Below are 50,191 nucleotides of genomic sequence, written 5' to 3' on the forward strand. Positions count from 1 at the left end.
TTTCTTTAAAGATATCTCTTAAAAATTCAGGCATTAAATAATCAATCGATGTTCCTTTTAATAATGGGAAATATCTTCCAAATGTATACATATCTACAGTTCCTAATATATAGGTACGGTTATCTTCTATTTCTTGTCCATCTACAAAGAAGCGATGTTCTGATTGAATAAATCCACATTTATATAATATATAACCACCAAAAATATCACCTCTAAATCCTAATCCTTGGACATGTTCATACATATATTCTTGCTTTTGACTTTTTAAGATTACCTTTTTCAATTCAGAACCTTTCAAACGTACACGAACTAAGTTGATTGGATGAGGTAACATAGTATGGATATCGTATTCAGTAAGTTGATCGCTCTCAACACTATTAACAATTAATCCAGCGTTAATAATTGTACAATCTGCATTTGTAAACTCATACACACTTTCTGCAAGTAAATAAGTCGTTTTTGTAATCACATTTGTTTTACTAGATAAAGAAACTGGCTTATTAATAATCGCCTTCTTCATCAAATCTTTTCCTTCTTCATCAAAATGTGTTTTAACCACTGGTAATGTGTCTACTGGATGTAATGTAGCCTCTTTAGTAACTACTTTTTTATTTTCAATCGTTAAATTCACTTCTCCAAGATAATATCCATATTTCCCTGCTGCTGCCATAAGTACACCATTATTGACTTCACCATGATTAAAATGATGATGTGTGTGGCTTCCTAGTATCACATCTATCTCTGGGATTTCTTGACATAATTTTTCATCAAAAAAGACACCTACATGACTCATAACTATTAATACATCGTATTGTCCTTTGCGTTGTTCAATTTCGTCTTTGATGGCTTCTAATGGGTCTGTCACAATCCAATCAAGTGCTCGATAGAATGGCGTGAAAGGTGCCGTCGCTGCTACAAATAAAAAGCGTACATCTTCTATTTCTTTTATATAAGATGTGGCAATATGACGAGGTAAGTGGCCATCTTCGTCTAAAACATTAGCACATATGACTTTAAATTGTGCATCATTGTAAAGATTATTTAATGCTTCATGAGAAATAGTCATTCCTTCATTATTCCCAATTGTAGCAATATCACAATGAGCCTCATTTAAAAGTTCAATATTTTTTTTGCCCATAGTTGCTTCTGTTACTGGTGTAGATAAATCAACATGATCACCAATATCTAAATAAAGTGAAGGGTGTTGAAGTTCAGGTCGGTGTTCAGCCATGTACGTCATAATACGTGCATATTCATTAAGGTGACTATGAATGTCATTTGTATGAAAAATTGTAAGCTTCACTTAAATTCCTCCTGTTTTATTATAGAAACGATTTAATAATTAGATATACACCCATAATTAACATTACTGTGCGTAATAATAATACTACTGTTTCTGATTTAATCGAGTGATTTATTTTTACTCCAATTTGAGCGCCAATATAACTAGAAATGATTAGAATAATTGAATATGACCAAGCAACATGACCTTGAATAATATGACCAATTGAACTCATTACACTTGAAAAGAAAATCATCATCATACTTGTCCCTACTGCTACATGAGGTGGAAATCTAAATACTATAAGCATTAAAGGAGTCATCAACGCTCCACCACCAATCCCAAATAAACCTGTAAGTACACCTATAAATAATGTAGCAAAGAAGGCAAACATAGGTGGAACGCTATAATGATAAGTCATCCCTTTAGCATCGATGTATGTTTTACGATACTTTTCCTTATCGAATATTTTAAATGGTTTAATTTTATATCTAATCATCAATAAAATAGATACACAGATCATAAAAATACCAAAGTATAAATTAAACGAATTTAATGTTAAATATCTACTTAAAAATGAACCAATAAGTGAACCAGGTAATAATCCAAATAAAAATATGGACCCATTTTTAATATCTACTTGCTTTGTTTTCAAATAACCAATAGATGAAGAAAGTCCAGTTACAATAAGAATAACCGATGACGTACCAATTGCAATCTGAGTAGTGATGCCGTGTAATAGATGATGGTTCACTCCTAAATACACTAAAGTAGGTACGATAATTATACCACCACCAATACCTACTAAAGAACCTAATACTGCAGATAATAATCCAATTAAAACTAATAAAATCATTGTTAAAAACATTATAATTCGCCTCTTAGAAAAATTTTAATTGCTGAGGTGCTAAGCCTGTATACTCTATATCTAAAATATTTTGATAGGTTTTAGCATTTTGAGCTGCATGACCACCAGAATTATTATTAAAAACAACATAGACCTTTTCAGCTTTTTGTTCTAATATTTGAACTTTATTTGCTAAATCTTTTAATTCATTTTCATTATAATTATATAAATATCTAACATCTCGCCACTCTTGATCAGTCATATCTTTTTTAGTCCAACCATGCTGATTTCTACCATGATAACGCACAAAAGCGGTACTAGAAGTTATACGATTGACTAAAGGTATAGACCCATCTTTAATTTGTGGTTCATCTACGACCGCATGAATAATTTGATGTTCGGTTAAAAACATTAAAGTTTGTTCTTTAAATTGGGAATTAAACCAAGATTGATGTCTAAATTCTACACACATGGGGATATCTTCTAGCTGTTGTCGAACATACAAAATATAATTTATATTTTGAGCTGTACAATCAAACCAAGGTGGAAATTGCACAAGTACCATTGCTAATTTATGATGTGCAATCAGTGGTTCAAGCATGTGTCTAAATTGTTTAAATAGTTCAGATCGTGAATCAGCATAAGTTTTATAATCTGAGTGAAGCGTCAATGCTTGATGAATCTTAACGATAAACTGAAACTTATCTGGTGTTTCATTGATCCATTTCAATATATTACGTTCAGGTTGGATAGCATAATATGAGGCATCAAGTTCAACAACAGGAAAATGACTCGCATACGTACGTAATTTATCTGTTTGTCTTTCAAGATCTTCATATAAAGAATAATGATCTCCCCATCCAGTTAAACCGATATTAATCATTTTTATCACCAGATATATGATACCACATTCAAAATTAATATATCACTTGTTGTATACTAACTTTACATTTTCTTATTATTTTAAAATCGCTACTATAACACCCTAAGTTTGCGTTAATAACTGATTCATTTGTAAAAATAATTAATCTATTAAATCGTTCACTTTTGATTAGTAGCTAATTTGTAACTACTTGTCTTCTAATATATTGTGTTAACTGGTTTTAAACTAGATAAGGTAGAATATCGCCATCATAATTAATCATAGCTTTAAAAACAAAAGAACTAGAATGTTAAACATTCTAGTTCTTTTAACTATTAGCTTAAGCTATATCTTAAATTATCCGATTGAACCTTCCATTTCAAATTTAATAAGACGGTTCATTTCTACAGCATACTCCATTGGTAATTCTTTAGTAAATGGTTCGATGAATCCCATAACAATCATCTCTGTTGCTTCTTCTTCAGAAATCCCTCTACTCATTAGATAGAATAATTGTTCTTCAGATACTTTAGAAACTTTCGCTTCATGTTCTAATGAAATATTATCATTAAATACTTCATTATATGGAATTGTGTCTGAAGTTGATTCGTTATCTAGAATTAATGTATCGCATTCGATATTTGAACGCGCACCTTTAGCTTTGCGTCCAAAGTGAACGATACCGCGATAGATTACTTTACCACCGTTTTTAGAAATTGATTTAGATACGATAGTTGAAGATGTATTTGGGGCTTTATGAATCATTTTAGCACCTGCATCTTGAACTTGACCTTTACCCGCAAATGCGATGGATAATGTACTACCTTTCGCACCTTCACCTAATAATACACAGTTAGGGTATTTCATTGTTAACTTAGAACCTAAGTTACCGTCAACCCATTCCATATTACCATTTTCATGAACAAACGTACGTTTAGTAACTAAGTTATACACATTGTTAGCCCAGTTTTGGATAGTAGTATAACGAACATGTGCATCTTTATGAACAATAATTTCAACTACTGCTGAGTGTAATGAACTTGTAGTATATACTGGTGCAGTACAACCCTCAACATAGTTTACTGAAGCCCCTTCATCAGCAATAATTAATGTACGTTCGAATTGACCCATATTTTCTGAGTTAATTCGGAAGTACGCTTGTAATGGTGTATCTAATTTAACGTTTTTAGGTACATAGATGAATGAACCACCTGACCATACTGCTGAATTTAATGCTGCGAATTTATTATCAGCTGCTGGAACAACAGAAGCAAAGTATTCTTTAAATAAGTCTTCATTTTCACGTAAAGCACTGTCTGTATCTTTAAAGATTATCCCTTTTTCTTCTAATTCTTTTTCCATATTATGATATACAACTTCTGATTCATATTGTGCAGAAACACCAGCTAAATATTTTTGTTCTGCTTCTGGTATACCTAATTTATCAAATGTACGTTTAATTTCTTCAGGTACTTCATCCCAAGAACGTTCAGTATGCTCTGAAGGCTTAACATAATAAGTAATGTCATCAAAATTCAATTCTGATAAATCGCCACCCCATTGAGGCATTGGGATTTTATAGAATAGTTTTAAAGCTTTTAATCGGAAATTAAGCATCCATTCTGGTTCTTCTTTCATCTTAGAAATTTCTCTAACAATATTTTCTGTTAGACCACGTTCTGATCTGAAAATGGAAACATCCTCATCATGGAAACCATATTTATAATCTCCAACATCAGGTGCTTTTTTAGCCATTTCAATCACTCCTTAAATATATTTAAAACGATATACGCATCATTTATCTTTCACTACTATCTATAGTCATTGTAACAACATGAAAACTATATAAAAAGAAATATGTGTAAAATGTCACAGCACCATAGTGCTTAGAATAACATTTATTACCTATTCGTATTTTATTCTTCAGTTGTACCTTCTGCTTTACCTTCTTTTTGCACTGTACCTTTTTCTAAAGCTTTCCATGCTAAGGTTGCACATTTAATACGCGCTGGGAATTGAGAAACCCCTTGTAATGCTTCTACATCTCCCATATCTTCAGTGATGTTATAATCTTCACCTAACATCATTTTAGTAAATTCTTGACTCATTTGCATTGCTTCACCTAATGAATGACCTTTAACTGCTTCAGTCATCATCGATGCACTTGACATTGAAATTGAGCAACCTTCACCTTCGAATTTCGCCTCTTGAATGATACCATCTTCGATATCAAATGTTAGTCTAATGCGATCACCACAAGTAGGATTATTCATATCTACTGTCATTGATCCATTATCTAAAACGCCTTTATTACGAGGATTCTTATAATGATCCATAATTACAGATCTATAAAGTTGATCTAAATTATTAAAACTCATATGAGAAAAACTCCTTCGTTTGTTTCAATGCTTCTACTAATTGGTCAACATCTTCTTTAGTATTATAAATATAAAAACTTGCTCTTGCAGTAGATGATACATTTAACCATTTCATTAATGGTTGCGCACAGTGATGTCCAGCTCTAACAGCGACACCTTCAGTATCTACTGCTGTAGCAACATCATGTGGATGAATATCAGCTAAATTAAAAGTGATCACACCTGCACGTCTTTCTTTAGGGGGACCATATATTTCTAATCCTTCAATTGAAGATAATTGCTCATATGCATATTCTGTTAATTCTTTTTCATGCTGATGAATGGCATCAAAGCCTATATTTTCGATATAACGAATAGCTTCAGCCAATCCAATAGCTTGAGCAATAATCGGTGTACCAGCTTCAAATTTAGTAGGTAAGTCAGCCCATGTTGCATCGTACTTACTTACAAAATCAATCATGTCCCCACCATACTCAACAGGTTCCATGTTTTGAAGTAGTTCACGTTTTCCATATAATACACCAATACCAGTCGGTCCTAGCATTTTGTGACCGCTAAAGCTAAAGAAATCAACATCTAAATCTTGAACATCGATATCCATATGAGGTGCAGATTGTGCTCCATCAACACTAATAATAGCACCGTGTTCATGCGCAATCTTAGCAATTGCTTTTATATCATTAATGGTACCTAAGACATTAGACACATGAGTAATAGCTACAATCTTAGTATTGTCATTAATTGTCGATTTGACATCTTCAATTCTTAGTTCACCATCATCAGTCATAGGAATAAATTTTAAAGTAGCTTTTTTTCGTTTAGCTAGCTGTTGCCAAGGCACAATATTAGCATGATGTTCCATCTCTGTCACAACGATTTCGTCGCCTTCGTTAATATTAGCGTCTCCATAACTATGTGCAACAATATTAATTGAAGCAGTCGTACCTCTAGTAAAAATAATTTCTTCAAAATATTTAGCATTAATGAAACGTCGTACTGTCTCACGAGCACTTTCATATCCATCTGTTGCTAAAGAACCTAGAGTATGCACACCACGATGCACATTAGAATTGTAACGTTTATAATAATCATCTAATACATTTAATACTTGCACTGGTGTTTGACTTGTTGCTGTTGAATCAAGATAAGCTAATCGTTTTCCATTAACTTTTTGATTTAGTATAGGAAAGTCTTCAATAATTTCTTGTATGTTTAATGAAGTTTCGGCCACTACCTTCACGACCTTTCTTTTATTGAAAATCTCAATGATCTATTTATTTACTTTAAGTTCGATGACTTCTCGTAATTGACGTTTCACATCTTCAATTGGTAATTCACGGACAACTGGATCTAAGAAACCATGAATAACAAGACGTTCTGCTTCTTTTTGAGAAATACCACGGCTCATTAAGTAGTAAAGTTGTTCTGGGTCAACACGACCAACCGAAGCTGCATGACCTGCTTCAACATCATCTTCATCGATAAGTAGAATAGGGTTCGCATCTCCGCGAGCATGCTCTGAAAGCATTAACACACGAGATTCTTGATTTGCGATAGATTTTGTACCGCCATGCTTAATATATCCAATACCGTTAAATACAGATGAAGCATTTTCACGCATTACACCATGTTTTAAGATATAACCATTTGTTTCCTTACCATATTGAACGATTTTAGATGTTAAGTTAATTTTTTGATCACCAGTACCAACAATGACTGATTTTAGTTCACTTGTTGAACGATCACCAATTAAGTTAGTAGTATTATCAATAATTTGGTTTCCCTCATTCATTAAACCTAAAGCCCAATTAATTGATGCATCTGCTGCCGTCACACCACGACGGATAATGTGACCTGTAAATCCTTTATCTAGATAGTCAACTGAACCATAAGTAATGTTTGAATTTGCTCCTGCAATCACTTCAGAAATAATATTGACTTGATTACCTTCACCACTTGCAGTTGAAAGGTAATTCTCAACATATGTTACTTCAGCACTTTCTTCCGTTACAATAATGGCATGATTAAATAAACTTGCATTCTCATTGTCATGTAATACTACATATTGAATAGGGTCTTCAACTACTACATTTTTAGGGACATATACAAATACGCCACCATTCAATAATGCTGTATGCAAAGCAGTTAATCGATGTTCATCTACTGTAACTGCATCTTTCATTAAATATTTTTCTACTAATTCACTATGATCTTGTAGCGCTTTTGATAAACCTTCAATAATAACATTATTATGATTTGCTTGTTCTGATACTTGTGTGAAAGCTAAATCATTATTATGTTGAATAATTAAATTTTTAGAATTTTCTATATCAATAATATTTTTAACTGATTCAGGAAGTTCTGATACATCATTATATGATTCACTTTCAACATGATGTTGTTTAAATGCATCGAAATCCCATTTTCTTAGTTTTGTTTTATCTGGTTTAGGCATTTCTAAAGTTTCTGTTAATTTCAAAGCTTTTTGACGTAGTTCAGTCATCCAAGAAGGTTCATTTTGTGCTTTAGAATAATCAACAAGTTGTGCTTCAGAAATATTTAAAGTTTCTGTTGTCATAATGCTTTTTCCTCCTACTTGATGAAAAATTTTAGTAACTGAATCGATATATAAACTGTTTATTTCCACATTTTAAAATCAATCAGTTCTTTTAATGAATAGTGTTTATTTTGTTTAATGACCTATTCAGTTGCACCAAATTCTTCTTTAACCCATTCATAACCTTCTTCTTCAAGACGTTTAGCTAATTCTGGACCGCCTGATTTTACAACTTTACCGCCATACATAACATGTACTTTATCAGGAGTAATATAGTTTAATAAACGTTGATAGTGTGTAATCATTAATGCACCGAAATCTTCGCCACGCATTTCATTGATTCCTTTAGAAACGACTTTTAATGCATCAATATCTAAACCTGAGTCAATTTCATCTAAAATCGCAAATTTGGGTTCTAACATCATTAATTGTAAGATTTCATTACGTTTTTTCTCCCCACCTGAGAAACCTTCATTTAAATAACGTTGCGCCATATCTTTATCAATATCTAAGAAATCCATTTGTTTATCTAATTTTTTAATAAATTGCATTAAGTTAATTTCTTGACCTTCTTCACGTTTTGCATTAATCGCTGAACGCATAAAGTCTGCATTTGTTACACCAGTAATTTCTGATGGATATTGCATTGCTAAGAAAAGACCTGCTTTTGCTCTTTCGTCAACCTCTAATTCTAAAATATTTACACCATCAAGTAATACTTCACCTTGAGTGACTTCATAACTTGGGTGACCCATAATTGCAGAAGATAATGTTGATTTACCTGTACCATTAGGTCCCATGATTGCGTGAACTTCACCAGTATTAACTGTTAAATTAACACCTTTTAAAATTTCTTTATCTTCAATAGACACATGTAAGTCTTTAATTTCTAATGTTGATGACATTTATATTCCCTCCATAAAATATAAAGTTTTCTTAACTAGTTTATAGTAATTTTAATTTATAGTCAAAAAGACTTCTAACACTTTAATACACTTAATTATAACGTAAATAGTCCTTAATATAAACTTATTAAAATAACAAAAAAGACTATATTTTCGCCAAAACTGTTTCGAAATCACTTCAATTTTCAAGTGCGACTGATAATCAAAAGGCATCTGTTCTCAATAGGTAACTAGATACTAACGATGATTAACTATTTAATATTTCAATGTAAGGTGAAAATTTGGTAATATTCGTATTAACTTAATAAAGAAAGAAAGGAGACCTTTATGACATTCAAATGGAAAAATATTTTAAAAGGATTTGCGATGGGGACTTCAGATTTAGTTCCAGGAATCAGTGGAGGTACCATTGCTTTACTTTTAGGGATTTATGATGATTTTATTTCATCCATTAGTGGATTGTTTTCTAAACGGTTTTGGCCAAGTCTAAAATTTTTACTTCCTATATTAATAGGAATGATTTTAGCGATTGGTGTACTTAGTAATTTAATTCATTACCTACTCGATCATCATCATGTAATAACGATGTTCTTTTTTACTGGTTTAATTATAGGCATTGTCCCTTACCTATTAAAAACTTCAGATTTTAAAAAAACATTTACAACTAAACACTATGGATTATTAATTTTAGGAATCATAGTTATAGTAGCATTAACAATATTAAATCCTAGCACACAGCAATCAAGTTTAACACTTCAATTATCTTTTAGTCTTATTATTAAATATTTTATAGCAGGTGTTTGTGCTTCTAGTGCAATGCTACTTCCAGGTATCTCTGGCTCATTTATGCTACTTGTATTCGGTGCATATGGAACAATAATGTTAGCTATTGCTAATTTAGCTAAATTTAACTTTACCGGTCTGCCTATATTAATAGTAGTTGGTTTAGGTATTTTATGTGGATTTCTATTTTCAAGCCGTATTATAAAATACTTTTTAACCCACCACTTTATTGGAACATTTGCCTTAATTACTGGTTTTGTTATTGGTTCAATTTATGCTGTATTCCCAGGAATTCCTAAATCACCAGTAGAATGGATTGTTTCGATTATTTCTTTAGTAATAGGATATATAGTAAGTTATTCATTAGGACTGATTACGTCTAACAATGATACTCAGACATAATATTCTAAAATAAACAAAAAACGCATGTGTTTAACACATGCGTTCTCTTCTAGTTAAAACGACTTATTTATCGCCTTTTAATTTATCAATAACATCATTTGCTTTATCTTTAACGTTATCAACCACTTCTTTAGCTTTACCTGAAGCTTTGTCGCCTTGACCTTCTTTTTCTAAATCTTTATTATCAGTTGCATTACCAACTGTTTCCTTAATATTACCTTTAGCTTGTTCAAATTTATCTTCTGCCATTTTAAATTCCTCCTTGTTAAACATTTCATTCTTAAATGATTTTTGTAATATTAACATACCCAATACATATCATGTATAAACATAAATTCTGTTATTTTTTTATATTTTCTGTCTAATTAAAATAATTGTTATAATAACATTGTTCAATTTACTTATCCAATTGGAGATGATAACTATGACATTTGTTAATTTTACTGCTATGACAGAAAAAGGTTTAAATAAAAAAGTCAATGCATTCTTAGAAGAACATCCATATATAGAAATTGTTAAATTTGAATATGCGATGGGTCAAGGTGGTATCGGCGTTGGAATACTATATCAAGACGATTCAAGTTTATAATATAAATGACTGCAATAAATGTATTGATATAAAATAAAAAAACGGTTCACATATTTGTTTGTGAACCGTTTTTTACTGCATTATTATTCATTATTTTGCAGGTACAACTGCACCTTTGTATTTTTCATTGATGAAATCACGAATGTCTTTAGATTGTAATACTTCAACTAAAGCTTTAATTTTTTCATCATCTTTATGATCTTTCCGAACTGCAATTAGGTTTGCATAAGGGTTATTATTAGGTTTTTCAACTACAATTGAATCTTTTTGTGGACTTAAGCCTTGATCAATAGCATAGTTTGAATTAATAATAGCTGCATCTACATCTTGATTTTGATAGATTTTTGGAAGATATTCAGCTGATTGTTTGTTATTGAATTTAATATCTTTTTTGTTTTCAGTAATATCTTCAAATTTAGCGTCTTCAATTTTTACGCCTTTTTTAATTTTAATTAAGCCTTCATCAACGAAGAATTTTAAGAAACGACCTTGTTCAGATGGGTTATTTGAAACATAAACTGTCGCACCTTTAGGAAGGTCTTTTAAACTTTTGTATTTTTTAGAATAAACAGCCATTGGTTCTAAATGAACTTTACCTGCATCTTCAATTTTGTATCCTTTTTCTTTACTTTCAGTTTTTAAATAAGGAACGTGTTGGAAGTAGTTAGCATCAAGCTCACCTTTATCTAACAACTTATTAGGTGTAGTGTAATCATTGATTGTTTTAATTTCTAAATTATAACCTTTTTTCTCAAGAAGTGGTTTTGCTTTTTCTAAGATTTCAGCATGTGGTGCTGGTGAGGCACCTACAACGATTTTTTTATCTTTTTCGTCTCCGCCTTTACCACAAGCAGCTAATACAACTGTCAGTGTAAGTACTAATACTAAACTTAAAAGTTTTTTCATTTAATCTGTCCTCTTTTCTATTATCGTTTATCAATTTTATTTGTAAGCCAATCCCCGATGAATTGGATTATAAATACAATAATTAAAATAAATACGGTTGACACTAGAATGACGTCGTTTTGGTTACGTGTAAAACCAGTTAAGTAAGCTAAGTTACCTAAACCACCTGCACCAATAACGCCTGCAATAGCAGTTGAACCAACTAAAGCGATAGCAGTTACTGTAATACCTGAAACAAGTGCTGGCATTGCTTCTGGAAGCAATACTTTTCGAACGACTGTCCAAGTATTCGCACCCATAGACCATGCTGCTTCAATAACGCCTTTATCGATTTCTTTAAATGCGATTTCAACTAATCTTGCGTAGAACGGTGCAGCGCCAATGATTAATGCTGGAAGTGCTCCCGTCGGTCCACTAATTGTACCTAATAATACACTTGTGAACGGAATTAATAACAAAATTAAAATAATAAATGGAATCGCACGGAACAAGTTAACTATAAATGAAACTACCGTATAGAAAATTTTAGCTCCAGGTGCATCACTTTTAGCTGATAAGAAAAGCAGCACACCTAAGATTAAGCCAAAGATAAAAGCAAAAATGGTTGACACTACAGTCATATAAAGTGTTTCATATATTGCTTGCCAAACTTCAGGCCATTGCACGTTAGGCATAGTAATCATTTCATGGAAGATATCACCATATGATTTATCCATGTTTAATCACCTCCACATTTACGTGTTGTTTATGTAACTCAGTTACAAATGTATTAAATCCATCTTCACTAATATGTGGAATATGTACAATTAAAAATCCAATTGAACCTGTACGTGTATTTTTAATATTTGCTTCCAAAATATTTAATTCAATATTCTGCATTCGCGTAATATCAGATACAACAGGTTGTGTGGTATTATTACCGTTGAAATTCAATCTTACAATATAAGCGTCTTTGTTCAATGGTTCTAGATGTTTAATTGAATCTTCAAAATCGTCGTCTAAATCGTCTTTCACGAATCGTTTTGTCACCTCATGTTGAGGATTTTCAAATACTTCATCAACATTACCTTGCTCAATAACACGCCCATTTTCCATCACTGCAACTTCATCACATATGCGTCTAATCACTTGCATTTCATGTGTAATAATCACAATCGTTAGATTTCTTTCTTCTTTTATTTTTAATAGTAAATCTAAAATTTCATCCGTTGTTTGTGGATCTAGCGCACTTGTAGCCTCGTCACATAATAAGACATTCGGATCATTCGCTAATGCACGAGCAATCCCAACTCTTTGTTTTTGACCACCTGATAATTCTGAAGGATAAGCTTTTTCACGACCTTTTAAACCGACCAACTCTACAAGTTCTAAAGCTCTTTGTTTTGCTTCTGCACGAGATACTCCAGCTATTTCTAGTGGGAACATAATATTACTAATGACAGTACGTGACCATAACAAATTAAAATGTTGGAAAATCATACTTACTTTTTGTCGTTTTTTTCTCAAATCTGACTTAGAAAGTTTGTTAATATTGTCTCCATCTATAATGATATCCCCTGAAGTCGGTTCTTCTAGATTATTAAACATTCGAATTAACGTACTTTTACCAGCACCAGAAAACCCAATCACTCCAAAAATTGAGCCTGATTCTATATTCAAGTCAACGTGATCTACTGCTAGTACATCTTTGTTCTTTGTGTGATAGCGTTTAACAACTTGATTTAACTCAATCACGTTAAATGCCTCCCTTAAATTCCTTATGTAATTAAAAAATGCTTTCCCATCTAGAGAGATGAGAAAGCATTTAAAATTATCTTTCTCTCATCTTCTAAAGTCTTAAACTTTATGTGAATTGGCACCATTTCCATTATAGACGGTTGCCGGGCTTCGTAGGGCACATCCCTCCACCTCTCTCGATAAGAGTTTTCGCACTATTTAATTAATTTATATCCTATCACTGTACTAATAATTCGTCAATCATTTTTTTAACTTTTCTAACAAATATGGCACGGATTGAAATGCATAGATTCTATCTACCTCTTTATCCTTATCCATAATTAACAGTACAGGTACAGACATAATTTTATATTCTTCACTAAAATACTTATGGAAATTTAAATCAATTTTTTTAAGTGGTAATTGTTCGATATCATTTGCAATATCTAGCATGCGCTCTGAAATCTTACATGTTCCACACATAGGAGTATATCCAAATATTAAATGTTTATCTTTATCAAAGTGTTCTTTGATGTCTTCGATTTTAATAGAATTATTCATTCACAAGTACTAACCTTTCAGAACTTAAATTAGGTATAAGTTTTTTCTCTTTTTTTACGTTAAATCCGTATTTACTCAATACATGAGCAAGATAATTTTTGGGACAACGTGCGACTTCACAATATGTTTTATCTACATAGATATGTTCACTTTCACTTAAATAACGTTTAAACCACTTTCTAATTTTTTCGCCCTCATCATCTGAATCGGCAAGAATATAGACCTGTTTTCCATATAACGTTTCTATCATATCGTCTAGTTTGTCGATACTCATTGTACCATGTGTACAAATAATATTTACAGGTTCAGCAATGACTTGTTGCACTTTCTTCTTATCAGATTTACCTTCAACAATGATAACTTTATTTAAAATTGCCATGTTCATCCACCTTCTAAGTCGATATTAAACAATCATTTACTTTTTCACGTTATTGATGAATATAAACACAATTTACAGATAATTAATATAATTATATAAAAAACTCCTAGATTTAATATCAAGGAGTTTTAAAAAATTATTCGCCAATCATTTCAGAGTATTGTTCAGCTGATAGTAATTCATCTAATTGACTTTCGTCACTTAATTCAACTTTTACCATCCATGCTTTTTCATAAGGTGATTCATTAACAAATTCTGGACTATCTTCTAATTCGTCATTTGTTTCAACAATTTTACCAGAGACAGGTGCATACAATTCAGATACTGTCTTTACTGATTCAACACTACCAAATGTATCCCCTTCATTAATTTCATCATCGACATCTGGTAATTCGACAAATACGATGTCTCCTAATTCACCTTGCGCGTATTCAGTAATACCAATTGTTGCCGTATTTCCTTCAACTTTAACCCATTCATGTTCCTTAGAATATTTGAATTCGCTCGGTACTGCCACGAAAATCCCCTCCTAAAAATAATTACAATTTAATGATGCCATACCGTAAGTTTTCATTCAACTATTAATATTAAAAGTTGTGATTATACTTTCTATAACCATACATCTTTGTATTGTTCTTCATTAAAACCTAATGTAACTTTTTCACCCGAAACCGCTAGCGGACGTTTTACCAACATTCCATCTGAGGCTAAGAGTTCTAATTTTTCATCATTAGATAATTCATTTAATTTATCTTTCAAACCAAGTTCTCTATATTTCACACCATGTGTATTAAAGAATTTATTGATTTCCACTTCTGATTTAACTACTAACTCTTTGAATTCTTGCTTTGTAGGTGTGTGTTGCACAATATCTATAGACTCATAACTCACTCCATGCTCATCTAAAAATCGAGCAGCTTTTTTACAAGTTGTACATTTTGGATATTGATAAAATTTAATCATTCAGTATTATCCTCCTATTTAAACTTATTCTAAATATATCAGATTATTTAAATAAACGCTCTACTTTTTAAGCTTTATTTTTTTCTAAACATTAGTAATTAGTTATAATATATAAAACAAGCTAAAAGGAGTGTAAAGTATGAAAAATATTACTACTACTGAAGAATTTAATTCAGTTATTCAAAGTGAACAACCTGTTATTGTAAAATTTGAAGCTGGTTGGTGTCCTGATTGTAAAGCAATGGATATGTGGATTGATCCAATCGTTGACAAGTATAACGACTATAAATGGTATTCAGTAAATCGTGATGAATTAGAAGATGTAGCATCAGACAATGAAGTCATGGGTATCCCAAGTTTACTTATATTTGAAAATGGTCAAAAACATGCCCATTTACATTCTGCTAATGCAAAATCACCTGAACAAGTTGAATCATTCTTAAAAGAAACATTTAATAAATAATTAAAAAACCACACTCGTTATTTTGAGTGTGGTTTCTTTAATATTCTGAGATTAAATGTTTATTTTTACGTTTTGCTTTAGGTGGAACCTCTTCTAAATCAGTAAGATACAATAAACCTGCAATAGCTTCATCTTTAGCAATACCAAATGCTTTTCTTACTTTTGGTTCAAAGATGTACAATGGCGTTTTCCAACATGTACCAATACCTTTTTCATAGAGTAATAACATTAGATTCTGAGTGTATGCACCCATCGCAAAAAAGTTTTCGCGATTTTGTCGTTGTCGTGGGTCAGTTTTAAGTACTAAAACTAACATACCTCCTAAATTTGTCACCGCGTTATAATGATCTTCTTGTTTTTCCGGACTATTTGGAAAGGCAAAACGTGTAATATCTCTACTCATATCTCCTAATCTATCTTTAGAAACATGAATAACTCTCCACGGTTCTCTCATACCATGATTAGGAGCGTCAGTAGCTTGTTCTATGGCTTTAAATACATCTTCATCATTAATAACCATATCATGTTTAAATTTCTTTATACTTCTTCTTAAAGAAATTACTTCTTGTAATTCCACAATTATCGCTCCTCTATATTGATAACTATTATCAATTATACGCGGATATCGATGACATTTCAATGTATACTACATGTTTTCGTAAAATAATAATTGTTTTTTTAGTTCTTTAACATGAATCTGTCCTGGCGCTTGAGGTTCACCTAAACAACCATATGACACTGTCCCCCCAAAAACACCTTGAGCAGTTCGGCTCACTAATCCTAAACGAGACATAGATATCCCAATAACTTGTTGAGAAATCGCTTCAGATGTGTAAGCTACTGCTTCTAATAGCGTTGCTACGTCCCTTTTTTCCTTAGGCATTACTGCAATTTTTACATACTCAGGATTTAATTTTAGCATTTTATAATATGTGAATTTTAATTCTTCTAACGGTGGCGTTTCTAAAAAATTATGATATGAGACAATTATTTGCTTCTGATGACGATGTGCATTTTCTATAATACGTTTATGCGTCTCAACATCTATATTTGACTCCCATTCTATATCTATCATTTGAAATGCATCTATTGAGGAAATTGTTTCAATTAACTGTAAATATTCTTTATTAGTTAACTGACCTTTTCCACCTTGAGAAAGTGTGCGATATGTCACCAATATTTTGAAATGACCCTTTATTTCATTTAGAAGTGAAAGGTTTTTCATTAAATGTTCGTGATGATGACTCTCCCATTGATCTATACGCAACTCAATGATATCTATATATGCATGATTATCATTTATACTATTTAACGTTTCATTATCTATTATATCTTGAGGTGCTATGGTTGCAGCTACCTTTACTTCTGCCATATAATCCCTTCTTTTCTTACCATTTACAATTTTATATTATTTTAAACTATTTATGTCACACTCGCCAATGTTTAAAATTCATGTTAATTTTTACAAATCATGATTTAAAACGTTTTAGTTGGGTATACAATAATTATATTCGAATTTAGGAGGTAATAATAATGGCAGTTCAATATGAAACTAAAGCAACAAACGTTGGTGGACGTAAAGGACACGTACACACAGACGATAATGCAATAAATGTAGATGTATTACCACCACAACAAGCAGACGGAAAAGCAACTAACCCTGAACAATTATTCGCAGCTGGCTATGCTTCATGTTTCAATGGTGCATATGACCTTATTTTAAAACAAAACAAAGTTCGTGGGGCAGAACCTGAGGTAACTTTAACTGTACGCTTAGAAGATGATCCAAATGCTGAAAGTCCAAAATTAAGCGTATCTATTGATGCAAAAGTTAAAAATGTATTATCTCAAGAAGATGCTGAAAAATATCTACAAGACGCTCACGAATTCTGTCCATATTCAAAAGCAACTCGTGGCAACATCGATGTAGATTTAAATGTTCAAGTTGTTGACTAATTAGTATTACGCTTTAAAATCTAAATTTTATAATTTTAAAAAATTCTGAGACGTCTCATTATGTCTCAGGATTTTTTTATGTTGATAGATAAAGATTGAATTGAAAAGAGCTGATATCAAGTTATTTCAATAGTAGTACAGAAGTTAACATAAAGACTTTCAATAAAAACATCTACGTTCTTTGGGCTGTATTGCTAGAGTTGAACGACGAGTTCAAATTGAATCCTATCCTGCCCATTTCCTATCTAAAAAATTAAGTTTAAAAATATCGATGTATGATAGATATTATTTTAATGTCTATATATTCTCACACTTTTTGTATAATTTTTTAAAATAAGCTATTCTATGTATATAGTTATTAATTAAAGTTTATAAAATATTTATAATTCAATTAATTTGTATAAATAGATTATTAAATGCTAATGATAATTTGAGGTGAGTATAATGTCAGAAGTTAGAATTCTTACTAACAATGATTTAAATCAATATATTACTTTAATATCAAATGATTCACATACTTATTCATGGGATAAACTTTATTTTCAACATGTGTCTCCAAATTATTTAAAACACATTCTATCTAAAGAAGAAGAGTATTGTAATATTTTTGGCAATTTTAAAAATGAAAAACTTGTGGCTGGTGTTACATTGCGACAACTCAAACAAGTAGGCACACAACATAAAGCAATGTTAGAAAATCTCTTTTTAAAAGACAAAAAAGACGAGATTACTTTGCAAAATTTAATCTGTGAAGTGATTAATTATGCAAAGGCTCGTCATATTGAAAAACTAATGACTTGTATTACGTCCAATCATATTAGTGCAAAGATTTTTTTCACTGCACTTGGTTTTGAAACTTTAGGGATTGAAAAAAACTCATTTAAAGTAGATGATACTTATTTCGATGTTCATTGGCTACTCTATGATATTAAATAGCCAGGATAATAATTTTATTTATTGACATCATCGATTGTAGGATCAACCATATCGAGAAATTCAAATTTTCCATGTGTATAAATGAATTTTAAAATACAACAATTTCCAATGATATATTGATTTGCCATATCATCACCTATCCATTTTCTTAAAAAAACCTGAATGGCTGTACCATGGCTTACCGCTAAGAATGTTTTTCCATTAGAGGACTCTAATAAATTACTTAATGTTGTGACGATACGATGTTCAACTTCACTTTTCGTTTCTCCTCCGAAAGCACGTAGTCTAGTTCCAAAAATATCGTGTTTATCCCAAACTGCATCCAATAATTGAACACTATCTCCTTCAAATAGCCCAAAACTCCATTCTTTTAATCCTTTATTACGTTGATATGCTTGATCAGGTAAAACATTTTCTAACGTATCACATGCTCGTTCCGAACTAGATGAATATGCTTCGTCAAAAGTAATATGATTATGTTTAAAGTAATGACCTGCTTGCTTCGCTTGAGATATTCCTAATTTAGTAAGTGGAGAATCACTTGCACCTTGTACTTTCCCTCTTAAATTAAACATAGTTTGTCCATGTCTCATTAAATAGAGTATTTTACTCATTACATTCACCTCAATATATTTTTTAAATAATATAGGCAACTTTCTTTTACACCACTTTATAATCCATACATAGTATACCTTAATTTTTTTATACTTAAAAATAACTAAAGGTAAAAAATTAATTACTACTCGTTTGATTCTCATTATAAGGGGTATAATGAATTATAAGTTTTATAAATAAAGGAGCGTTCATTATGAATGATCATAATCAATACAATTATGTCAATCCTAATAACCTCTCATTAGATTGGGAATGTTTTGTAATAAGTAAATCAGAAATGTTACTTGATGGAGTTCCTAGTGAACTTATTCATTCGTGGTTAGATAGAGAAATTATAGAACCTTTTTCAATTAGAGATAATGAATTAAACTTTAAAACTAAAGATATATGGAATGCGCTAAAGCAACAAAATTGGTACTATCCTAATTCAAATTAATTTATAGAGGCTAATTGCTCGATTAGCGCTTTCGATAAGTTGGTGATCAACGTAATTTGACATAACATATGCTCTAATTTCTTTATTATTGCGTTCGTTTTTGGGAAATTTATGATCATTTACAATGTAGTTTGCTAAACTTCCTAGTGGTGTATCATCATTAATAAATCCAATAACAAAATCATAAAATGTCATTTTTTCCTCCTCACATTACAACATTTCAGTATCTCCTATCATCTTATTATTTCTAAATGAGTGATGTTTATTTATATAAGCAAATCAGTAAGTTAGATTTTTATAAAAGTTGTAATGTTTTAATTGATTTTATTAAAATAATTAAAACACTTTATTTTTAATTATTCACTAAAAACATTCTATGCGGATATTAACTTTCTGTAAATGTGACGATTTTTTGAACTTTTATACTCTTCTATTTACTTTTCTGATTTCCCCTTTTAATTGATATGTTTATTAGTGTAATCATACATATTTATGACTGCCGATGAGTATATTTTAGTTTAATCGCCAGCTTTTTTTCTGTGTATTTACGAAGTAATTCTTTTAATAAGAATTAAAGTTTTACCTTTCTTTTAAAGAAGTGATATGATGATAAAAAAGACATCATTGTTATAGAGGTGACACTACCTATGAATATTAATAAATTATTTTGGATTAATATTATGATTACCCTTTTATTTCTAGGTTTTAATATTACTGTCACCTATTTTCCTAAGTTAGATGATTATTTTTGGCTCATACCTGGTTTAATCATATGTGGCCTTACTATTTCATTCAGTTTAATTGCCGCTATTTTGGATAAAAACCTTATAAGCGAAATAATTTTTTTAACTAATCTAATCATTTTTTTATATTATATATATCCACTGATATATAACTTTTTTAAATTAAAATGTGGGAGGTTTACAAATGAGTACACATTTAACAATTTTACTTTGGCTGGGTATTATATTTGTTGTTGCTGCTTCAATTATATTAGGGTTATTGTTAAAATCTAAAAAAGAAGAACGTAAAGAATCATATTTAGGCTTTACAGTCATCTTTTATATTTTTGGTTTTGCTTTACTGATATATGTACTAATATTTGGTATTTTATAAATAGAGTTTAAAAGAACAAAATACAATCTTATTTTGTTCTTTTTTATATATTCCTCTATAAAACAATTAAGGAGATATAAATTGAAGACTATTCAATTGAAGCGTATTATATTTGTTATTTTCATTTCATTACTATTTTTCGCGTTCCCTTCTCATACTTATGCATCTATAAGTTCCACTTCTTCATCTTCAGGAAAAGGAAATGATTTCAAATTACAACCTGGTGACATTATTCTTACAAAAGGTCCGGTATTATTTGGTTTCTTTGGACATTCAAGTATTGCTTTAGATCATGATACTGTTTTACAAATTGAAGGACCCGGCGATAAGCCTATTACTGAATCTTTCGAATCATTTAAACAGCGATTTGGCGTTAAAAAAAATGATTGGATTAAAGTATATCGTTGTGAATATCCTAATGCAGGTCAAAAAGCAGCTGATTGGGCAAAAGCTCATTATAAAAATAGTGATAAAACTTATTTAGTTACACTTAATTTAAAAAGTGAACGTTTTACATATTGTACTAAAATTATTTATCAAGCATATAAATACGGTGTAAGTAAAGATACGATAAATGATCATGGTTTACTGATTATCTCTCCATATGCTTTAGTTGATAATTTTAATAATGACTATCGCCTTAAGCTCGTAAAAAAATACTAATAGTTAAAGACTATGGCGTTACGCTATACTTTTCTATACTAAGAAATGATATTTAAAGGAACAACTTATTTTTATGAAAAACAAAAAATTAAATTATCGATTTTTTTATTACATCTTTTTAACTCTTATTATTATATTATTTATTCTTTTCTTTCTTTACTTTTATAAACATTTTGATTTAAAACAAAATCAATCCTTAGATTACTATGCTAACTTTAATGATTTAAAACAACATACAACAAAAAATAAAGATTGGAAAATAATCACAAAACACCGTAAGCACAGCGATACCTTAATTACAGCGATTCATGGTGGAAGTATTGAACCTGGAACCACTGAACTCGCTCGTCGTATTTCAAATATTGGTCAATATAATTTTTATTCATTTGAAGGTCTACGTTCAGATAATAATGCTCAACTACATATTACTTCTACTGTTTTTGATGAACCTCAATTATTAGATATGCTCAACCATTCGTCAAAAACAGTATCTATTCACGGATATGCAGGCGATGAACCCATTGTTTACGTAGGTGGTCAAGATAAAAAATTGGTTCAAACATTACGTCATTCATTAACTGATCATGGATTTACAGTACAAAAAACGCCTAAAGGAATTGAGGCCCTTTCCAATAATAATATTATTAATAGAGATAAAAAAGATACAGGAGTGCAACTAGAATTGACGACTCGCCAACGAGCTTTGTTTTTTAAACATAACAACTTGGATAAAAATAATAGACGATCCCCCAAAAATTATACGAGAACATTTTATAGATTTGCCGAAGCAGTAGATCAAGGTATTAAAAAAGCTCAATAAATGTAATATCGTTTTTTTAGTTTTTTAATTAAATTAAATTGGGTATATATAAGTAATGAGTTTAGGAGGCGTTTCTATGGACGAATTAACTAACGAACAAAAATATACAGTAGCAAAATTTTATAAGCTATATATGGAACGTTCAAATAGTGGTCAAACAGAGGAAGAAGCAAATAATTTTAAAGATAGTATTACAGCTCAAGATGATTATTTTTGCGATAGAAAATATAGCGATTTCTTAGAAAATTGTAAAGTTCTTATTGATCATGGCTATCTAGATGGTAATATTATGTCTGATAGAATTGATAATATTAAAGTTACAAATAAAGCTTTTACTGAAATTGAACAAAGCTTTAATTAAAAATATCCAATTTTTTCAAGTTATTCCTATTCAAGGATCTTTGCTTAAAAGTCTTAAATAAATATATTTATTTAACTATGAATATAACTTTTAAAGCCTGCACATATGTATTGAGTATGTTTCAGGCTTTTTATTTTTAATAGAGGTGAGTTTACATGAATCATTGGAAAATTAATAATATGACGAATAGAAATCTACTTATACAACAAAACGAAAATGATGTATCTATAGTTGAACCTTTAAATAATGGTTCATTTAAAATTCTATCAGAGTTTAAACTGAATACACCGTCTCTTCCTATTAATACATATGATGACCAGTTATATGTTTCAATCAATTTTAAAAATGAAGAAATTAACATTTACAATAAATCGAATGAATAACACTATTATATTAATAATTTTATTAACTAAATTGTTTTAAAAAAATAATAAAATGTTAAATAAATATTAATATTTATTATGTAATAATTATAGTAATATTTGATTGATATGTTGTAATTATGGAGGTCAGTTATGGATAACATTATATTCTATCTAGGCATTACTTTATTTTTAATCGCATGTATAGTCATTATTTTTGGTATTATTGCTATTTTTAAGAATAAAAATTACTTAAAAATGCTTGCTATGGCTATTATTATTATCTTATTAAGTATGCTTGCACTGGGTATTCATAAAGTCATTGAGAGTAATAATCCCTCTAAAAGTGACATCACTCCTGTAAAAAAAGAAAAGCCTAAAGATAATAAAACAAATAAAGAAAATAATAATAAAAAAGATAATAATTCTAAGAAAGATCATAAGGATACATCAAATGAGTCTATTCAGGACACTCCTGCCACTCAAGAAAACACACCCGCCACAGAAGAACATTCAATTCAGTCATCAGAATCACCAACTACACAACAAGAAAACCCAACTACTGAACAAAATAATGCGACTACAAATAACCAAAATTCTACACAACGACACCAAGAACCTTCAACACACCAACAAGACACATCTCAATATCAGACGAATTCAGCAAATAATGATTTAAAACAAACAAATTCTACTCAAACCCAGAATAGTCAAAATAGTACTCAATATAATCATACAAATGAATCTAATACAACAAAAAACAACACTAATAATGTAAATCAAAATAGCACATCAAATACAACTCAAAATACACAAAGCGGTAATACGAATAATAATATAAACCAAATAAACAATTAATAATAAAAAAGGTAGAGTTTTGAGGCTCTACCTTTTATTTTCGACTTCTTTTTAAAACTTATAAATATTTATTGAATATTACATTTAATATGCCATACTAAAATATGATACGACTTAAAACAAAGGGATGAGACAATGAAAAAATTAGCCTTACTAACACTTTCAAGCTTTCTAGTATTAGGTGCATGTAGTCATAGTAATGATACAGTCAAAGATGTAAACGAAAGTGCACATAAAAAAAATAATCCAAAAGCACACAAATCTAAAGGCAATTCTGAACGCGTAGATAGTAAAAAAATAAATAAAAACTAAAAATAAGGAGTAGAAGCGCTCTTACTATCCATCGCTTCTACTCTTATTTAATTATCATTCTTCGTATTGTTTAAAGTAATCTTCATCTAAATGGTTAAGATGAATATTTTCAATTTGTAGTGTAACATGTTCTAAATTATATTTTTCTTTCAACAATTCAGAAACTTTATTAACCGTTGAATATGGCCATTTAGTATATTCATCACTTAAAACAACATGAGCACTCAATGAACTATGGTTTGTAGTGATACTCCATAAATGAAATTCATGCACATCTATAACGCCTTCAACGCTTTTCATTGCATTAATAATTTCATCTGAATCATATCCATCTGGAATACTCTCCATCAACACTTTCCAAGCATTTTTAATTATTTTATATCCACCATTTAAAATGATAAGAGAAATGATGATACTAATGATTGGGTCAATAATTTCCCATCCAGTAAAATGAATAAGTACTACTGCTACGATAACGCCAATTGAATTTAATAAATCTCCGAAAAAATGCCATAATGCGCTTTGAATATTAACATTATCTTCTTTTCTTAAAGATCTATATAAAATAAGTGTTAAAATGATATTTATAATAAGACCTAATACAGCTACAAATATCATGATACCACTTGCTACCGATTCAGGATGTATGATTCTCAAAATGCCTTCATACATAATACCTAACGAAATAACAATTAATGCTAAGCCATTTAAGAAAGCTACAATAATTTCTAATCTTAAAAATCCATACGTATAATGTTTCGTTGGAGGCTTACTTGCAAAATAAATAGCAAGCATAGACAACCCTAGTGCCAAAACATCACTTAACATATGGAATGAATCTGATAATAAAGCAAGTGAATTAGCATATAATCCCCCTACAAACTCTACAATTGTAAAAATCAACGTAATAATTAAAGAAGACCAAAGCGTTGCTTTTGAACTACTTTGAAATTTTCTATGTTCTACATGATGAAAATATTTTGATTGATTGTTCATTACTTCTCTCCAAACAATTAAATTATAAACTATTTTCTTTAAAACTACCCTAATATATATTAAAAAAACCTTACAAACATTAATATATCAACGTTTTAATGTTATTACAATAAACAATTGAAATTTAGAAATTTAAAAACATTGTATATTTGAGATGAAATGATTTATCACATAAATGTAAATATAAATTGCATTACATTTAATCACCACAGTTGATTTACTAACCATAAAAGTTCGTTATTTCTATTTTGTCCTAGACTAACTGACTTATATCTGGTGTTAGTCAAAAGTATTCATCATTCTTTAATTTATTAACATCATACTTACATTATTTTTTTCTTTGCATTATTTCTATATAATATTAAGAAAGAAGCTCTTCAAAAACATGAAAAAGGAAGTTATCAAATGCTTTTATTTCCTTCAAGTATTTTTATGATTTTACTAGGAAATTTAATTATTAAAAACCCACCTAAAAAGATAAACCGCTTCTACGGATTTAGAACAAAAAAATCAATAAAAACGCAACATAACTGGGACAAAGGACAAATAGACAGTTAGCATATTTTAAATATAATGAAATGAAAGATACTTATAGTGAAGATGAGAAAATTCATGATATTATCCTTGAAATTCACAATGATAAAAATGAAATAGTTTTATACAAAAATATTGCATCTTAATTATAGGGTGCATTTTTATTGGGTATATTTGGGGGCTATATTGGGGCAATAAAAATAAAAAGCTTGCAACCAATAGGGTTACAAGCTATAAGATGGAGGCGGCGGGATTCGAACCCGCGTCCAGAGGTCCTGATACAAATCTTTCTACGTGTGTAGTCTATTGATTCATTTCGCATATTGGTAAGCAATAGACAACCAACAATATGCTAGTTTGATTAAATTTCATCTAAACAGACTTCAAACGGCAGTGTTTAGCATATCCTATTAGGGTTGAATCGCGTTAACAGCACATAGGAAATGCTGTTAGGCGATGCAGAGCGCTATTACGCAGCTACTGCTAAATTATTGTTTGATTTGTCAGTTATATTTAACCGAATGTGTTGATGACGGAGACAACCCTCCGACACGCTTAATAAGCTCGGGGGACCCCTGTCGAATCCAAAAACGCCCCCACAATATAATAAAATACAAGATACAGTTTAATTTAAACAACTTTACTTATCATAACAAATAGAGCCCGATTAAGCAACAATTATGCTTAATAACGGGCTTTCATTGCACGATCAACATCTCGTTTCATTGCTTTATCTTTCAATGCTTGACGTTTATCATGCAGTTTTTTACCACGAGCTATGCCTAATAAAACTTTACATTGTCCATGTTTTAAATACAATTTTAAAGGAATAATCGAATATCCAATTTCTCTTGTACGTTCGCCGAGTTTGATAATCTCTTTTTTATGCAATAACAGCTTTCTTGATCGTAATGGATCATGATTAAAACGATTTCCTTCTTCGTATGGAGCAATATGCATATTATTAATGTACATTTCTCCACGCTTCACTTGTGCATAACTATCTTTTAAGTTCGCACTACCACGTCGAATCGATTTAATTTCTGTACCTTGAAGCGCAATACCTGCTTCAATGGTATCTTCAATATTATAATCATGTCTTGCTTTACGGTTTTCAGCCAACGTACCTGGTGATTTTGTTTTTTTCTTGGCCATTACTGTATGTCACCTCTTTGCTGATTATTTTTTCTTACGACGCGCTTTTTTCTTAATATTTTTATCTTTATAAAAAGGTTTATGCTTAGTTGAGCTTTGTTTATCACGTTGACGTTGATTTTTACCCTTACGTTGTTTACGTTTTTTCTTTTTGTTTTTATGATGATTATCTTTGGATTTATCTAAAGATTTACCACGCGTTTTAGCTTGAATCGTTTTTCCACGAGCAGGACGCTGTGATTTATCATTTTTAGGTAATGGCATGCCAACAATTTGGAAATCTATCATGCGTTCATCTACGTCTACATGAGTAACTTTAACTTTTACCTCATCACCAATTCTAAACACTTTAGCATGTCGTTCACCTATCAACGCCATTTGTCTTTCATCAAATTGATAATAATCATCTGTCATATTAGAAATATGAACCATACCTTCTATCGTATTTGGTAATTCAACGAACATACCAAAATTGGCAACAGAGCTTACAATACCTTCAAATTCATCACCAATATGTTGAATCATATACTCTGCTTTCTTCAACTCATCTGTATCTCTCTCTGCTTCAATTGCGCGACGTTCACGTTGAGATGTATGTTCTGCTAATTCTGGTAATGTTTCTTCCCATTTATGCATCTCTTTATGATTCATAGAGTGATCGACAAGATACTTACGAATTAAGCGATGAACAGTTAAATCTGGATAACGACGAATCGGGGAAGTAAAATGTGTATAATATTCTGCTGACAAGCCGAAATGACCTAAATTCGTATCATCATAATGTGCTTGTTGCATCGAACGTAACATCATTGTTGAAATAACCATTTGCTCAGAACGACCTTCAACTTCTTCTTGGATAGATTGTAATGTTGAAGGATGAATATCTTCACCTGTGCCTTTAACCATAATACCAAAATTAGTAATAAAGTCGAAGAACTGGCGTAATCGATCTGATTTTGGTTGTTCATGAACACGATAAATAAATGGCACTTCTAATTTGTTAAAATGTTCAGCAACTGTTTCATTGGCTGCTAACATAAATGATTCAATTAAACGCTCTCCTTCACCACGTTCTCGCAATATTACATCTGTAGGTAGTCCTTCTTGATTGACCAACACTTTAGCTTCATTAATATCAAAATCAATTTCACCACGACGTTTACGCATACGGATAAGTCGATTAGATAAATCTTGTGCTAAATCTAACATTGGGACAATTTCACTGTATTGTTGACGCACTTCTGTGTTTTTTTCGGTAATAATTTGATTCACTACATCATATGTCATACGATAGTTTGAATGAATAACACTATCAAATATGTCATGATCCACCACTTCGCCACGCTCATTTATTTCCATACGACAACTTAACGTTAAACGATCTACTTCAGGATTTAATGAACAGATACCATTACTTAAACGGTGTGGAATCATTGGAATAACACGGTCTACTAAATATACACTCGTTGCTCTGTCATAAGCTTCTTTATCTAGCGCAGAGCCTTCTTTTACGTAATAACTTACGTCTGCAATACTTACTGTCAATTCCGTATGGCCATTATCTAGACGTTTAACGCTAATTGCATCGTCTAAATCTTTAGCATCTGCACCATCTATTGTAATTGTAAGATCGTTTCTTAAATCTCTTCGTCCCTTAATTTCTTCAGGTTTTATTTCTTCAGGGACTGATTCCGCTTCTTTTAATACCTCATCAGGAAATTCAATCTCAATTCCATGCTGATAAATAATTGAAAGAATATCTACTCCTGGGTCATTTTTATGACCTAGAATAGCAGACACATGTCCTTCTGGATTATCTGTGCCATCAGCATATTTTGTGATTTGGACAAGTACTTTATGACCATCTACGGCTCCAAGACTCTGTCCTTTAGGTATAAATATATCTTGCATAATACGTTTATCGTCAGGAATGACAAAACCAAAATGTTTTGCTTCACTATACGTACCTACCACTTGTGTGACAGAGTGTTTTTCTATAGATTTTACTTCACCTTCAACTTTTCCACGATGCTCTCCTCTGGATTTTTGTAATTCAACTATTACTGTATCTCCATCTAAAGCACGATTAATCTTTGTTGGTGGAATAAAAATATCTTCAAGTTCTTCGTTTTCTGGGCGTAAAAAAGCAAAGCCTTTTTTATTTTGACTTAAAGTACCTCTTATTAATTTTGAACTTAAATTCTTATTTGATACTTTACGTTGATAGCGATCTGTCTTTGTTCGCTCTACCAATCCTGCTTGTTCAAGTTCAACGAGCACCTTTATTAATTCTCTAAATGAGTCGGCACTACTAAGACCTAAAGCATCTTGAAAGTCTGATACAGACATCGGTTCATAATCAGGTTGTTTTACAATATCTTCAATGGATTGCTTTAAATTCATCATGCCCCTCCTTTCTTTAATCAATTATTTTTATGATTTATTCAGACCAGTCTAATCCTTCTAAAAACGCATATACATCTTCAAACACTTGCTCTTTTTCTTTATCAATTGTAATGACATGTCCTGAATTTGCATACCATTTAATTTGTTTTTCATCTGAATCTACATTTTCGTATATATAATTTGCTGACTGAGGATCAATCATTTCATCTTTTTCAGCTTGAACTACTAAAATGGGATCTAAGACTTCATCTACATCATTACGCACACGACTTAACGTATCACTAAGTTCTTTGAGTGTTTCAGTAGGATGAAAATCTTCCATTTCTTTATCAATCGTTGCTTGATCTTTACCTTCGTATTTTTTAAAATTACGTGCATATTCTAAAAAACCTTCATAGATTGTACCTTCTGTTTTTACTTCGGCAGGTGCACACATTGTTATGATACCTTTTACAGGACGGTTTAAACTTAACTTCAATGCAAATACGCCGCCTAATGACAATCCAGCTACCGCTATGTCTTCATAACCTTGTTCTACAAGATAATCATAGCCATCAAGTACATCTTTAAACCATACATATGGACTAGACTTTAATATTTCTTCTGGCGGTGCAGCATGACCTTCATACTGTGGCGCATAGGAAGTATAACCTTTTTTTTGTAAAAATCTACCAAGTTGTCTTACATCTGAGGAATTACCTGTGAATCCATGTAAAAGTAAGACTGCTCTTTTACCTTCTTGGAAAAAGAAAGGTTGAGGTAACTTAATTTGCATTTTTTATCCCTCTCTAACAAAAATTATAATATGATTATTTTTTTAATTTGTACTAATAGGTTGTATTCATTATATAATCAATCTATTTTATTCCCTGAATAGCTTAAAAATATGCATTGATGATTATATTAAAATAATGACTTCTTTATAAAATGTGTTAATTCTATTATAAATAAAAAAGCCCGACATTGATATCGTCGGACCTTATAAACCAAAATAACTTATTCCAATCATTATTAAAAAGAAAATGATGGCTAACACAATTGTTAATCTATGCAAGAATAAATCGACGCCACGTTGTTTTTGCTTACCAAATAACTGTTCAGCGCCCCCGCTAATCGCACCCGAAAGTCCATTACTTTTACTTTCTTGGAGTAATACAACAGTAATTAATGCAATACAATCAATAATTAATAAGACCATAAATAATGTATGCATGAAAAATGTCCTCCGTTCATTATATACGTTCCGAATTATAACATATTCTTAATATAGTTATCAAATACTATCGATTAAATGTACTTTTACGTACAATTGAAATAATTAACATATATATGGCTAATATTGCTGAACCAATCACGACGATTAAAATAGGTAAAATAAATAAAACCGATTTTGTTTCAATAATAGCATTTAACACCATTGTTAAGTTGACAAGTGTAAATAATACATTTGATACATATACGGCAAACATAAACCACCAAAGATATTTATGTCGATTCCATAAAGCAATCACTCCAGCTAAATATGCAAGAATATACATAATACCTGTATATCTAAAACTATTTAAAATATTATCTACTGCACTGCTTGACGCTTTTTGATGTGCTAGTGTTAACAGTGTCTTAGCAGTGCGAGCATCTAAAGCAATAAAATTATGGATAATTAATAATATACAAAATACAAGCGAACTATATCCAATCAATTGACCAGTAATACGTTCTCTTTTATTTGACTGATTAAGTTGTTGATCCATCTTCAATTCTCCTTCTTTCAATTACAGGATTATTATATCAGTTTCATCAATGAAGTTAAATCTTACACTTCTATACTATTATTTAAAATTTTATATTAAAAAAAGCCTGTCATAGTCTCAACTCTATGACAGGCAAACGCGTGAACTCTATTAATTTTAGTATGTTGCTAAAATTATTTATCTAAATTGTAGAAAGATTTAATTCCGTCAAATTTTGCTGTTTCAAATAATTCATCTTCAATACGTAGTAATTGATTATATTTCGCAATACGATCTGTTCTTGATAATGAACCAGTTTTAATTTGACCAGCATTTGTTGCTACTGCGATATCAGCAATTGTTGTATCTTCAGTTTCACCAGAACGGTGAGATACTACTGCAGTGTAACCAGCTTTTTGAGCCATTTCAATAGCATCAAATGTTTCAGTTAATGTACCAATTTGGTTTACTTTGATTAAGATTGAGTTACCAATACCTTGTTCAATACCTCTAGAAAGAATTTCAGTATTAGTTACGAATAAATCGTCACCTACTAATTGAACTTTATCACCGATACGATCAGTTAATTGTTTCCAACCGTCCCAGTCATTTTCATCCATACCATCTTCAATTGTAATGATTGGATATTTACTAATTAATTCTTCTAAGTAGTCAACTTGTTCAGCTGCGCTACGTTTCGCACCATGTTCACCTTCGAATTTAGTGTAGTCATATACACCATTTTCATAGAATTCAGATGAAGCACAGTCAAATCCTAAGAATACATCTTCGCCTGGTTTGTAACCAGCTTTTTCAATCGCTTTAATGATTGTTTCAACTGCATCTTCAGTACCGTCAAATCTTGGAGCGAAACCACCTTCGTCACCTACAGCAGTTTCTAATCCACGTTCACTTAAAATTGATTTTAAGTTATGGAAAATTTCAGCACCCCAACGTAATGCTTCTTTAAATGATTCAGCACCAGTTGGTAAAATCATGAATTCTTGGAATGCAATTGGTGCATCTGAGTGAGAACCACCGTTAACAATATTCATCATTGGGACTGGTAATTGTTTACCGTTAAATCCACCGAAATATTTGTATAATGGTTGACCTAATAAGTCAGCTGCTGCGCGTGCAACGGCAATAGATACACCTAAAATAGCGTTTGCACCTAATTTACCTTTGTTAGGTGTTCCGTCTAATTGAATCATCATTTTATCAATTGATACTTGATCTAAAACTGAAAATTCACCTTCAACGATTTCTGGAGCGATAATTTCGTTTACATTTTCAACAGCTTTTGTAACGCCTTTACCGCTATAACGTGATTTATCTCCATCACGTAATTCAACTGCTTCGTGTTCACCAGTAGAAGCACCTGAAGGTACTAAAGCACGACCAAAAGCACCACTTTCAGTTAATACTTCAACTTCAACTGTTGGGTTACCACGTGAGTCTAATACTTCGCGAGCATAAACATCTGTAATAATTGGCATAATAAATAATCTCCTTTAAATTTAGATTCCTTAATTATTATAACTATTTTTTGTTATTTAATAAAATATTTATACTAAGATGACTTAATATTAAAGAATAATATTAAATCATCTTATCATTTACAGTTTTACTAATGCTTAATTAAAGATTCACCTGTCATGTCTGACGGTTGTTCAACATTTAATAAGTCTAGTAATGTAGGTGCTAAGTCACCTAAACGACCAGTTTCACGTAATGTTACATCTTCTTTAGTAACAATTACCGGAACTGGGTTTGTAGTATGAGTAGTCATAGGTTGATCATCATCAGTTAAAACTTGATCTGAGTTACCATGGTCAGCTGTAATAATTGCATAGCCATTCATATCTAAAATTTTATCAACCACTTCACCTAAACATTCATCTACTGCTTCAATTGCTTTGATAGTTGGTTCAAGCATACCACTATGACCTACCATGTCAGGGTTAGCAAAGTTTAAAATAATTAAATCTAAATCACCTTTGTCTAACTCTTCTAACAATGTATCTTTAACTTCGTATGCACTCATTTCAGGTTTTAAATCATACGTAGCAACTTTAGGTGAATCGATTAAGCGACGACGTTCACCTTCAAATTCTTCATTACGTCCCCCACTCATGAAATAAGTAACATGTGGGTATTTTTCAGTTTCTGCAATACGTAATTGTTTTAAATTATTATTTTGAGCAACTTCACCAATTGTATTCGTTAAATCAACTTTTTCAAATACGACTTCTGCATCAACATTATCATTGTATTTAGTAAACGTTGCATAGAATAAATCATTTACACGCTCAACTTTAAAGCCGTCAAATGCTTTATTTGTAAATATTTCAGATAATTGTGCTGCTCTATCAGGACGGAAATTGAAGAAGATAACAGCATCACCATCTTGAACACCTTCATTTTGTCCTTCAACTATGAAAGGTTCAACAAATTCATCTGTAACATCATTTGCATAATTCGCTTCTACACCTTCTTTAGCGTTCGCATAAGAAGGACCTTCGAAATTGCGAATAGCATTATAAGCTTTTTCTTCACGATCCCAACGTTTATCACGGTCCATTGCGTAATAACGACCTGAAATTGATGCGAATTGACCTACACCAAGTTCTTTGAATTTAGCTTCTGTTTCTTCAATATATTTAATTGCTGATTTTTGATCTACATCACGACCATCTAAAAATGCATGTACATACACTTTATCTAAACCTTTTTGTTTAGCAAGTTCTAATAATGCAAATAAATGTTTGTAATGACTGTGAACACCGCCATCTGAAAGTAAACCAAATACATGTAATGCTGAATCGTGATCTTTAACGTGTTGAGCTGCTTTACCTAACACTTCATTTTCGTAGAAATCACCATCTTCAATGGATTTATTAATACGAGTTAAACTTTGATAGACAATACGACCTGCACCTATATTCATATGACCTACTTCAGAGTTACCCATTTGACCTTCGGGAAGACCAACATCTAAACCACTTGCTTCAATTTGAGTCGTAGGATATTTGTTGTAATAACGATCAAAATTTGGTTTATGCGCTTGTTTTACTGCATTACCATGTTCACTTTCACGGTTAGCAAAACCGTCTAAAATAATTAATGCTGTTGGTTGTTTAGCCATAATTATTTAGCACCTTCTAACAATTGTACAAAATCATCTACTTTAAGTGATGCGCCACCAACTAATGCACCATCGATATCTGATTGAGCCATATATTCTTTAACATTATTTGGTTTCACACTACCACCATATTGAATACGAGTCGCATCAGCTACATCTTGACTAGACACGTCTGCTACTGTTTTACGTACTTGTGCACACATTTCATTTGCATCTTCTGAAGTAGCTGATTTACCAGTACCGATTGCCCAAATTGGTTCATAAGCAATAACAACTTCTTTAAGTTGATCTTCTGACAAGCCTTTTACTGCTTCTTTTACTTGGTTGCTTACTACTTCGTTAGCTTTGCCATTTTCTCTTTCTTCATCTGTTTCACCAACACAAATAATTGGTGTCATTCCATGATTAAATACTGCATGTGCTTTTTTATTTACATCTTCATCTGTTTCATGGAATAATTCACGACGTTCTGAATGTCCAATAACGACATATTTAACACCTAAATCAGCTAATGCCACTGGAGAAGTTTCTCCTGTATATGCACCATTATCTTCAAAATAAGTGTTTTGAGCACCAATTTTTAATCCTTTTGCTTTGCCATCATTCACTAGAGAGATTAATGCATCTAATTGAATTGTTGGCGCACAAATTACTGATTCAACTTCTTTTTCATCAGGTAATGTAGGTAAATTGTTTACAAAGTCTTTAGCTTCTTGAACTGTTTTATTCATTTTCCAGTTACCAGCTATGATTGGTTTTCTCATTATTGACACTCCTATTATTAATAAATTTAAACTTACTTATAAATATTTACGTTCTTTTATTGTTTTCCCATGAAAATCATAAAAGAAACATTTTTATTATTCAAATAAATATTATTTATCGTTAATTGCTTTGATACCAGGTAATTCTTTACCTTCAAGATATTCTAATGAAGCACCGCCACCAGTTGAAATATGAGTGAAATCATCTTCAAATCCTAGTGAAATTGCAGCCGCTGCTGAATCACCGCCGCCGATAATTGTGATTGCATCTTCTAAGTTAGCAATTGCTTTACATACACCAATTGTACCTTTAGCAAAATTACTAAATTCAAATACACCCATAGGTCCGTTCCATACTACTGTGTGAGCACCTTGTAATTCTTTAGTAAATAACTCGATTGTTTTTGGTCCAATATCCATTGCTTCTTGATCACTTGGAATTTCATCAATAGACACTTCAGTGATTTTAGCATCATTTGAAAATTCTTTAGCTACTTTGCAATCAACAGGTAATACAATTTGATCGCCATTTTTTTCTAAAAGTTCTTTAGCAAAGTCAATTTTATCTTCTTCTAATAAAGATAGACCAATTTCTTTACCTTGTGCTTTTAAAAATGTATATGCCATACCGCCACCAATAATGATTTTATCAGCGATATTCACTAAATTTTTAATAACACCAATTTTGTCAGATACTTTAGCACCACCTAAAATAGCCACAACTGGTTTATGTGGATCATTTACCACACCACCGATAAATTTAATTTCTTTTTCCATTAGGTATCCTGCAGCTGTTTCTAGATGAGTAGAAATACCAACATTTGAAGCATGTTCGCGGTGTGCAGTACCAAATGCATCATTTACAAACACATCACCTAATGATGCCCAATACTTACCTAATTCAGGATCATTTTTAGATTCTTTTTTACCATCTAAATCTTCAAAACGAGTATTTTCAACTAATAATACATCGCCTTCATTTAAATTTTTAATTGCAGATTCTAATTTTTCACCGCGTGTTTCTGGAATAAACACAACTTCTTTGCCTAATTTTTCAGTTAATGAATCCGCTACTGGTTTTAAAGTTAACTCTTTTTTATCACTTTCTTCTTTAACTTTACCTAAATGAGAGAATAATACTAATTTACCGCCTTGTTCTAAAATATATTTAATTGTTGGTAAAGCTTGAACAATACGGTTATCATTTGTAATTTCACCGTTTTTTAAAGGTACATTAAAATCAGCACGTTCAAGTACAACTTTCCCTTTTAAGTCTAAATCAGAAACAATTTTTTTTGCCATTATAATTTCCTCCTTTAAATAGGAATTATTAATATAAAAATAAGCGGAGAAGCGTTAGTGCTCCCCGCTTACTCATAAGCTAACTTAATTCAACATTTTATATAAATGTACTGAGCACAAGTTTTTATTAAACTAGGCTACGAAATTATTTAGTTAATTCAGCTAAATATTCTAAAGTACGTACTAATTGAGAAGTATAAGACATTTCGTTGTCATACCAAGCAGCTACTTTAACTAATTGTTTGTCGCCAACTGAGATGACACGAGTTTGAGTTGCATCGAATAATGAACCAAAGTTCATACCAACAATATCTGATGATACGATTTCATCTTCAGTGTAACCGAATGATTCGTCAGCAGCATTTTTCATTGCTTTGTTAACATCTTCAACTGTTACTTCTTTTTCTAATACAACTGTTACTTCAGTTAATGAACCAGTAGCTACTGGTACACGTTGTGCTCCACCATCTAATTTACCATCGATTTCAGGAATTACTTTACCGATAGCTTTAGCTGCACCTGTTGAGTTAGGTACGATGTTTTGTGCTGCTGCACGTGCACGACGTTTGTCACCTTTTTTGTGTGGACCATCTTGAGTCATTTGGTCGCCAGTGTAAGCGTGAATAGTTGTCATTAAACCTTCAACAATACCAAATTCGTCATTTAAAACTTTAGCAACTGGTGCTAATGAGTTTGTAGTACATGAAGCACCTGATACTACTGTTTCAGATCCGTCTAAATCTTTGTGGTTTGTGTTAAATACGATAGTTTTAACATCACCTTTAGCTGGAGCAGAAATTAATACTTTTTTAGCTCCTGCATTAATGTGTGCTTCAGCTTTTTCTTTTTCTGTATAGAAACCAGTACATTCTAATACTACGTCGATATCTAAATCGCCCCATGGTAATTTACTTGCATCTGGTTCTTCAAAAGATTTAACTTCTTTACCATTTACACGGAAACCACCTTCAACAACTTCTACGTCTCCGTTAAAGCGACCTTGCATAGTGTCATATTTTAATAAATGAGCTAACATTTCGTCGTCTGTTAAGTCGTTTACTGCAACTACTTCAATACCTTCTACGTCTTGAATTCTTCTGAATGCTAAACGACCAATTCTACCAAAACCATTAATTGCTACTTTTACTGCCATTATAATGGCCTCCTTTAAAATGATATTTAAAAAGTTAAATAACTTTTTATTCCTTATTTAGTATTACTTTAGCTGCTGCTTCATCAGTAATTAATATTGTATTTTTGGGAGCAATACTGAGATATGCTTTGATAGCTTCTCCCTTAGACATGCCGCCAGCAACAGCATATATAAATTCTTTGCTTTCTAAATCTTCAAGTTGTAATCCAATAGTTTTTACTTTTTGAACTACATGACCTTGAGCGTCAAAATAATATCCGAAAGCTTCTCCGACGGCTTGATGATGTTGAAGTCTTTCAATCACCTCATCAGATGATTGTCTACGATGCGCCATCTTCAGCGCATCACCAATACCGTGTATTGTTATATTTGCTTGTTTAATCTTTTCTAATGTGTGCACAACTGATGGTTCCATCAGTAATGTATTATATGTTGATTCGCTTACATTATCTGGTACATATAGGGTAGTATAATACCCACCACTTTGTTGTGCCATACTTGCTGCAATTGTATTTGCTTGATAAACCATATTTTCACCAAGACCACCACGTGCCGGAACAAAAAACACATTAAATGGTAATAAATGCATTGCTCGGCTAACATTAGCCATTGTTGATCCGCCTGTCACTGACACAATTGCATCTTCATACAATATATCTTCTAGTAAATGACCTGCTTGTCTACCCATCTCAGACTTAACTTCTTCATGCATGTCAGAATTTCCAGGTATGACATATACTTCTTTAACTCCAAAGTTGGACTTAATATGTTTAGCATAATGATTATCATCTTTATACACTTTAAAGTAATCACTTAATTGATTAAGTACTTTTGTACCTTCCTCGGTGATTTCCATACCAGTTGATTTTACTTGTATAAGATTTTGCTTTTTTAATATGTCTGTTTCTGTTCTTAAGACTCTTTCTGTAATATCCATATGTTCGCTTAAACTTCTACGCCCAACAGGTTCATTATTTGAAATTGTCGTTAAGATAGAGAAACGTCGATACATTTTATCAACTAAGTCAGGAACCAACTTTTGTTGTAGTTTAATCAGGTCTTTCACTACTACCTTCCTCCTATTTTTCTCAAAAGGTAATCGAGAGTTAGAGGGGGTTTGACTTTTTTTGTCCCAGGTGGGACAAAATTCAACCTCTTTACAATTGCAATACTACTATTGTCGTTATAAAAAAGCAAGCGAAAACCCTTATTATTTTAAATAATCTGTTAAATATTTAAAATAGGGTATAGTAAATGCAATAGAGTTAACTTTATAGGTTTTTCAAAAATGATGAATTATAATTGAAAATTAACTAGATAGGAGGAATTACTTTGAAATATAAAGACAATAAGGATATAGAAGTTTTAGATCCTTCTGATAATAGATATAAAGATGATGACTATTTTAAAAAAGAACAAGAATATCGAGATATGTCTGAACATCACAATACAATACGATATCACTATGGTTGTGGTTGTCCTTTTGGTTGTTTCTCTTCCATTTTTATATCGATTGTTCTTTCAATTATCTTAACGTTCTTGCTCAACTGGATATTTTAAAAAAACCTAGAGATACACACATGGTAAAATGTGTATATACCTAGGTCTTTTTTTATTCTTCGTTTGAAGATCTCTGAGATTGTTGGGTATTACTTTTTGATTCTGAAGTTGTTGAACTAGATGATTGTGTTTTAGGCTCGGCAGTAGATGGTTGCGTCGTTGATTTTTGTGTTTGTGATGATTGATTTGTATTAGCTCGTTCTTGTGTAGTAGTTGTGTCATTGTTACTTGAATTATGTTGTGATGTTTCAGTTGAAGCATTAGAACGAGAAGATTGACTTGACTGAGTGCTTTCAGTTGATTTATTTGTTTCTTCTTGCGTTGCTTTTTCTTGAGTTTGTGAGTTTTCTTTTTGTTGAGTACTTTGAATTTGATTTGTACTAGGTTGTTTTGTAGGTGTTTCTTTAGAAGATTGTTGTGTTTGTGCTGTTTTACCTTGATTAGTAGGTTGTACTCTTATTGAATTACTTTGCTCATTAGAATAGTTATCAGTGACATTTGGATTTTTTACATTATCTAATTTATTTTCCTTACTATTATTTGTATTGTTTTCACTTGTTGTATTTTCTTGCGTACTTTCTTCGTTCTTTTTATCACTTTCAGTATCTTTATCTTTCTTATGTTTATGTTCTTCCGTTGATTGATTATTTAAACGTTCATTGACTCTGTTTGAATTATCTACAAAAGCAAAAACTGCAAACACTAATCCACCAAGTAATAGAAGCACAATAAGTGTACTAATTATTTTAGAAATACCACTCATTTTTTTCTTTTCATGTGCTTCATAGTCTTTAAGATTTCTATTTTTTTTTGACATGGACTCCCTCACTTCTTAATTATCTATTCATCCTTTAATATAGCAATCTATTTTACATTATTTCCTTTTAAAAAAATAAAAAAACACTTAAGTACATATATAAATGAAATACTCATTCAATTATATATGATAACATCATATATAAATAACTACACTATCAATATAAAGTGAATTTTGGAGTGACAAAATGAAAAAAGATACTTTTAACACATTATTTAAACATCATTCAAGCAATAAAATTAAATCTATGATGTTAAGTAATGATGATTTTGATGAAAGTAAAAATTCAAAATTTGATATATTAATTGGCATTTTAATTCCTATAATCATATTATTCTTAATCTTATTTATAAAGTAATATAATAGAAACTTGAAAGAGAATAGAAAGAAATTAAAATGACTTTTGTTTTGTATATTATTAAAGGTATAAACATACTTTTTAAATATTCTACTATTCTCTATGGCAAAGCTATACTTATATTATAGCTAAATTTAGGTAAATTTAATGACCGTATTTTCTAAAGTTAATGACATATTATTGAATAAATCTTGAATGCTTTTTGAGCATCTTTCTCTACATTGTCATTAAAAAAATTTATTTTCTTTATAAAAAATGAGGTGTTAGTAAATGAAACAATTTTTAATTACTGGTGGAACTGGAATGGTAGGTAGTCATTTAGTAAATGAAATTAAAAAAAGAGAGGCTCATATTACAATTTTAACCCGTAGTGATAAACAAAGTGATGAGCCTAAGATTACGTATGTTAACTGGTCTAAAAAAGGATGGGAAAATCAAGTGCCAGATATTGATGTAGTTATTAATTTAGCAGGCGCTACATTAAATAAACGTTGGACACCCTCTTACAAACAAACGATTATGACAAGTCGTATTCAATCGACTGAATCTTTAGTTCATTTATTTGAGCAACGTCAACATAAACCTGAAGTGCTTTTTAATGCAAGCGCTATGGGTTATTATCCTCCAAGTTTATATCGAACTTATACAGAACAATATCAAACACTTCCTTTTGATTTCCTGTCAGATGTCGTTTATCAATGGGAACGATTTGCTCGTCGTTTCGAAAATTTTGGTACACGTGTTGTATTAGGAAGATTTAGTATGATTTTGTCTTCTGAAGGTGGCGCACTTCAAACGATGAAACTACCATATAAATTCTACGTAGGCGGTAAATTAGGTTCTGGACATCAATGGTATTCTTGGATTCACATAGATGACTTAGTGCGTGCGATTTTATTTACAATTGACGAATCAAATGCAAAAGGTCCATTTAATATGGCTTCTCCAATTCCTGAACGTCAAAATTTATTTGGTTATACGCTTGGACGTACGATGCATAAACCACATGAAACGTGGGTGCCATCATTAATTATGCGTGCTGTACTAGGAGAAATGTCGACAGTAGTTCTCGATACTCAAAAAGTCTTACCTAATAAATTAGAAGCATTAGGGTTTAATTTTAGGTATAATAATTTAAAAGTTGCACTTGAAGACTTAATTAACGAATAGTAATTGGAGATTTAGTGATGAATGACAACAAGTTAACGTATATCTTACTACTTATCGCTAGTATATTTTTAATTTTAAATGGTGTCTTTGCTTTCGAAAAGAGTATCATTATGGTACTTTTATCTTTTTTCTTTATTATTATAGGATTATTATTAGGGTTTGTAGCTATACAATATTTATTAAAAACTAAAAAACCATAAAAAAGGAAGAGCATCAATGCTCTTCCTTTTTTACATATTAAACAATTCTATTTACATATCTTCAGGTTGCATTACGTGATCAATTAAACCATATTCTTTTGCTTCATCAGCAGTTAAGAAGTTATCACGATCAGTATCTTTTTGAATTCTTTCAATACTTTGACCTGTACGTTCAGCTAAAATACGATTTAATTTTTCACGTGTTTTTAAGATATGGTTAGCAGCAATTTCAATTTCTGTCGCTTGACCTTGAGCGCCACCTAATGGTTGATGAATCATAACTTCAGCGTTTGGTAAGGCAAAACGTTTACCTTTTGTACCAGCTGCTAATAAGAATGATCCCATTGACGCAGCCATACCAATACAAATTGTTTGTACATCTGGTTTAATGTGTTGAATTGTATCGTAAATAGCAAATCCTGCTGTTACACTACCACCTGGAGAATTGATGTATAAATAAATATCTTTTTCAGAATCTTGAGCTTGTAAGAATAATAATTGTGATACAATTGAATTTGCAACATTATCATCAATTGCTGAGCCTAACATAATAATGCGGTCTTTTAATAGACGAGAATAAATATCATATGCGCGTTCACCGCGATTTGTTGTTTCAATAACTGTAGGAATTAAATTCATTATATTTCCTCCTTGTAATTAACTGTTATATTTATTTTACAACAAAAGTCAAAAATGGTCAAAAATAATACTTCTACTTTTATTTGACGTTGCTTTTTATAATTTTATACACTATTCATATATTCAAATTGTACTGTTAATTATATATTTAGTACAGAAATTAGTTTTTATATTATACTCCTCGTAGTGTAATGGATAACACGTAAGATTCCGGTTCTTAAGATAGAGGTTCGATTCCTCTCGAGGGGGCTATTATTAAGAAATAGGATGAAACGTTATATTAATGTTTCATCCTATTTCTTAAAACACATTTTATTTTATAATTCGACTTTTTCTCCATTTCTAATTTTATCAGCGAGTTCATTTAATTTTCGTAAGCGATGATTTACTCCTGATTTAGAAATAGGCCCATTTGATATCATTTCTCCTAATTCTTTCAAAGAAATTTCTTGATGTTCTACTCGTAATTTTGCAATCTCTCTTAAACGATCAGGTAAATTATCTAAACCTATTTCTTCATCAATTAATTGAATGCTTTGTACTTGTTTCATAGCTGCACTCACAGTTTTATTTAAATTAGCTGTTTCACAATTTACTAATCTATTGACAGAGTTTCTCATATCTCTCACTATTCTTACATCTTCAAATTTTAATAGTGCTTGGTACCCCCCTATCAAACTTAAAAACTCAGAAATTTTCTCCGCTTCTTTCAAATAAGAAATACTTCCTTTTTTTCGTTCTAAATGCTTAGCATTCAGTCCATAACTGTTCATTAGTTTAGTTAATCCCTCAGCATGTCCTTCATATTGAGAAAAAATTTCTAAATGGTAGGAAGAGGTTTCTGGATTATTTACTGATCCACCCGCTAAAAATGCCCCTCTTAAATAGCTTCTACGCATTTCATCATCTTTAATCATACTCGCATCAATGTCATGAACGAAAATACCATTTTTTAAAATACCTAATTTATCAAGTATTTCTTTAGCACGTACTTTAGTTCGACAAATGTAGATATTATTCTTTTTTAATTTCATTTTTTTTCGTACTAAAATTTCTACTTCGACATTAAAAATACGCTTAATTAATGAATATATTCTTCGAGCCGTAGTCGCATTTTCAGTTTGAACATTAATTACAAATTGTTGATTAGATAAACTGAGTGCACCGTTCATCCGAATCAAAGCGCTAAGTTCAGCTTTAGCATTACTTTCATCGACTTCAATGCGGGTCAATTCATTTTTCATATCTGATGCAAAACTCATTGATGCTCCCTCCTTTTCTCATCATCATTATTATATGTAATTAACATCTCAAAATATATAACACTCTATATCAAATTATTTTTAAATTCATTAAAATTTATTTTTTAGGTTTAAATTGAATTGTACTTGTTAATTCAAGTGCTAAATCATATACAAGTTTAGCAAGTACCTTTGTATTATGACGAACAAAGACATGGTCATAAATTTCTACAAGATTTTTAGAAGTAATCATTTTAATATTATTTTCTGTTAATTTTATTTTATTCGTACTTACAGGATGAGCATTACGTTCTTTATATCGTTGAAGAATCTGTTCATCAAATGCATCATTACTACAAATAACATAATCAATAAATGGTTCACCAGCATGTTGATGAATAGCTTTAACATGATCGTAGACATCATAATCATTTGTTTCTCCTGGTTGAGTCATAATATTAGAAATGTATAATTTCGGTGCTTGTGAACTTATGATTGCTTTAGAAATACCTTCAATACACAAATTTGAAATTACACTTGTATACAGTGAACCAGGACCTAGAACAATTAAATCCGCTTCTTGTAAAGCATCAACGGCTTCCTGCATGGGTTCTACATTAGATGGTTCTAAATAGACACGTCGAATTTTTTTATTTTTTTTAGGTATTTTAGATTCACCTTTAACAATCTCACCATCTTCTAAAACAGCATTTAACATAACATTAGTATTAGTAGATGGAATCACTTTTCCTTTAATGTTTAAAATTTTACTTAATTCTTTCACTGCATGACCAAAGTCATTTTTTATATTTGTAAGTGCTGCAAGTAATAAATTACCTAATGAGTGACCTTCAATTTGATGTTCTTCAAAACGATACTGAAATAATTCTTCTAGAATTGGTTCTGCATCACTTAGCGCTGCAATGACATTTCTAATATCTCCTGGAGCAGGAATAGACATTTCATCTCTAATTTTACCTGTACTACCACCATCATCTGCAACTGTAACAATAGCAGTAATATCTATTGGATATTCTCGTAACCCTCTAGCTAGTACTGAGAGTCCTGTGCCTCCTCCGATTAGTACTACTTTCAACTGTTTCATTTCTTCACGCCACTTTCAATATGTGCATCTCTATGATGAACATACACATTATAATCAAATATATCATTTAACTCTTCTCCGATACGTTTAGCTAAGGCTACAGAGCGATGTTGTCCGCCAGTACAACCTATTGCTATAACCAGTTGTGATTTACCCTCTTTTTTATAGCCTGGAATCATAAAAATAAGTAAATCCATTAGTTTTTCAAAGAAAGTTTCAGTTTCTTTCCATTTCATCACATAATTATAAACTGCTTCATCTTCTCCAGTCATCGGTCTCAAGTCTTCAACATAATATGGATTAGGCAAAAAGCGTACATCGAATACTAAATCAGCATCTTTCTGAATACCATGTTTAAATCCAAAACTAGTTACATTAATACTAAATGAATTCATTTTTTCATCGGCGAAATGACGTTTGATTCTTTCTTTTAATTCTTTAGGCTTTAACTCTGTAGTATCAATAATATAATTCGCTATTGATCTAATATTTGAAAGTAATTGTTGTTCTTCTAGAATTGAATCAATTAAAGACATTTGACCATTTTGATTTAAAGGGTGCGCTCTACGTGATTCTTTATATCTAGAAATTAATTTTTCAGTTGTAGCTTCTAAAAACATAACATCTACAATAACATCATTTCTCGTTTTAATTACATCAATTTCATCTATAAGTGATTTAAATAACTCTTTTCCTCTTAAATCAATTGCAATTGCTACTTTTTGAAGTGAAGGGTTACCTTGCTCCATTAACTCCACAAGTTTAGGTAGTAATATAGGTGGTAAATTATCTACACAGAAAAAGCCAATATCTTCTAAACATTGAATAACTAATGATTTACCAGCGCCAGACAATCCTGTAACAACTAATAGTTCACTTTTGCTCATTTCATCATTTATTTGATTAACCATTCTAAGCACCATCCATTTAAGCATACATGTATTTATATAACATCATAGCATATATTTTTACCTTGCTAACAATTTGTATCGACTTTACTGCTAAGAAAAAAGCTAGTAATAATACTTCTATCAGAAGTGATTATTCTAGCTTTAATTAATTCCTTAAGCTTCTTCTTTATCTTTTAATTCTTCGATATAATCAATTGCACTTTGTGCAGCAATACTACCATCACCTGTAGCAGTTACGATTTGACGTAATCCTTTATCTCTCACGTCTCCAGCTGCAAAAATCCCTGGTACAGAAGTAGTCATATCATCTTTTGTAATAATATAACCCATATCATTTGTAATACCTAAGTTATTAAATGGTGCTGTTAAAGGTTTCATCCCAATATAAATAAATACACCGTCTGCATCTAACGTTTGTTCAGACGCATCTTTTGTTGAAACTAACGTTACAGATCCAACTTTTCCATCTTTTTCATTAATTGATTTCAAAGTGTGACTCCAAATAAAATCAATTTTTTCATTTTTAAATGCACGATCTTGTAGAATTTTTTGGGCTCTTAATTCGTCTCTTCGGTGAACAATTGTTACTTTATCAGCGAATTTAGTAAGGAATGCGCCCTCTTCTACCGCTGAATCGCCTCCACCAATAACAAATATATTTTTGTTTTTAAAGAATGCACCATCACATACTGCACAATAACTTACGCCACGGCCACCTAATTCTTGTTCACCAGGAACACCAATTTTTTTATATTCTGCACCTGTTGAAATAATCACTGCTCTAGCTGTTATAGTTTTATTTCCTAGATTAATCACTTTGTGATCGCCATTATCTTCAATTGATTTGATATCTCCATATTGATAAGAAGCACCAAATTTTTTCGCATGTTCAAACATTTTTGTTGATAAATCTGGACCTGTAATCATTTCAAACCCTGGAAAATTTTCAACTTCTTCCGTATTTGCCATTTGTCCTCCAGGCATACCACGTTCAATCATCACTGTATTTAGATTTGCACGTGATGCATAAACTGCAGCAGTCATTCCAGCTGGTCCAGCCCCAATTATCGCAACATCAAAATCTACTTCGTTCATTTTTATACCTCCTACGTTTATATTAATACGCGCATTATATAGTATTATTTGCTTTTCATAAATTTATATGCTCAATAATTTATCAATTGCGTTATCTAATTTATATCTTGTAGTATTAAAAATTTCAATGATTTTCTTTTTAGTTATACGCTTTTTATGATAACGGTAATATAAATAAACATGTGCCGCAATATATCTATTTAACTCTTTAAAATTAACGCCTTCAACGATTAAAGCTTCTCCTTTATCAATCCAAGTGACAAATAATTCTGTATCAAACGATAGTTCTTCAACGTCATACATTTTCTTTAATCCTTTATGAATAAAATCAAGCTTATTTAAATGTAATCCTTGAACTAAGTAAGTTAAATATAACTTTTCATAGTCATTCATGTTTTCCAATACTGACCAAATGTCTTCAGTCATTAGTATTTCTTTTCCGTTTAACTGATTTAATAAAAATACGCCATATAATCGATAATGACTGTCATCATCTAATAATAAAGGTAATATTTTTTGTTCAAATGTATATTTACTTTCTTCTAATACCCATGGGGCATACCCCACATCTACTTCAGAAATTTGCAATAATTTATCCCAAAATAATTTACTTTGTTTTTTATTTCCTAAGTAATAATAGTTATAGCTTAAAGCATTAAACATTTGAATTGAAACAAACTTACCCTTTTTATATAAAGGTAATAAAAGTTGTTGAGACGCTTTGTACTGTTTGAGATAACTTAGTACAATACCTAACTTAAAACTTTCATCTTCGTTCATCGGCATCACTTTATTTAATATTTTTATATATTTGTGATACTTCTCTGTTTCATTAGTATTATATAATAGCAATGTATAATGACAGAGTGCATGTACATCCGAGTTATCTTCAGCAAGCAATGTTTCGAATAATTCTTTAGCAATCTCATATTCACTCAAATAAAGATAACACATTGCTAGTAAATTTCTAATAACGCGATGCGACTGAATATCATCGTTTTGTTTTAAAATATACGTTCGTGCTTCTTGTAAACGTCCTTGAGCGAATAAATATTGAAATAATAATTGAACTGCAAATAATTGTGCTTCCATTTCAATTTTATTTTCTTCAATATAAGAAACTTCGAACATTTTTTCTAATTCTTCTCTAAAAGAATCATCATTTGATAAAACTACATAATTAATACCAAACAAGAAGGCCTTGTTTGGCTCGTTAAGTTTAATATTCAGTTGACTCAATTGATAATAACTTTCTGCTACATTATGATCATTTATAATGCTTTCATAAAACATTTTTTCTGCTTTTTTATTCAAATTCAATTCATTTAAACAATCGGCATACTTAAGTCTTATATCAAAATCTTCAGGTGACAAATCTAGCACATTTCTATAATATTCAGCTGCTTTTCTATAATCTCTCTGTTTATATTTTTGATCTGCCATCTTTCGATAAAAATTCTCATCAAAAGTCATTGGAATAATTTTTTGTTCCTTTCGTGCCATGCTTTGTCACCACTTTCTTATTTATTATGAATTTGCATGGGGTTTCCAAAAGCAATAGTATCATCGGGAACATCTTTAGAGACGATAGTACCTGCTTTAATTATAACGTTATGACCGATTTTCACCCCAGGTAAAATGGTCACATTTGCTCCAATTAAAGTATGAGAACCAATGTCCACTCGTCCATAACGATACTCATTTACTAAAATTTCATGCGTTAATATTGTTGTATTATAACCAATAACAGTATTACTGCCAATAGATATTAACTGGGGATGAAAAATATCAGGCATTACCTTATAGGCAAATGCAGTTCGTTCCCCAATTGACATCTTCAAGAAATGAATATAAATATAACGTTTTACATTTAAAAAAGGAATAAAGCGACTTATTTCTATTATTACTGTATTTTTTAACACTTTAGAAAAACGAACAAATTGGTAAATGCGCCATAAGGGATTCATCGACTGTGTATTAATAATAGTTAATCGTCTCATTATTTTACCTTCACTCTTGAATTCCAAGTTAATGGTCCAGCATTTTTATAAATAACTGGTTGATGTTTGATTCGACGATAGATAATTAAAATAATACCCATAATCATTAAAATAACTGAAACAAGTTGAGCTACGCGAATATGACTTGTTAACATTAAACTGTCTGTTCTTAATCCTTCAACAAAGAAGCGTCCTATTGAATACCAAATGAGGTATAATGAAAATGTTTCTCCAACGCGTAGATGCTTTCTAAGAGTAATTAGTATAATAAATCCAAGTATATCCCAAATAGATTCATATAAAAAAGTAGGATGATAGTATACGCCTTCAATATACATATTTCGAATAATAAATTCTGGAATATGCATGCTTTCTAGAAATGTTCTTGATACCGGTCCACCATGAGCTTCATGATTCATAAAATTGCCCCATCGCCCTATACCTTGAGCTAATATAATACTTGGCGCAACAATGTCTCCAATTTGAAAAGGATTAAGATTTTTCAATTTACATAGAATAATTCCAGTAATAAAGCCACCTATTAATCCACCGTGAATAGCTATCCCGCCATGCCAAATTTTAGGTATTTCTGATGGATTTTCCATATAATAAGGCCATTGAAATATAACAAAATAAATTCTTGCAACTAGAAATCCGAAAATTGCACAATAAAAGATAATATCTACTAATGTATCTTTATGTAATCCTATAGATTTCAAGCTTTCTTGAGCAATAAAATATCCTATTAATATTCCTACTGCAATAATAATTCCATACCATTTTATCGATAAAGGACCTATATCGATAGCAGTAGGATTGATATAATTCAAATTAAAAAGCATATACTATTTCCCTTCATTCTGATTCCCATTCTTGATAATTTCTTCATTCAAACGTTGATTAAATTCTTCAGCTGTATTAATACCCATGATATTTAAACGATAATTCATTGCAGCTACTTCTATAATAACAGCAACGTTTCTTCCTGGTCTTACAGGGATTGTTTTTTTAGTTATTTCTGTATCTAAAATCTTTAATGTTTCTTCATTTAATCCAACGCGATCATATAATTTATTCTTATCCCAATTTTCAAGATTTATATTTAACCGTATTTGTTTTTGGGTTAGAATTGACCCCGCTCCAAATAAAGTCATGACATTGATAATTCCTAGTCCACGTATTTCTAATAAATGTTCAATTAACTTAGGTGGTGTACCAACCAATTCGTCTTTCGTAATTTCACGGATTTCAACATTATCGTCTGCTACTAAACGATGACCTCGCTTTACTAATTCTAATGCTGTTTCACTTTTTCCGATGCCAGAATCTCCTGTAATTAATACTCCTACACCATATACGTCTACTAAAACACCGTGTAGAGAGGTCGTTTTAGCTAACTCATGTTCTAAAAATGTCGTTAATCGACTCATTAAACTTGTTGTAGCATCTTTAGAAACAATCAAAGGTGTATCCATTTCTTGAGCCGCTTCAATCAGTTCTTGAGGTGGCTCTAATCCTCTTGTCACAATAATTGCTGGCGTTTCAGGACGACATAATTTTCTCATTCGTCCCCGTCTTTCTTCATCTGGTAATAAATTGTAAAATGATAATTCAGTGGTACCTAATAATTGAATACGATTTGCTGCATAATGAGAAAAATAACCTGCCATTTCTAAACCAGGTCTAGAAATATCAATGTTTTTAATCGTTTTATTTAATCCTTTTTCTCCAGTAAATAGCTTCAGTTTTAATACTTTAACCAATCTATCTGTCGTTAACATGAGTTCACCTCAAAATTCCCTTGAATTAATTCATCTCTTATCATATCAAAAATATAACAATATGTTATATAAAAAGAGGCTGGGACATAAAGTATCTG

60 protein-coding genes, 1 tRNA gene, 1 other RNA gene and 1 riboswitch (1 of these 63 running past the window's edge) are annotated in these 50,191 nt (G+C 31.0%); of the genes, 19 read left to right on the top strand and 43 right to left on the bottom strand.

Going from position 1 to position 50,191, the window contains the following annotated elements:
* From HMPREF2647_RS03000 to sufC, 8 genes are all read right to left on the bottom strand, one after another.
* Positions 1–1,303, bottom strand: the 5' portion of a protein-coding gene (locus HMPREF2647_RS03000) for a bifunctional metallophosphatase/5'-nucleotidase (RefSeq protein WP_048679484.1). Its footprint begins 29 nt before the window's first position; 1,303 of the gene's 1,332 nt are visible here — the first part of the coding sequence; the start codon lies at positions 1,301–1,303; its stop codon lies beyond the left edge, outside the window.
* 19 nt (positions 1,304–1,322) lie between these two features.
* Positions 1,323–2,150, bottom strand: coding sequence for a sulfite exporter TauE/SafE family protein (locus HMPREF2647_RS03005; RefSeq protein ID WP_017175871.1), 828 nt, complete (start codon positions 2,148–2,150; stop codon positions 1,323–1,325).
* 13 nt (positions 2,151–2,163) lie between these two features.
* Complete coding sequence (locus tag HMPREF2647_RS03010) at positions 2,164–3,012, bottom strand: DUF72 domain-containing protein (protein ID WP_049379462.1); 849 nt, start codon at positions 3,010–3,012, stop codon at positions 2,164–2,166.
* A gap of 336 nt (positions 3,013–3,348) precedes the next feature.
* Positions 3,349–4,746 carry a Fe-S cluster assembly protein SufB gene (sufB, locus tag HMPREF2647_RS03015; protein WP_002448087.1) on the bottom strand — a complete coding sequence of 466 codons (1,398 nt, stop codon included), beginning with the start codon at positions 4,744–4,746 and terminating at the stop codon, positions 3,349–3,351.
* 161 nt (positions 4,747–4,907) lie between these two features.
* Complete coding sequence (sufU, locus tag HMPREF2647_RS03020) at positions 4,908–5,369, bottom strand: Fe-S cluster assembly sulfur transfer protein SufU (protein WP_002448166.1); 462 nt, start codon at positions 5,367–5,369, stop codon at positions 4,908–4,910.
* Entirely contained in the window at positions 5,359–6,609 is a 1,251-nt protein-coding gene (locus HMPREF2647_RS03025; protein WP_172457916.1) for a cysteine desulfurase, read from the bottom strand. The genes sufU and HMPREF2647_RS03025 overlap by 11 nt, the downstream gene beginning before the upstream one ends.
* A gap of 30 nt (positions 6,610–6,639) precedes the next feature.
* The gene (gene sufD, locus HMPREF2647_RS03030; RefSeq protein ID WP_070859516.1) at positions 6,640–7,947 is read right to left on the bottom strand and encodes a Fe-S cluster assembly protein SufD; all 1,308 of its coding nucleotides are present in this window, start codon (positions 7,945–7,947) and stop codon (positions 6,640–6,642) included.
* A gap of 122 nt (positions 7,948–8,069) precedes the next feature.
* Entirely contained in the window at positions 8,070–8,831 is a 762-nt protein-coding gene (sufC, locus tag HMPREF2647_RS03035; protein ID WP_070859518.1) for a Fe-S cluster assembly ATPase SufC, read from the bottom strand.
* Between the two features lie 327 nt (positions 8,832–9,158).
* Here sufC and HMPREF2647_RS03040 point away from each other — a divergent pair, with 327 nt between their 5' ends.
* Positions 9,159–10,016, top strand: coding sequence for a polyprenyl-phosphate transporter PopT (locus HMPREF2647_RS03040; RefSeq protein WP_019835074.1), 858 nt, complete (start codon positions 9,159–9,161; stop codon positions 10,014–10,016).
* Positions 10,017–10,079: 63 nt separating this feature from the next.
* On the opposite strand, the gene HMPREF2647_RS03045 is transcribed toward HMPREF2647_RS03040, so the two are convergent.
* The gene (locus tag HMPREF2647_RS03045) at positions 10,080–10,265 is read right to left on the bottom strand and encodes a CsbD family protein (protein ID WP_002448111.1); all 186 of its coding nucleotides are present in this window, start codon (positions 10,263–10,265) and stop codon (positions 10,080–10,082) included.
* A 175-nt stretch (positions 10,266–10,440) separates the two neighbouring features.
* Between HMPREF2647_RS03045 and HMPREF2647_RS11260 the strand changes: the two genes are divergently transcribed.
* Positions 10,441–10,605 carry a hypothetical protein gene (locus HMPREF2647_RS11260; RefSeq protein WP_002448129.1) on the top strand — a complete coding sequence of 55 codons (165 nt, stop codon included), beginning with the start codon at positions 10,441–10,443 and terminating at the stop codon, positions 10,603–10,605.
* A gap of 90 nt (positions 10,606–10,695) precedes the next feature.
* Here the strand turns inward: HMPREF2647_RS11260 and HMPREF2647_RS03050 are convergent, their stop codons facing one another.
* The 7 genes from HMPREF2647_RS03050 to HMPREF2647_RS03080 form a co-directional block, all read right to left on the bottom strand.
* Positions 10,696–11,511, bottom strand: coding sequence for a MetQ/NlpA family ABC transporter substrate-binding protein (locus tag HMPREF2647_RS03050; protein ID WP_070859520.1), 816 nt, complete (start codon positions 11,509–11,511; stop codon positions 10,696–10,698).
* 20 nt (positions 11,512–11,531) lie between these two features.
* Positions 11,532–12,227, bottom strand: a complete 696-nt coding sequence (locus HMPREF2647_RS03055) for a methionine ABC transporter permease (RefSeq protein ID WP_017175877.1) — start codon at positions 12,225–12,227, stop codon at positions 11,532–11,534.
* Complete coding sequence (locus tag HMPREF2647_RS03060) at positions 12,220–13,245, bottom strand: methionine ABC transporter ATP-binding protein (protein WP_017175878.1); 1,026 nt, start codon at positions 13,243–13,245, stop codon at positions 12,220–12,222. The genes HMPREF2647_RS03055 and HMPREF2647_RS03060 overlap by 8 nt, the downstream gene beginning before the upstream one ends.
* A gap of 84 nt (positions 13,246–13,329) precedes the next feature.
* Positions 13,330–13,434: riboswitch (SAM riboswitch) on the bottom strand.
* A gap of 54 nt (positions 13,435–13,488) precedes the next feature.
* On the bottom strand, positions 13,489–13,788 hold the full coding sequence (locus HMPREF2647_RS03065; protein WP_002448091.1) for a thioredoxin family protein: 300 nt from the start codon (positions 13,786–13,788) through the stop codon (positions 13,489–13,491).
* Positions 13,781–14,167, bottom strand: coding sequence for a toprim domain-containing protein (locus HMPREF2647_RS03070; protein WP_002448075.1), 387 nt, complete (start codon positions 14,165–14,167; stop codon positions 13,781–13,783). The genes HMPREF2647_RS03065 and HMPREF2647_RS03070 overlap by 8 nt, the downstream gene beginning before the upstream one ends.
* A gap of 136 nt (positions 14,168–14,303) precedes the next feature.
* The gene (gene gcvH / locus HMPREF2647_RS03075; protein ID WP_017175879.1) at positions 14,304–14,684 is read right to left on the bottom strand and encodes a glycine cleavage system protein GcvH; all 381 of its coding nucleotides are present in this window, start codon (positions 14,682–14,684) and stop codon (positions 14,304–14,306) included.
* A gap of 92 nt (positions 14,685–14,776) precedes the next feature.
* Complete coding sequence (locus HMPREF2647_RS03080) at positions 14,777–15,130, bottom strand: arsenate reductase family protein (protein WP_048761460.1); 354 nt, start codon at positions 15,128–15,130, stop codon at positions 14,777–14,779.
* A 139-nt stretch (positions 15,131–15,269) separates the two neighbouring features.
* Here HMPREF2647_RS03080 and HMPREF2647_RS03085 point away from each other — a divergent pair, with 139 nt between their 5' ends.
* Positions 15,270–15,593, top strand: a complete 324-nt coding sequence (locus HMPREF2647_RS03085) for a thioredoxin family protein (protein WP_048682682.1) — start codon at positions 15,270–15,272, stop codon at positions 15,591–15,593.
* Positions 15,594–15,630: 37 nt separating this feature from the next.
* Here HMPREF2647_RS03085 and HMPREF2647_RS03090 read toward each other — a convergent pair whose 3' ends face one another.
* Together HMPREF2647_RS03090 and aroD are read right to left on the bottom strand one after the other, a co-directional pair.
* Entirely contained in the window at positions 15,631–16,170 is a 540-nt protein-coding gene (locus HMPREF2647_RS03090) for a nitroreductase family protein (RefSeq protein WP_002448165.1), read from the bottom strand.
* A gap of 69 nt (positions 16,171–16,239) precedes the next feature.
* Positions 16,240–16,965 (bottom strand): type I 3-dehydroquinate dehydratase, encoded by a 726-nt coding sequence (gene aroD, locus HMPREF2647_RS03095; RefSeq protein WP_048761457.1) that lies wholly within the window; start codon positions 16,963–16,965, stop codon positions 16,240–16,242.
* Positions 16,966–17,126: 161 nt separating this feature from the next.
* On the opposite strand from aroD, the gene HMPREF2647_RS03100 reads away from it, so the two are divergent.
* Both HMPREF2647_RS03100 and HMPREF2647_RS03105 read left to right on the top strand, forming a co-directional pair.
* Positions 17,127–17,549 (top strand): organic hydroperoxide resistance protein, encoded by a 423-nt coding sequence (locus tag HMPREF2647_RS03100; protein ID WP_048680989.1) that lies wholly within the window; start codon positions 17,127–17,129, stop codon positions 17,547–17,549.
* 444 nt (positions 17,550–17,993) lie between these two features.
* Entirely contained in the window at positions 17,994–18,485 is a 492-nt protein-coding gene (locus HMPREF2647_RS03105; RefSeq protein WP_048761455.1) for a GNAT family N-acetyltransferase, read from the top strand.
* 14 nt (positions 18,486–18,499) lie between these two features.
* Here the strand turns inward: HMPREF2647_RS03105 and HMPREF2647_RS03110 are convergent, their stop codons facing one another.
* Positions 18,500–19,099: a histidine phosphatase family protein gene (locus tag HMPREF2647_RS03110; RefSeq protein WP_019835711.1), complete on the bottom strand. Its 600-nt coding sequence runs from the start codon at positions 19,097–19,099 to the stop codon at positions 18,500–18,502.
* A 194-nt stretch (positions 19,100–19,293) separates the two neighbouring features.
* Between HMPREF2647_RS03110 and HMPREF2647_RS03115 the strand changes: the two genes are divergently transcribed.
* Positions 19,294–19,536, top strand: a complete 243-nt coding sequence (locus HMPREF2647_RS03115; protein WP_017175884.1) for a hypothetical protein — start codon at positions 19,294–19,296, stop codon at positions 19,534–19,536.
* Here the strand turns inward: HMPREF2647_RS03115 and HMPREF2647_RS03120 are convergent.
* On the bottom strand, positions 19,528–19,731 hold the full coding sequence (locus HMPREF2647_RS03120) for a sterile alpha motif-like domain-containing protein (protein ID WP_017175885.1): 204 nt from the start codon (positions 19,729–19,731) through the stop codon (positions 19,528–19,530). The two genes, HMPREF2647_RS03115 and HMPREF2647_RS03120, sit on opposite strands and share 9 nt — an antisense overlap.
* A 452-nt stretch (positions 19,732–20,183) precedes the next feature.
* Between HMPREF2647_RS03120 and tsaA the strand changes: the two genes are divergently transcribed.
* From tsaA to HMPREF2647_RS11265, 8 genes are all read left to right on the top strand, one after another.
* A complete protein-coding gene (gene tsaA, locus HMPREF2647_RS11435) occupies positions 20,184–20,552 on the top strand; it encodes a type II toxin-antitoxin system antitoxin TsaA (protein ID WP_371106722.1) in 369 nt (122 codons plus the stop codon).
* Positions 20,464–20,652: a type II toxin-antitoxin system toxin TsaT gene (gene tsaT, locus HMPREF2647_RS03125; protein WP_017175887.1), complete on the top strand. Its 189-nt coding sequence runs from the start codon at positions 20,464–20,466 to the stop codon at positions 20,650–20,652. Before tsaA ends, tsaT begins: the two co-directional genes overlap by 89 nt.
* 96 nt (positions 20,653–20,748) lie before the next feature.
* The gene (gene lnsA / locus HMPREF2647_RS03130) at positions 20,749–21,315 is read left to right on the top strand and encodes a lipoprotein N-acylation protein LnsA (protein ID WP_029376807.1); all 567 of its coding nucleotides are present in this window, start codon (positions 20,749–20,751) and stop codon (positions 21,313–21,315) included.
* A 73-nt stretch (positions 21,316–21,388) separates the two neighbouring features.
* On the top strand, positions 21,389–22,135 hold the full coding sequence (locus tag HMPREF2647_RS03135; protein WP_049379259.1) for a poly-gamma-glutamate hydrolase family protein: 747 nt from the start codon (positions 21,389–21,391) through the stop codon (positions 22,133–22,135).
* Positions 22,136–22,211: 76 nt separating this feature from the next.
* Entirely contained in the window at positions 22,212–22,496 is a 285-nt protein-coding gene (locus HMPREF2647_RS03140) for a hypothetical protein (RefSeq protein ID WP_017175890.1), read from the top strand.
* A 155-nt stretch (positions 22,497–22,651) separates the two neighbouring features.
* Complete coding sequence (locus tag HMPREF2647_RS03145) at positions 22,652–22,879, top strand: hypothetical protein (protein ID WP_019835716.1); 228 nt, start codon at positions 22,652–22,654, stop codon at positions 22,877–22,879.
* Between the two features lie 132 nt (positions 22,880–23,011).
* Positions 23,012–23,716: a hypothetical protein gene (locus HMPREF2647_RS03150; protein ID WP_017175892.1), complete on the top strand. Its 705-nt coding sequence runs from the start codon at positions 23,012–23,014 to the stop codon at positions 23,714–23,716.
* A gap of 135 nt (positions 23,717–23,851) precedes the next feature.
* Positions 23,852–24,028 (top strand): hypothetical protein, encoded by a 177-nt coding sequence (locus HMPREF2647_RS11265; protein ID WP_019835718.1) that lies wholly within the window; start codon positions 23,852–23,854, stop codon positions 24,026–24,028.
* Positions 24,029–24,082: 54 nt separating this feature from the next.
* On the opposite strand, the gene HMPREF2647_RS03155 is transcribed toward HMPREF2647_RS11265, so the two are convergent.
* The 13 genes from HMPREF2647_RS03155 to HMPREF2647_RS03215 form a co-directional block, all read right to left on the bottom strand.
* Positions 24,083–25,024 (bottom strand): cation diffusion facilitator family transporter, encoded by a 942-nt coding sequence (locus HMPREF2647_RS03155; protein ID WP_019835719.1) that lies wholly within the window; start codon positions 25,022–25,024, stop codon positions 24,083–24,085.
* A 770-nt stretch (positions 25,025–25,794) separates the two neighbouring features.
* Positions 25,795–26,156: a transfer-messenger RNA gene (ssrA, locus tag HMPREF2647_RS03160) on the bottom strand.
* 86 nt (positions 26,157–26,242) lie between these two features.
* On the bottom strand, positions 26,243–26,713 hold the full coding sequence (gene smpB, locus HMPREF2647_RS03165; protein ID WP_017175898.1) for an SsrA-binding protein SmpB: 471 nt from the start codon (positions 26,711–26,713) through the stop codon (positions 26,243–26,245).
* Positions 26,714–26,737: 24 nt separating this feature from the next.
* On the bottom strand, positions 26,738–29,116 hold the full coding sequence (gene rnr / locus HMPREF2647_RS03170) for a ribonuclease R (RefSeq protein WP_070859522.1): 2,379 nt from the start codon (positions 29,114–29,116) through the stop codon (positions 26,738–26,740).
* A 37-nt stretch (positions 29,117–29,153) separates the two neighbouring features.
* Positions 29,154–29,894, bottom strand: a complete 741-nt coding sequence (locus HMPREF2647_RS03175) for an alpha/beta hydrolase (protein ID WP_017175900.1) — start codon at positions 29,892–29,894, stop codon at positions 29,154–29,156.
* A gap of 204 nt (positions 29,895–30,098) precedes the next feature.
* Positions 30,099–30,332, bottom strand: coding sequence for a preprotein translocase subunit SecG (gene secG, locus HMPREF2647_RS03180; RefSeq protein ID WP_002448159.1), 234 nt, complete (start codon positions 30,330–30,332; stop codon positions 30,099–30,101).
* Between the two features lie 67 nt (positions 30,333–30,399).
* Entirely contained in the window at positions 30,400–30,870 is a 471-nt protein-coding gene (locus tag HMPREF2647_RS03185) for a hypothetical protein (protein ID WP_017175901.1), read from the bottom strand.
* Positions 30,871–31,043: 173 nt separating this feature from the next.
* Positions 31,044–32,348: a surface-displayed alpha-enolase gene (eno, locus tag HMPREF2647_RS03190; RefSeq protein WP_002448208.1), complete on the bottom strand. Its 1,305-nt coding sequence runs from the start codon at positions 32,346–32,348 to the stop codon at positions 31,044–31,046.
* Positions 32,349–32,479: 131 nt separating this feature from the next.
* Complete coding sequence (gpmI, locus tag HMPREF2647_RS03195) at positions 32,480–33,997, bottom strand: 2,3-bisphosphoglycerate-independent phosphoglycerate mutase (RefSeq protein WP_048683222.1); 1,518 nt, start codon at positions 33,995–33,997, stop codon at positions 32,480–32,482.
* A gap of 2 nt (positions 33,998–33,999) precedes the next feature.
* On the bottom strand, positions 34,000–34,761 hold the full coding sequence (gene tpiA / locus HMPREF2647_RS03200; protein WP_017175904.1) for a triose-phosphate isomerase: 762 nt from the start codon (positions 34,759–34,761) through the stop codon (positions 34,000–34,002).
* A 111-nt stretch (positions 34,762–34,872) separates the two neighbouring features.
* A complete protein-coding gene (pgk, locus tag HMPREF2647_RS03205) occupies positions 34,873–36,063 on the bottom strand; it encodes a phosphoglycerate kinase (RefSeq protein WP_017175905.1) in 1,191 nt (396 codons plus the stop codon).
* A gap of 145 nt (positions 36,064–36,208) precedes the next feature.
* On the bottom strand, positions 36,209–37,216 hold the full coding sequence (gene gap, locus HMPREF2647_RS03210) for a type I glyceraldehyde-3-phosphate dehydrogenase (protein ID WP_017175906.1): 1,008 nt from the start codon (positions 37,214–37,216) through the stop codon (positions 36,209–36,211).
* 46 nt (positions 37,217–37,262) lie between these two features.
* On the bottom strand, positions 37,263–38,282 hold the full coding sequence (locus HMPREF2647_RS03215; RefSeq protein ID WP_070585869.1) for a sugar-binding transcriptional regulator: 1,020 nt from the start codon (positions 38,280–38,282) through the stop codon (positions 37,263–37,265).
* Positions 38,283–38,548: 266 nt separating this feature from the next.
* Between HMPREF2647_RS03215 and HMPREF2647_RS03220 the strand changes: the two genes are divergently transcribed.
* Positions 38,549–38,776 (top strand): hypothetical protein, encoded by a 228-nt coding sequence (locus HMPREF2647_RS03220; protein ID WP_049415386.1) that lies wholly within the window; start codon positions 38,549–38,551, stop codon positions 38,774–38,776.
* A gap of 52 nt (positions 38,777–38,828) precedes the next feature.
* Here the strand turns inward: HMPREF2647_RS03220 and HMPREF2647_RS03225 are convergent, their stop codons facing one another.
* Positions 38,829–39,593, bottom strand: coding sequence for a DUF4887 domain-containing protein (locus HMPREF2647_RS03225; RefSeq protein WP_049415388.1), 765 nt, complete (start codon positions 39,591–39,593; stop codon positions 38,829–38,831).
* A 187-nt stretch (positions 39,594–39,780) separates the two neighbouring features.
* Here HMPREF2647_RS03225 and HMPREF2647_RS11270 point away from each other — a divergent pair, with 187 nt between their 5' ends.
* From HMPREF2647_RS11270 to HMPREF2647_RS03235, 3 genes are all read left to right on the top strand, one after another.
* A complete protein-coding gene (locus HMPREF2647_RS11270) occupies positions 39,781–39,951 on the top strand; it encodes a hypothetical protein (RefSeq protein WP_176743803.1) in 171 nt (56 codons plus the stop codon).
* Positions 39,952–40,221: 270 nt separating this feature from the next.
* A complete protein-coding gene (locus tag HMPREF2647_RS03230; RefSeq protein WP_049419774.1) occupies positions 40,222–41,121 on the top strand; it encodes a TIGR01777 family oxidoreductase in 900 nt (299 codons plus the stop codon).
* A gap of 17 nt (positions 41,122–41,138) precedes the next feature.
* Positions 41,139–41,321 carry a hypothetical protein gene (locus tag HMPREF2647_RS03235; RefSeq protein WP_048683232.1) on the top strand — a complete coding sequence of 61 codons (183 nt, stop codon included), beginning with the start codon at positions 41,139–41,141 and terminating at the stop codon, positions 41,319–41,321.
* Between the two features lie 51 nt (positions 41,322–41,372).
* Here HMPREF2647_RS03235 and clpP read toward each other — a convergent pair whose 3' ends face one another.
* A complete protein-coding gene (gene clpP / locus HMPREF2647_RS03240; RefSeq protein ID WP_017175911.1) occupies positions 41,373–41,960 on the bottom strand; it encodes an ATP-dependent Clp endopeptidase proteolytic subunit ClpP in 588 nt (195 codons plus the stop codon).
* A gap of 177 nt (positions 41,961–42,137) precedes the next feature.
* On the opposite strand from clpP, the gene HMPREF2647_RS03245 reads away from it, so the two are divergent.
* A tRNA-Arg gene (locus HMPREF2647_RS03245) sits at positions 42,138–42,209 on the top strand.
* Between the two features lie 68 nt (positions 42,210–42,277).
* Here the strand turns inward: HMPREF2647_RS03245 and whiA are convergent.
* The 8 genes from whiA to hprK all read right to left on the bottom strand — a co-directional run bounded on the left by whiA (position 42,278) and on the right by hprK (position 50,093).
* Positions 42,278–43,222 (bottom strand): DNA-binding protein WhiA, encoded by a 945-nt coding sequence (gene whiA / locus HMPREF2647_RS03250; protein WP_049419775.1) that lies wholly within the window; start codon positions 43,220–43,222, stop codon positions 42,278–42,280.
* Between the two features lie 97 nt (positions 43,223–43,319).
* Positions 43,320–44,306, bottom strand: coding sequence for a gluconeogenesis factor YvcK family protein (gene yvcK, locus HMPREF2647_RS03255; protein WP_019834951.1), 987 nt, complete (start codon positions 44,304–44,306; stop codon positions 43,320–43,322).
* Positions 44,303–45,217 (bottom strand): RNase adapter RapZ, encoded by a 915-nt coding sequence (gene rapZ, locus HMPREF2647_RS03260; protein ID WP_017175914.1) that lies wholly within the window; start codon positions 45,215–45,217, stop codon positions 44,303–44,305. The genes yvcK and rapZ overlap by 4 nt, the downstream gene beginning before the upstream one ends.
* A 153-nt stretch (positions 45,218–45,370) precedes the next feature.
* Positions 45,371–46,312, bottom strand: a complete 942-nt coding sequence (gene trxB / locus HMPREF2647_RS03265) for a thioredoxin-disulfide reductase (protein ID WP_017175915.1) — start codon at positions 46,310–46,312, stop codon at positions 45,371–45,373.
* A 63-nt stretch (positions 46,313–46,375) separates the two neighbouring features.
* Positions 46,376–47,815, bottom strand: coding sequence for a tetratricopeptide repeat protein (locus HMPREF2647_RS03270; RefSeq protein ID WP_070585870.1), 1,440 nt, complete (start codon positions 47,813–47,815; stop codon positions 46,376–46,378).
* A 17-nt stretch (positions 47,816–47,832) separates the two neighbouring features.
* The gene (locus tag HMPREF2647_RS03275; protein ID WP_017175917.1) at positions 47,833–48,312 is read right to left on the bottom strand and encodes an acyltransferase; all 480 of its coding nucleotides are present in this window, start codon (positions 48,310–48,312) and stop codon (positions 47,833–47,835) included.
* A complete protein-coding gene (lgt, locus tag HMPREF2647_RS03280; RefSeq protein ID WP_049382074.1) occupies positions 48,312–49,154 on the bottom strand; it encodes a prolipoprotein diacylglyceryl transferase in 843 nt (280 codons plus the stop codon). Before lgt ends, HMPREF2647_RS03275 begins: the two co-directional genes overlap by 1 nt.
* Positions 49,155–49,157: 3 nt before the next feature.
* Positions 49,158–50,093: an HPr(Ser) kinase/phosphatase gene (hprK, locus tag HMPREF2647_RS03285; protein ID WP_017175919.1), complete on the bottom strand. Its 936-nt coding sequence runs from the start codon at positions 50,091–50,093 to the stop codon at positions 49,158–49,160.
* Positions 50,094–50,191: the final 98 nt, after the last annotated feature.

Source organism: Staphylococcus sp. HMSC035D11 (genome assembly GCF_001836075.1).
In the GTDB taxonomy this organism is placed as follows: Bacteria; Bacillota; Bacilli; order Staphylococcales; family Staphylococcaceae; genus Staphylococcus; species Staphylococcus hominis.

Coding starts and splice junctions, on each gene's coding strand:
- HMPREF2647_RS03005 (WP_017175871.1), bottom strand. CDS start 2,150: ATGTTTTTAACAATGATTTTATTAGTTTTAATTGGATTATTATCTGCA.
- HMPREF2647_RS03010 (WP_049379462.1), bottom strand. CDS start 3,012: ATGATTAATATCGGTTTAACTGGATGGGGAGATCATTATTCTTTATAT.
- sufB (WP_002448087.1), bottom strand. CDS start 4,746: ATGGCTAAAAAAGCACCTGATGTTGGAGATTATAAATATGGTTTCCAT.
- sufU (WP_002448166.1), bottom strand. CDS start 5,369: ATGAGTTTTAATAATTTAGATCAACTTTATAGATCTGTAATTATGGAT.
- sufD (WP_070859516.1), bottom strand. CDS start 7,947: ATGACAACAGAAACTTTAAATATTTCTGAAGCACAACTTGTTGATTAT.
- sufC (WP_070859518.1), bottom strand. CDS start 8,831: ATGTCATCAACATTAGAAATTAAAGACTTACATGTGTCTATTGAAGAT.
- HMPREF2647_RS03040 (WP_019835074.1), top strand. CDS start 9,159: ATGACATTCAAATGGAAAAATATTTTAAAAGGATTTGCGATGGGGACT.
- HMPREF2647_RS03045 (WP_002448111.1), bottom strand. CDS start 10,265: ATGGCAGAAGATAAATTTGAACAAGCTAAAGGTAATATTAAGGAAACA.
- HMPREF2647_RS11260 (WP_002448129.1), top strand. CDS start 10,441: ATGACATTTGTTAATTTTACTGCTATGACAGAAAAAGGTTTAAATAAA.
- HMPREF2647_RS03050 (WP_070859520.1), bottom strand. CDS start 11,511: ATGAAAAAACTTTTAAGTTTAGTATTAGTACTTACACTGACAGTTGTA.
- HMPREF2647_RS03055 (WP_017175877.1), bottom strand. CDS start 12,227: ATGGATAAATCATATGGTGATATCTTCCATGAAATGATTACTATGCCT.
- HMPREF2647_RS03065 (WP_002448091.1), bottom strand. CDS start 13,788: ATGAATAATTCTATTAAAATCGAAGACATCAAAGAACACTTTGATAAA.
- HMPREF2647_RS03070 (WP_002448075.1), bottom strand. CDS start 14,167: ATGGCAATTTTAAATAAAGTTATCATTGTTGAAGGTAAATCTGATAAG.
- HMPREF2647_RS03080 (WP_048761460.1), bottom strand. CDS start 15,130: ATGATTAAATTTTATCAATATCCAAAATGTACAACTTGTAAAAAAGCT.
- HMPREF2647_RS03085 (WP_048682682.1), top strand. CDS start 15,270: ATGAAAAATATTACTACTACTGAAGAATTTAATTCAGTTATTCAAAGT.
- aroD (WP_048761457.1), bottom strand. CDS start 16,965: ATGGCAGAAGTAAAGGTAGCTGCAACCATAGCACCTCAAGATATAATA.
- HMPREF2647_RS03100 (WP_048680989.1), top strand. CDS start 17,127: ATGGCAGTTCAATATGAAACTAAAGCAACAAACGTTGGTGGACGTAAA.
- HMPREF2647_RS03105 (WP_048761455.1), top strand. CDS start 17,994: ATGTCAGAAGTTAGAATTCTTACTAACAATGATTTAAATCAATATATT.
- HMPREF2647_RS03110 (WP_019835711.1), bottom strand. CDS start 19,099: ATGAGTAAAATACTCTATTTAATGAGACATGGACAAACTATGTTTAAT.
- HMPREF2647_RS03115 (WP_017175884.1), top strand. CDS start 19,294: ATGAATGATCATAATCAATACAATTATGTCAATCCTAATAACCTCTCA.
- HMPREF2647_RS03120 (WP_017175885.1), bottom strand. CDS start 19,731: ATGACATTTTATGATTTTGTTATTGGATTTATTAATGATGATACACCA.
- tsaA (WP_371106722.1), top strand. CDS start 20,184: ATGAATATTAATAAATTATTTTGGATTAATATTATGATTACCCTTTTA.
- tsaT (WP_017175887.1), top strand. CDS start 20,464: ATGAGTACACATTTAACAATTTTACTTTGGCTGGGTATTATATTTGTT.
- HMPREF2647_RS03135 (WP_049379259.1), top strand. CDS start 21,389: ATGAAAAACAAAAAATTAAATTATCGATTTTTTTATTACATCTTTTTA.
- HMPREF2647_RS03140 (WP_017175890.1), top strand. CDS start 22,212: ATGGACGAATTAACTAACGAACAAAAATATACAGTAGCAAAATTTTAT.
- HMPREF2647_RS03145 (WP_019835716.1), top strand. CDS start 22,652: ATGAATCATTGGAAAATTAATAATATGACGAATAGAAATCTACTTATA.
- HMPREF2647_RS03150 (WP_017175892.1), top strand. CDS start 23,012: ATGGATAACATTATATTCTATCTAGGCATTACTTTATTTTTAATCGCA.
- HMPREF2647_RS11265 (WP_019835718.1), top strand. CDS start 23,852: ATGAAAAAATTAGCCTTACTAACACTTTCAAGCTTTCTAGTATTAGGT.
- HMPREF2647_RS03155 (WP_019835719.1), bottom strand. CDS start 25,024: ATGAACAATCAATCAAAATATTTTCATCATGTAGAACATAGAAAATTT.
- smpB (WP_017175898.1), bottom strand. CDS start 26,713: ATGGCCAAGAAAAAAACAAAATCACCAGGTACGTTGGCTGAAAACCGT.
- rnr (WP_070859522.1), bottom strand. CDS start 29,116: ATGAATTTAAAGCAATCCATTGAAGATATTGTAAAACAACCTGATTAT.
- HMPREF2647_RS03175 (WP_017175900.1), bottom strand. CDS start 29,894: ATGCAAATTAAGTTACCTCAACCTTTCTTTTTCCAAGAAGGTAAAAGA.
- secG (WP_002448159.1), bottom strand. CDS start 30,332: ATGCATACATTATTTATGGTCTTATTAATTATTGATTGTATTGCATTA.
- HMPREF2647_RS03185 (WP_017175901.1), bottom strand. CDS start 30,870: ATGGATCAACAACTTAATCAGTCAAATAAAAGAGAACGTATTACTGGT.
- eno (WP_002448208.1), bottom strand. CDS start 32,348: ATGCCAATTATTACAGATGTTTATGCTCGCGAAGTATTAGACTCACGT.
- gpmI (WP_048683222.1), bottom strand. CDS start 33,997: ATGGCTAAACAACCAACAGCATTAATTATTTTAGACGGTTTTGCTAAC.
- tpiA (WP_017175904.1), bottom strand. CDS start 34,761: ATGAGAAAACCAATCATAGCTGGTAACTGGAAAATGAATAAAACAGTT.
- pgk (WP_017175905.1), bottom strand. CDS start 36,063: ATGGCAAAAAAAATTGTTTCTGATTTAGACTTAAAAGGGAAAGTTGTA.
- gap (WP_017175906.1), bottom strand. CDS start 37,216: ATGGCAGTAAAAGTAGCAATTAATGGTTTTGGTAGAATTGGTCGTTTA.
- HMPREF2647_RS03225 (WP_049415388.1), bottom strand. CDS start 39,593: ATGTCAAAAAAAAATAGAAATCTTAAAGACTATGAAGCACATGAAAAG.
- HMPREF2647_RS11270 (WP_176743803.1), top strand. CDS start 39,781: ATGAAAAAAGATACTTTTAACACATTATTTAAACATCATTCAAGCAAT.
- HMPREF2647_RS03230 (WP_049419774.1), top strand. CDS start 40,222: ATGAAACAATTTTTAATTACTGGTGGAACTGGAATGGTAGGTAGTCAT.
- HMPREF2647_RS03235 (WP_048683232.1), top strand. CDS start 41,139: ATGAATGACAACAAGTTAACGTATATCTTACTACTTATCGCTAGTATA.
- clpP (WP_017175911.1), bottom strand. CDS start 41,960: ATGAATTTAATTCCTACAGTTATTGAAACAACAAATCGCGGTGAACGC.
- whiA (WP_049419775.1), bottom strand. CDS start 43,222: ATGAGTTTTGCATCAGATATGAAAAATGAATTGACCCGCATTGAAGTC.
- yvcK (WP_019834951.1), bottom strand. CDS start 44,306: ATGAAACAGTTGAAAGTAGTACTAATCGGAGGAGGCACAGGACTCTCA.
- rapZ (WP_017175914.1), bottom strand. CDS start 45,217: ATGGTTAATCAAATAAATGATGAAATGAGCAAAAGTGAACTATTAGTT.
- trxB (WP_017175915.1), bottom strand. CDS start 46,312: ATGAACGAAGTAGATTTTGATGTTGCGATAATTGGGGCTGGACCAGCT.
- HMPREF2647_RS03270 (WP_070585870.1), bottom strand. CDS start 47,815: ATGGCACGAAAGGAACAAAAAATTATTCCAATGACTTTTGATGAGAAT.
- HMPREF2647_RS03275 (WP_017175917.1), bottom strand. CDS start 48,312: ATGAGACGATTAACTATTATTAATACACAGTCGATGAATCCCTTATGG.
- lgt (WP_049382074.1), bottom strand. CDS start 49,154: ATGCTTTTTAATTTGAATTATATCAATCCTACTGCTATCGATATAGGT.
- hprK (WP_017175919.1), bottom strand. CDS start 50,093: ATGTTAACGACAGATAGATTGGTTAAAGTATTAAAACTGAAGCTATTT.